The organism is Coleofasciculus sp. G3-WIS-01, assembly GCF_040223135.1.
Lineage (GTDB): Bacteria > Cyanobacteriota > Cyanobacteriia > Cyanobacteriales > Coleofasciculaceae > Coleofasciculus.
This window is the reverse complement of sequence record NZ_JAVJZI010000204.1, coordinates 1-43,253: the sequence shown is the minus strand read 5'-3', so window position 1 is coordinate 43,253 and position 43,253 is coordinate 1. Positions and strand designations below refer to the sequence as shown.

The window sequence follows — 43,253 nt, the reverse complement described above, 5'->3', positions numbered from 1 at the left end:
GTTCTAGGATACTTCCCCTCACCTACATGACTATTAAGTTGTCATCTGCTGAGGATTAAAGTGCTTTCTCAACCCTTATGGTTACTCAACAGATGCCAGTCGTCCCCCTGTTGCCAGGTTTAGACTGAACGAATCGCACTCCCTATCCATCGTGAATCCACATTTATGGCAATGGTGAACTCTTTCGTCTAAAGTCTTTTTCTGCTGATTTCCACAGTTAGGGCAGGTTTGGGATGGTTTCACCTTGCGAGTAGGAACCTCTATAAAAACCCCGCCAGCGTCTTTTACTTTATATTCAATCGCTGACCTTAGCATTCCCATGCCTACGTCTAAGATGGATTTATTTAGCCCAGCTTTTTGTTTTTTGCGTTTGCCTTTTTTGGAAGAGCGGGTCATTTTCGAGACTTCTAGTTTTTCCGTAGCAACGAAGCTATTACAGCGTACAATGTCTGTTGCTACTTGGTGTACCCAGTTTTGGCGCTGATTAGCTACTTTACGAGTTACCTTGCTAATTTTTGCCTGGGTCTTTTTCCACCGACTAGAACCTTTCTGTTTCTTCCTTCTATTGGGAGCCGTTTTACGACGCTTCCCAATAGAAAGATGTTTAATCTTTGCTTCAGCTTTTCGCAAAAACTTAGGGGCTTCAATAAAAGAATGGTTTTCCCCATCAGTTATCGCCAACGCTGACTTGCAACCAAAGTCAATGCCAACTGAACCAAAATCTGTTTGTCTTGTCGCTGCCTGCAATTCAGTTAAATTAACGGTTATGCTAGCGTACCATTTTCCATGACGGTAGACAATGGTGCAGGTTGTCGGAGTCCCCCAAATCCGGGCTTTACCACGCATCTGGATTGAGCCAATTTTAGCTAACTCCAGATAACCATTGTCGCCCCTTGTGTGTACCTTCCAACCCGTTTTACTCGGATAAGTCCAACCAGAATAATGCTTGATTGACTTGTATTTAGGACGTTTAGCTAACCCCTTAAACCAGCGATTAAATGCGTAATCAACACGCTTTAAAGTGGCTTGCAAGGTCATGCAGTTACATTCCTTATACTCTGTCCAAACTTCTTTAAAAGCAGGTAAAGAGTTTTGTTGCTCAAAATAGTCAACCCGATGGTTAAACTTTTGGTACTGAGTGAACCGATTGCAAATAGCCGCGTTGTACAAGTCTTTGTGTAACTTACGGTGATACCGCAATGTCTGCTCTTGCTGTTTATTGGGGTATAGCCGAAAAGTTACACGTCGAACTGGCATTTGCTGAAATCTTAGTTATCCTATATGTATGTACTCACAGGATAACACTGAATCCGGAAAATGGCTAGAACGAATAAGGTAATTGTCAGACTGACCGACAAAGAGAAAGAGAAAATTAAGAAAGAATCTGATAGGCTAGGTGTCTCAATGTCAGAAATTGTCCAAGACTGGATTAAGCAACTACCAGACTAAGTATATTGGGAATCTCCGTCCCTCCGATTAAGAGCTATTCCTCCCCACCCTGCTAGCGAGTCGTGGTGGGGACTCTCGCGAACCTGTTGAAACCGTAGGGGCACGGCATTGCCCATCCGTGTCAACTTAAGGTTGGAACCCTTACTTAATAAGAGATCCCCCCTAGCCCCCATCCCCCCTAGCCCCCCTTTGAAAGGGGGGAAAAGGGGGGAACCAGAAATTAATCAAAGTCCCCCTTTTGATCCCCCTCCCGTCCCCCTTAAAAAGGGGGAAGCCAAAGGATGCTTCGCTTTTGTTCCATGGGGGATTTAGGGGGATCTAAACTTTGAGCGCTAGTTATACAAAGTCTTAAGTTGACACCAATGGGCAATGCCGTGCCCCTAAAATTGTTGTTAGAATTCCCCTGAACTCCATATTAGGCGTTTAGACGGGTCTCCCGGATACTTGGTGGAATGTGAAACCCGCGCAGGCGGGTTTAGTTTGTGTAGCTGCGGTTTTAACCGCCCAATTGAGAATGGTGCTTAACTATACGTTATCTCCCCGCGATCGCTGGGTGATATGTTTTAACCGCCCAATTGAGAATGGTGCTTAACTATACCTTATCTCCCCGCGATCGCTGGGTGATATGTTTTAACCGCCTAATTGAGAATGGCGCTTAACCATCACAATGATTGTTGAAATCCAGCCGTAACCCGAAAATCAGGAGACTCCTCACTTAAACCAACCCCAACCCCAACCGATAACACATTCAGAGGTGTCAGTTGATAGCGAACCCCCAACTCCAGCAGAAACGCTTCCTTATCCTCCTCTAATTCCTGCTCATAAACAAAATCCGTCAGCAGCAGCGCTTCTGAATTTAGACGGCGACTATACCCCAAAACACCAGACAAGCGATCGCGACGTTCCCCATCTTGGCGCTGATCATTTAAACCATAAGCCACATTCAAATGTAGGCGATCTAAATTTGCCCCGGTTCCTAATGTTTTCGTCGCAATTAACTTTAACGTCGGATCAACTCCTGCACTATCATTACCCGTCGGTATATCCGCACTCACAGACGCCGCAAACGCAGGTGTTTTCAGCGTTTCTGTATTGAAATTATAAAACACTTCCACACCCACATCCCCGATACCATCCTCCTTTGCTCCAAATTCAAAGGGAACAGTAATTTTCCCTTGCCAGTTGGGGGCAAAGCCATACTCCAAGCGCGGTTCCAGGATAAACTGATCCTCGCCATCCGCCGCGCGATCGTATCGGAATTGTCCCTGAAATTCTAATCCTTGATAAGGAACTGGATAGGCATCTTCAACTTCAATCGGTAATCCTTCTTCTAAGTTGAAATGGTCAGAGGCTTGTGCGGTTAATTGCCCAAATGTTGCCATGGTTAAAACGATAACAGTTAAACCCGTAAGCGGCTGCAATGAATGTTTCATTTTCCTCACTCCTAATACTATAAATTCAAACCCAACTTTAGGGTGTTTTAGCGAAGCGTAACGCCCCATTACTCAAAGCGTTGGAGGTTTACGAATCTCGCCTAAACTCAACACAATCTATTGAAACGGGTGCAAAATATCAGTTAAAACTGGGATATTGTCGCCTTGATTAGCCCTTTTGTAGAGACGTTCCGGTGGAACGTCTCTTAAAAGTTTGTCGTGGGTGATATCAGCATTTATACCAAATCCGGGTTAGCTACCCCCGTTATAACCTAGTCCGCGTAGGCGGACTTTGTTTGTGTAGCAGCGATTTCAATCGCCGTGGCAGAAGGGGGTAATAAAGGCGGATTTGGTATTAGTTCCACCAGAACGTCTCTTAAAAGTTTGTCGTGGCTGATATCAGCATTTATGGCGAATACAGCACAACGGCGAACCTAAAGATCCTACTCTAAAAATGTTTTTGCTGATGGCTCACTCCCCATCGGAAGCGGTTCAATATCAGGTAAATTACCATACTTTTCCTGCCAACCTTTCAGCATTACCTCTATCATCATTGGATTAACTTTACCCGGTGCCATCATCTCAGGGGACATCGGCATATTTGGCATAATTTCCATCATCGCATCCATAAATGAACCCGGCATTTCACCCGATTGTATTCCCGGAGTCAGTTTCAGTTTCAACTGTGCCATTAACTGTTGATGCATCTGGTGCATTTGAGGACTCATCTCACTATGATGTCCATGTGAATCCATCTGACTATGATCCATCTGGGAATCCATCTGACTATGATCCATCTGGGAATCCATACCCCCATGGTGCTGCATCATCATTGGCATCATCTCTGCCAACATTTCCATCATCATTTGTGCCATCGCACCATCTGAGCTTTTAATCCAATCATCATAAACTAACGGATTTAAATCAGGCTTAGGTGTGGTAAACTTCCGCACTAATTTCTCATCCCCTGGCTGATAACTCATCGCATCTAAAACCCGATTCAATTCAGCCCGTTTTTGCTCAATTGTCCACCCATCGTAAGCAAAAATATCATAAGTAATGCCATGGAGCATGTGTAAATTATCAAAAACATTCGCCGTTTCCGGAGAAAGACGACTGTAACGAGGTGAGCCTTCTCGACTTAATATCATCCGCATCGGGGGATTGGGAACAACTTGGGCACTAAACAAATCTTCCATTTTCTGGATCATCTTGTCCTGTTCCTGATCATTTCCGCCAATCATCATCGACTCATAAATCGCCGGATGCCACCAATGAGCGGCATAGAAAAAGTTATTATTTTTCGGATAATAATTCCGAGTTAGGCTAAAATAGGGCTTCATCATTACCCCAGCGCGACGCATGGTTACATCTAGGGGTGCGGGACTCAAAGCAATGTCTTTATAGGTGGATTTATAATAGTCATAAGCCTCTTTGAGTACCTGTTCTTTTTGATTCCAAGGAATATCTGAATCTGCCATGATATCCTCAGTCATTTCGTGGAGTAAATGCACGGAGTCAATGGTGCGGAAGAGTCGCCAAGTTGCACGCGCTGTATAAGGCGCATATAATTCCATCGTTGGCTCAATCCGGGGTGGATTTTGGTAAAACGCCAGAACTTCCTGGTAAAGCTTCGTATCTTCCTCACCATGACGCTGGAAGGGAGTTAAAAGCAAAACATCATGGAGCTTGCTATGTGCAAAATGCAGCGCACTAGCGACTCGGTAACTGCGTCTGTGGCGGTTATAGAAGCTGAGGCGGTAGGGAGTGCGGGGATGAGCCACGGCGTTGCGTTGCTGTGCCATGATCGGCTTGGGTGCAGAGCCGATGATTAAGGTTGTCGCGATCGCGAGTGCGCTAAGCTGTTTGATATATCGATTTCCCATAGTAGCTATCTGCTGAACAGGTCTAAGGTTTCATCCAACTCTCTGTCCAAAATGATTTCTGGATATTTTTTAGCTTGACAGAAAAATATGAAATCAAGATGAAATCTTTCTGGTTAGCGATGATAAGCTGTCATGCATTTAAATTGGGTAAGGTTAACGACTACCTCTAATAACTGCGCTTTCAAATTCCTCCAACGCCTGAACATGTCCCACTTGCCATGACCGTTTTACGGTAGCCGGGATAACCTGAGTGATCGAAATGTCTGGAAACGTCGGACTACTATCAGATTGTCTATAGTCTCCTTCAATTAAAATATAAATTATTAACTTGCCACTATCATAAACCCAGACTTCGGGAACGCCAATCGCTTGATAAGCATCCAATGTTGTTTTCGAGGTAACATCTGACTCAATTGCCAAATCCGGCGGTGGATCATCGGGTTCAAGTCGCCGACGACCAATCATTTGTTGATAATTCTGAATGTAGAAACAAGCATCTGGTTCAACGCCTGCGGCACCTTCTTTTTTAAACGTCGTTGAACCAAAGGGTTCATATCGCCTACTTGTCGCCTTGAGCAATAGCTTGACGATATCTGAAATAATATCCTTCGGTTTTTCATGCTCCGGTAAAGGAACCATAATTTCTAATGTTCCCTGGCTGTAAGCAAGTCTTGCTGCACGTTTTTCTCCCAATTCTGCCAAAATAGACTCAAATTCCTGCCAGTTTACGTTAGGAATGGTGACAGCACTGCCTGGTGCTAGTCTCATCTGACTAATCGGTTTAACAATAGGGGAAAAAGAAGTCATAAGTAAAAATAAACGTATTCAGTAGAAACGCCCCTGAGGACATTTCTACTGAAGTCAGCAAAGCGGTTATTTACTAGCCGATTTTACCATTTATTCAGGAGTTTTTAGCCAATCCGTTTAGGTAGGCTAGGGTACTATTCCCAAAACAAACTCTTAATCGCATCTCCCAGATTTTGAGAAGCCTCTTCCATATCCGAACCTGCATCTTCGGCGCGATTTTTAAGGCGACCTGTATCTTGTTGCGCCCGCCCTTGAGCTTGCTTTGCTGCACCTTTTACGTCTTCTTTGGCTTTGCCCACATTTCGTTCTACGGTGCCGATGTCTTCTTTGGCTTTCCCTTGAATTTGGTCGCTGGTTCCAGAACCGAATACTTGATCAACTGGGTTACTATCGGCAAGGATAAACGGTGTCGTTTTTACGGTTAAAGCATGGGCTGTTGGCATTGCATTAAAAAATGTGCCTGTCCAAGTTAATGCCACTAACACTACACAAAAGAGTGCGGGTAGGAGTTTCATTACGACTTGTCGAGTATTTTTGATCATGGATTTAGTTTTCATGGTTATTTTTTGAAGGTTTGGCATTCTGAAACTATAACAGAGTGGCTGATTATTCGGGTTCCTTCATTAGACATAAATTTTTATTGCCTATTTAGATCCCCCTCTTCTGTTATAGATCCCCCTTGCGTCCCCCTATTAGTTCTTGTAGGTTGGGTAGAGCGCAAGCGAAACCCAACAGGCTAACGATGGCGTTGGGTTTCGTTCCTCAACCCAACCTACAGATGTTGCGGGAGCTTTTTGTTCCATGGGGGAAATCAAGGAAAAGCAGATGTTGCGGTAGTTTTGGGTATTAAACGCTTTTGGGTAACCGAATTGTAAACTGGCTTCCCTTACCTGATTCACTGTGTACCTGAATAGTACCCTGATGAGCTTGGGCGATCGCACGAGCAATTGATAACCCTAACCCTGAACCTCCCGACACCCTGGCGCGATCGCTATTGATGCGATAAAATCGGTCGAAAATGTGCTTCTGATGTTCGGGTGCAATGCCAATTCCTGTATCCTGGATGTGAATCAACACCCACTGATCCCGGCAATCCAGACTAACCTTAACCTGACCCCCGGCGGGTGTATAATGCAGCGCATTCACGACAATATTAAATATCAGTCGATAAAGCTGTTCTTCGTCTCCTAAAACCTGGATGGGTTGATCAACCTGAATATCTGTGGTTAACTTAATCTGCTGGGTCATAGCGAGGGCGGCGAGTTCTTCTTCAATATCATTGAGCAAGTCTTGCATACAGCAAAGATGCCATTGATTGTGTTGAATTTTTCGATCTAAACGAGACAACAGCAATAAATCACTCACCAGTTGAGATAATCGATAATTTTGACGTTCAATAACCTGCAACGTCTCGCGACTCTCAGCTTCTGAGATACAAGCCAGTCGGAGAACCGATTCAACGGTGGCTCGAATCGCCGCTAAGGGTGTCCGCAATTCGTGAGCAGCATCGGCGGTAAATTGTTGAATCTGCTGGTAGGATTGGTAAATCGGGCGCATGGCTAACTCGGCTAGCCACCAGGCGGCGACACCGACGAGCAACATAGCTAAAGGTAACCCCAGTAACATCATGATTCTGACTGAGGCGAGATAATCATCAAAATCTGCTAGAGAACGACCAACTTGGAGATATCCCCAAGGCTGATTAGTTGGGGTATCCAAGGCTAAAACCAGGTGTCGGTAGCGTAAGCCTGACGTATCCTTAAGGGTGAGTAAGCTTTGTTCTGTGGCGTTTTCAGGGATTAACTCAGTAGACAATTGCTGGGGTGGTGATCCCGATTGAGCAATCAGTTGTCCAGACTTATCGAAGAAGCGGATAAAATAATCGCCTTGATGAATCGCACTCAAACGATGAGCAGGTGAAGTATGTCTCTCGGCTGTACAAAACTCCCCCAAGGTAGATTGAGTCTGATTATCCACCGTGCGATCGCGCATTAAACACAGGTTGGGTAAACGTCGCTTTGCCGCTGTTTCCAGACGCCCCGGTTGTCTTAATGTCGGTTCTAAACTATCATGCAACATCCCCGCCACTGACTTCAACTCTTGATCAGCACTAACGCGATGAGCATGAGCAATCGCCTCATACACCCCGAAACCCGAAACACCCAAAATTAAACCCATAACGCCAGCATACCAACCAGCCAGTCGCCATCGAGTTGAGCGGAATAATTGATTTTGATTCATCTGATCAGGGAGATGGGGTGTAGGCTTGTAGGGGCGGGTTTTACTATTATCGTTTCTTTTGCACCGGGATGTGACTAAACCCGCCCTTCTAGGTAAATGTTCTACGATAAAGATGGAACATTTAGACGATAACCCACCCCATAAACCGTCTCAATCAAATTATCGCAACCCTGCTGCGCCAGCTTCCGTCTCAGCAGTCGCATTTGCGCCGCCACAACATTACTCATTGGTTCTGTACCCAATTCCCAGAGTTGATTGAGCACCTGATCGCGGGTGACAATTTGGTTGGGATGTCTCATAAAATATTCCAACAACTGAAATTCTTTATGAGTGAGGGGAATCGTTTGCTGATTTCCTGGGGAGTCTTGCCAATAAGCGGTATGAGTACCGTAATCTAAGGTGAGGTTGCCGATTTTGAGGTGTTGCGCTTGGAAATGAGGCGAGCGCCTCTGCAATGCTCTCAACCGCGCTAGGAGTTCCTCCATACCAAAGGGTTTGACTAGATAATCATCAGCGCCAGCATCTAGCCCCATTATTTTATCCTCCATCCGATCCTTTGCCGTGAGCATTAAAATGGGCAGAGGACTTTGTTGCGATCGCAGCCGTTTACATAAGTCTAATCCGGATAATCCGGGTAATAGCCAATCAAAGATTGCTAAGGTGTATTGAATCCAGTCGGATTCTAAGTATTCCCAGGCTTCGACGCCATCCAGAACCCAATCCACAATATAAGCCTCTTGATTCAACGCCCGCTTAATCGCCGCGCCTAAATCGGGTTCATCTTCGACTAAAAAAATTCTCATAGCATCAAGTCATGAAATCAAAATGAAATCGTTGTCCACCATTAGTCAGATATTACAGCTCATTCTCTAGTTAGACGCGATCGCACCCGCAACTTTCTACAGTGAAAAGCGAGAGGACAGCAATCTGAGTCCACCTTAAAATTAGCCGGATTTTCGGGTTCGCGGTTTTTCAGTTTAGCCCAAGTTGACATGGTGGACATGATCCAGCTATATTCAAACGCCGCTTTTTTATTAGTTTAATCCTCACCTTACCCATCCTCTACTTCTCATTCCAATTTCAACAATGGTTCGGTTACTCAGCGATTGAGTTTCCGGGGGCAAATTGGATTAATCCAGTTTTAGGTATTATCATTATCATCCTAAATTGGCTTAACGTTTAACCGTTACCGTGAAAATTAAAATTAGTTGTAAAATCTAGAGAACTACCATGAATAATAACGAAATACTCCATCGCTCATCCGTCAACACCAACAACGTTGAAACCCAGGATTCACAAACGATTTCCTCCCAACAAGTGGCGTTGAATGACATCGCCGTTAATGAACCCCAAGCATCTCAAGACGGAGTGGGACTACTCTTTACGAGTTTAGGTATTTTGGGAATAGGATTAATTGCTATTCTCAAGCTCAAGAGTTCAAAGGAGAGGAAACCGTTTAATTTTAGCTTGCCTCTATTCAAGTACCATCCCCAATTTCCCTGTACTAAATGCAGATTTTTTAACAAAAAGTCTGACAAAAAGTGTGTTGTACATCCCTATAAAGTTCTCATCATCCAAGCTAAAAATTGTTCTGACTATTGGGCGCGTGATAGTAAAACGTTTTTCCAATAACCTGTAGGATGCCGATAGAGGGGAACACGTCAGTTTTGCACAAAATGTTCTGGTAGGTTGGGTTGAGGAACGAAACCCAACAGGCTAACGATGGCGTTGGGTAACGCTTGCGCTCTACCCAACCTACTCTCGTTGACATGCTCCCCGATAGAGTCCCTAGTTTGCCGCCTAAAAAGCTGAACCAATATCAGTAGGGGAAAGTCATAACTTGCCCCTACTGCGCTTAGCTTAACGGTAGTAGATAGAATCAAGAATCATCCGATAGTTAGATGTAATGCCTTAACCCCTTCTTTATGGTAATTTACAGAGCTTGAAGCCGTTTCAATTCATCTAGCTATTGATGGATTTTCTCAATAAGCTAATTTCTTGAAATCAAGTTAATTCGTTGGAATAAGACCCTAACAATCAAAAAAAGATCAAATCAGTTAAGTATCATGAACAACGCAAGCTTTTGGCAAATGTATAGTGAGGCAGTGTTAACCTCACTGGGCTTTTTCTGGAAAGCGTTATGGGCGTTCATCTTGGGTTATGTCATTAGCAGCGCTATCCAGGTTTTTGTGACCCGCGAACGTATGCAACAGACAATGGGTGAAGCGGGAAAAGGTAGCGTCGCCTTGGGAACATTTTTCGGGTTTATTTCTAGTTCCTGTAGTTTCGCTGCCCTAGCGACAACGAAATCCTTATTTAAAAAAGGAGCCGGGTTTGTTCCTTCCCTGGCTTTCTTACTCGCTTCAACCAATTTGGTAATTGAGTTAGGATTTATCATCGCCGTCTTCCTCGGTTGGCAGTTCGTCGTCGGCGAGTATTTGGGCGGACTTCTGCTGATTATTTCGACGTGGTTAATTGTGCGTTTTACTCGCCCCACCAAGCTAATTAGAAAGGTACGCAAACGACTGCGGGAACGGGAAGATGAAGGCGAGCAAAAGGATGGAGAAGATCCTCCCGACTGGAAAGAGAAGATTCAAACTAAACAGGGATGGAAACAGGTTGCCCGGAAATATTTCATGGAATGGAAGATGGTTTGGAAAGATGTAACCATCGGGTTTACCGTGGCGGGGGCTATTGCTGTATTTGTGCCGCGATCGTTTTTTCAGTTCCTGTTTATTGGTTCGGGACAAGATGGGAATCCGGGATTTTTGGCGATTCTAGAAAATACTATTGTTGGACCGGTGGCGGCGTTTTTTACGTTTATCGGTTCCATGGGGAATATTCCTTTGGCTTCGGTTCTCTATGCCAATGGGGTGAGTTTTGCTGGGGTTATCGCGTTTATCTTTAGTGATTTAGTTGTGTTCCCGGTGATTCGGATTAATGCCAAATACTACGGCTGGAAAATGGCATCCTATATCCTGGCTGTCTTTTTAGCCGCATTGGTGGTGACAGCAATTGTCATGCACTATGGCTTTTCCCTATTGGGGCTTTTGCCACAAAGTACTGGGCAGAGTCAAGCCCAGGCGCAGCGTTTCGCCATTGACTATACATTCTGGCTGAATCTTGCCTTTCTCGCTGTCACCGGGGTTCTGGCTTGGCTGCGTTGGGGTGGCAAAAAGGATCACAAGGGTGGGATGCATCACGGTGGTGGTAACAAAGGTATCATTGAGCGGGTGCTGTTTTGGCTGGCGATTGTCTCCTATATTTGGTTAGCTGGGGGTTTGATTGCTACGGTTATCCGGTAAATTTTTGGTAAGGATTCAGGTCTATGTGGAGGTGACTTTGTGGCTAGGATTACTACACTGATGTTCTAGTAACCTGAATCCTTACAGTTTACTTAAGAACAATGTATATAATTGTTCTTAAGTAATACCCACTTGACAATTAACGACAATTATTCGTATTCTAAAGTGCCGTCAATATTAGCAATGTGTTCATCTAAAGAGATGTCTGATTGTGAGTAAGTTATTCCATCTACTTTTTCACATTGAGCAGCGAGGAGGAATTCTCGGCTGCTGAGTAGCTGCGCTAGACCTATATCTTGGCAGGTTTGGGAAAAGTTGGAATCACCCCAAGATAATACTCCATCCAAATTACCGATGTAATCATCTAATTTAATAGAGGTTGTCCGATAATACCCATTCCTTGTTTCACATTCGGCTGAAAGCGTTGAACCATTGATGGTTATATTTTCACAAGTTTGACTAAATTGACCCGTAGCCAAAGCCTTATTTACGACAACGTTAAAGGTCAGAACCAAAGCACATAAAAATGCCAAAGCCACTTTGATCAGTTGGAATGATCTCTTCATCTAAGATTCACCTCAAGTACAAAATTGGACTATCGAAATTTCCCCTAACCTTGCTATCACAAAAGCAAGAGGATCAAGTCGATATGTTGATCTTGCCACTTAGGTTCACAGCCTTATAGATTTTTTATAAAATCTTTACATTGTGGGACATAACCGTCCCTAAGTAGTCAGAGACAAACCCAGACTCTTTGGGGGTAACTAATTGAGTGTTTTCTAAGGGTATTGTGATCATTGAGGTTTTGCTGTTATCGGAGAATGTCAGGAAGCCATGTTCGCCTTCTGTCTTTTTCCAATCAAGATAAACAGAAAAATTCTTCACCGATGGAAGGATGAATCCCAATCGTATGATTAAAATCTGCCTTAGTCACCCCAGCGTTAATGGCTAAAGCAATCATCTGAATAATCTCAGAAGCACAGTCTCCTACCATCTGAGCACCTAAAACCTGATCTGAGTTGACATCAACTACTAGCTTCAGTAGTGTTTTTTCCGGTGATTCTGCCCTCATATCTAAAAGGGATTGGAATGTTTTTTGATAACAACGCACCGATTCGCCCAACTGCGCTTGTGCTTGGGCTTGAGTTAACCCGACGGTAGCGGCTTCAGGTTGGGAAGAAACAACGTAGGGAACATAGTCATAATCGACAACGTGAGGATGATCACCAAATTCTGTCTGGGCGAAAGCTCGACCCGCCGCGATCGCAACTGGGGTAAATGGGGGTCTAGCGGTACAATCACCTACAGCGAAAATATTAGCTTGACTGGTACGGCTGTACTCATCAACCGCGATCGCTCCCTGCTTGACTTCAACCCCAGCTTTCTCTAAACCCAATCCATCCCAGTTGGGAATGCGATCGGTAATCCAGACAACTGTTTCTACTTCTACGGGTTCACTGTTACCCAATAACCTTAAATTCAGACAATCTTGCACTCGTTCAATTTTCTCAACCTGGCTATTGGTGCAAATTCTAATTCCCAACCGAGTCATCTCGTCTTGAACCGTTGTCCGCAAATCCTGATCACAACCGGGCAATATTTTATCTTCGGATATGACTAGAGTAACTTTTGAGATCAACCCATTCATAATCCCCGCCAGTTTCACAGCAATATAGTTACTGCCAATAATAGCCAGATGTTTGGGTTGATGCTTAAGTTCGAGAAATTTCCGGGTTGTAATCGCATATTCAATTCCGGGAACCTGGGGTTTTATTGCTTTTCGACCAACCGCAATCAAAATATGCTTCGCCTTGTACGGATGTCCATCAATATCTACCGTGTGAGCATCTAAAAATTTAGCATATCCTTTTAGTAATTCAACGCCAGCTTTTTCCAGCTTTTGGGTATGCTTTTGGCACAAATGCTGAATGTCGCGGTTTCTGGCTTCCATAAATTGACACCAATCAAAGTTCCTCGAAACATGACCCCATCCATATTCATCCGCCCGTTCAAACACCTTGGAGAAACCAGCCGCATAAGTCATTAGTTTTTCGGGGATACAACCATGTACCACACAAGTCCCACCGACTTGATCTTGCTCCGCGATCGCCACCCGGACGCCATATCCTGCCGCGCTTTCAGCCGCCGCTAAACCACCGGGTCCGGCGCCAATAACCAAAAGTTCGTAATCCCAGTCCATAACAAAACCTTGTCAAAAAATACAATAGCTATCTTTCAGTAAAGCATTTTATTGCTCAGTAAACTAAATGCTAACCTTGCCGAGAGTAATCCAGTAAAGTATAGACGAATACTTCGAGAATTTACACAAATTAATAATTTATACTTCTTTAGGTAGATTGAATCTCATCGACAGTCTCATAGGATGAAATCGAGGTGGTCAATCCATCGATTTTACAAAAAAAGTTCAATAACAAAAGGTAAAATTATGGCAATACAAGAGCTGACGTTACACCAAGTTAACTCAGAGCTACAGAAGTGCATCCAAGACTGTCTAGATTGTGGCAGTATTTGCCTGAATACAATTACCTATTGTATTCAAAAGGGGGGACAGCACGCTACAGCTAATCATATTAAGCAAATGATGGACTGTGCTGAAATCTGCCAAACGAGTGCCAACTTTATGCTTCGTGGCTCGAACTTCGACACCCGTACCTGTGCAGTTTGTGCCGAGATATGCGATCAGTGCGCTCAGAGTTGTGAACAGTTTGATGATGACGATCAGATGCAAGCTTGCGCTCAGATGTGCCGTCGTTGCGCTGAATCCTGTCGGCAAATGTCTACAGTGGCAGTGTAATTAAAATCTGTCGGTAGATCGACTTTGCCATCATGCTCCACTCAGAGGAAAGCTTCGGTTTTCCTCTGAAAAAGGATAGCTATTTAAAACTTTAATATTTATATAAACTTAAAATTTACTTGTAATTACAACCGGAAAACGACAAAGACAAAAACTATGTTCTTGAGCTGGACTCACATCCATCTAATTTTAAACCATTTTCCAATTATCGGAGCTATATTTGGTTTACTATTACTAATTTATGCCCTAGCCAAAGATAGTGAAGATTTGAAAAAAGCAAGTTATTGGTGCTTTTTTATCATTGCCCTAATTACGATCCCCGTTTTTTGGGCAGGGATACAAGCGGAAGAAGTGGTTAGCGCTCTTCCTCAAGTTCCCCATTCGTTGATTCACGCCCATAGAAACATTGCCGAGCAAGCTCTCATTGCTTTAGAGATATTAGGAGTAATCAGCTTATTTGGCTTGTTTCGAGGGACAAAGAACACTCCCTCTTGGTTTCCCATAACCTTGTTAGTCGTGGCAGTTATTGCTACAGGTTTGGTGTCATGGACGGGACTTCAGGGAGGAATAATTAGACACACAGAAGTTCGCTCACAATTGCAATTTTTACTCCCCAATGATGCTACAGAATCGGGCGATCATCATCAAGGGTCAGAAACTGAACATGGACACCAAGACGATTCAGGACATTCTCATGAATAGGATTCAGTCTAGAGTATTTTTAACTCAATTTATTCCAAGTTTTGCCCTCATCCTGAGACTGAAAAACCTGATTCTGATCGTTGACAGCGTAAATAATTTCGGGATGGTTGGGAGCAATCGCCAGATGTAAAATAGTCCCCTCTATCCCTTCACCGACAAGTTCCCAGGTTTTACCTCGATCAGTACTGCGAAAAATACCCGGCGAGTCAGACGCCAAACGATAGCCATACATTACCGTTTGCTCCCCTTCTGATTTCAGCGTCAATCCGGCAACTGGGGCATTTTTCGTATTCGGTAAAACCATCCAATTCTTTCCCCCATCGATACTTTCAAATAATCCATTGCGGGTAGTAGCAAAAACATGATCGGGGTGATTGGGATCAACGGCTAAACCAAAAGGCGCACCCCTTAATCCAATTGGTTGCACTTCCTGCCACGTTTTGCCGTTATCGGAGGATGTGAGGAAGCCGTGTTCGCCTTGTTTTCCGGATGCTGCCCAAGCATACATTACATCAGGATTACTCGGCGCGATCGCTAAAGCATGGAAATCGACACCAGGGAGCGATCGCAACTGCCAATCTTGCCCTTTGTTTTCACTGACGATGAAGCCTAAATTTCCTCCTTCAGGAGGATGACCACTGGCGTAAAAGCGCTGATTATCTGTAGGATGTGGGGCAAAACTCATCAAATCAGACCGATCAGTTCCCACTTGTAGCCATTTACCATCCTCAGCACGCTGTAATAACCCGTGATGCGTCGCTAGATACAGAATCTCTGGATTATCTGGATCAATCGCCATACCATGAATATGAGTTTTTTCTCGCCAGTTATCCGAGGCTGGAGTGAGAGTCACCTGTGCTGGCTTAGGGGTAGTAATGGCGGTTTCTGTGGGCGTTGGCTGACTCGTTGTGGGATTATCTGGAGGAGAAGCACAACTGATTAAGGTAAGACTAACCAACCCACAAAGCCAAATATGATTAAGTTTACGGTTCATTGATAATAGCCCTCGCTATATTTGAGACAGTAAAGAAGGGGATGAGACAAAATAATCGTCTATCCAAACAGTTCTAATTTGACAAACTAAAATGAAATTAAGATGAAATTTGTCTACCCGCCCCTACAGTTCTAATCCCCTAAATTAGCTGTGCCACGCCACTACAATCGACAGACGTTCCGCCGGCACGTCTCTACTTCTTTTAGATGCTAACTGTGGTTACACTGATTGATACCAAGTTGCAGTCTAAGGTAGAATCTGTCATGCTGAGCAAAACGCAGTGAAACGGAGTGACGCGAAGCATCTGCCCAGATTCTTCGCTTCGCTCAGAATGACATGATAGAACGCAACTTGGTATGACACTCTAAGAGTGTCACTTCCCAAACCAATCGAGGTTGAGCATAGCCAAGTAAGTAGGTTCGGGCTTGCTCTAATTGGTGAATGATCTGGGTATGGGATTGGTGTTGCCAGTAGCTATGCTGTAAATAGTCCACTAACCACAATTGGGCTTGGGGATCAAGGGTTTTATCAATTTCCTTGGCAAGTTCTAGCGCCATGCGGGATGAGTTGGGCAATTGGTTCAGCTTTGCCAGTAATTCTGGGGGAATGGCTTGGAGTTGTTCAAACGCCGCGATCGCTTCTCCGGGACTTCCTTGGGCAATGGCTAGTATAGAGGGTTCTTGGAGAATCTGCTCATAACCCGTTTGCTGTAGCACCTGTGCCATGTCGTCTTGTGCTAATCGATAAAAGGGAATCCGTTGACAACGGGACACTAAGGTGGGTAATAAGGCATCTGGACTGGGAGCAATTAAAATTAATGTGGCGTTTCCGGGTTCTTCTAGCGTCTTGAGCAAGCCATTTGCGGCTGATTCTGCCATGGTTTCCGTCTGTTCGAGCACCACAATTTGACGAGAGGCTTCTAGGGGAGAACGTCCTAAAAACTGGCTAATTTCTCGAATTTGTTCCAGGCGGATTTGGGGGGGCGTTTTGCGCTTGAGTCCTTTTTCTGCCGCTTCTTTGGCGGATAGGCGAATGCCATTGTGCAGATAGGTTGGTTCAACCCAGAGGAGATCCGGATGGTTCCACTGTTGTAGGCGTTTCTTGACTAATGGTTGCTTCTGGGGTGGGATATCTTGACAAAACAACCGTTCAATGAACCAACGGGCGACCAGACTCCGCCCTACTCCAGGAGAACCGGCAAACAGATAAGCTGGGGCGATGCGGTTGGCTGTAATTGCCCCTTCTAATAGTGCGATCGCTTGTTTTTGTGCAACTATGGTCATTTGTTCGTCTTATGTTCGTCTTATTTCTTATGTCAAACATCTATGACATACTTCTGCCGAATTCGTTGACGCAAAACCGTCTGAATGTCTAGTTGTACGGCGTCAGGGCTTTGATTGGCGTCAATCCTGACAATTCGCTGGGGATACTGGGAGGCTAATTGGGCAAAACCCTGCTGTACTCGCTGGTGAAAGGTTAACTCCGCTTGTTCCATGCGATCAGCGACTCCCCGTTCTCTAGCTCGCTGTAAACCAATTGTGACATCAACATCTAACCACAAGGTCAAATCGCTTTCTAGTCCTCCTGTGGCGATGTGGTTGATTTGCTCAATCAGGGCTAGGTCAATCCCTCGTCCATACCCCTGATAGGCAATCGTCGAGTCGGTGTAGCGATCGCACAAAATAATCGCCCCGGCGGTGAGCTGAGGCTGTAACAATTCTTCAACATGCTGCGATCGATCAGCGGCATAGAGTAGGAGTTCAGTGCGGTGTTGTATGGATGAGGAGTTTTCTTGGAGTAAGAGTTGACGTAGTTTTATGCCTAGGGTGGTTCCTCCGGGTTCTCGGGTGATGATCACAGGTGGCTGCTTACCACAATTACCCAGGGTGTCTAATACGCCACTGGTGAGGAACCAATGCCGCGATCGCTGGATCTGGGTGGTTTTGCCGCTACCTTCGACCCCCTCAAACACGATCAGCATTTCCCCTTCTCCACCCCTAATCTGATTTATTGATCATCTTATCCGGATCAGCCGCTAAGATACTGGTAGCTGATAAACAACTGAGCATCAGTTTATTTTTTTTAGCCTTCTGCTCATGAGCCTTAACAGAGGTTCGATATGATAAGAAGGTCTAGCTATCTGACGCCTAGGGTTAAATATGGCTCGCTACACTTGTTCATTTACGGTTGCAGTTTCTCCCGATCACCTTCAGCCATCGTTGATTGAGGTTTTACAATCCTGCGATTTTGACATTATCTATGATACGGGAGACTATATCATGGCACGGGAGATTCCCGGTCATGTTGCCTTTGCCAAACTCGTGACAGTGGAGGTTTTGATTGACAAATCGATGGCTACCGATCAGGAAATTCGCATGAATTTCGTGATCAAAAATGAAGAGTTACCTTTACAGGTAGACAACCACTGCCACGATAAGTTTTATGAAGTTCAAGAGGCGGTTGCCCAAAACCGCCATTGGCAACTCTTAGAAAGTGTTGCTGGATAAATCCCGACTTACCCTGTAGTCAGATTTTGTTTTCCTTTATTCCATGGTTGGGTTTGTTTCGTTTCCTTTCGTTTCAATCCCCTGGTTTCAATCCTCTGGACTTCCCTGATCAAAGTTGGGCTAATAATCAGGGTGTCCAGTCATCGGGATCTCCCCCCATCATATTGGGGCTAATCAGGGTGATGTCAAACTCATCAGGAGGTCCAGTGGGAACAGAGTCTCGTTTGAGTATGTAATATTTGGCACTAACTTGAGGACCGAAGACGACTTCGTCCTCATCTTCAAGATCATGGGCTGGAAGTTTACGACCGTTAATTACCAGTCCATTGGCGCTGGTTTTCCCTTTGAGGTTACCATCGACAATACGGTAGTAGAAACTGCCGTCCTCCCGTTCTCGCCGCACTAAAGTAGCGTGTCGGCGAGACACAAATTGTGAGAACAGACGAATATCCACATCCGGATCTCTGCCTATGGAATAAACGGGTTCCTCCAAGGTATATTCCTTGCGCCCTTTTTCGTCTTCAATAATTAACAGATGGTTTGAACAGGATTTTGCAGGCATTGAACATCGAAAAATAGGGATAGAGAGTGCAGTTCATTCACTGTCGCTGTGTCTATGCTTTCTTACATTAGCAAACTGCTTAATCATTTTCTTTAACGGATCAAGAAGAAACGACCTAAATTGCCGACCTCCAATTTGGTCTTCCCCCATTCAATCATCATAAGCATTAATGCAGATAATGGCACAGACTCCAATGTTACAATTTTGTGACATCCTTTGGCACTGACCCCTCTATGTTTATCTTAATAGCTGCGTTACAATCCCGGTCGAGAAGACCCCACAAGCCGGCTGTGAATTCATATTGATAAAACTTTCTCAATGTGGCTATCACAACAATAGCTTGCTCTGGTTTTTATGATGGGGTGTACGGGCGAAGCCTTTACGGAGACAGGATAGCAATAAGTTGCATAACTATGGTGCTTAAACGCTTCGCCCCTTCGCTGCTTTGTTAGCGAGATTTGAAAAGCATCACCTAAGCACTACCATTACTTCGTATTCTACTACATTGGCAAGGGTAATTTATGGGAACGGGCAACGGGGAACAGTGCCAAACGTTCTTGTCGGTTTGGTTGGGAACGAAACCCAACGCAAGGGGGTGAGCCTGTTGGGTAAAGCTTACGCTCTACCCAACGGACAAAGGGGACATGCTCTCTACTGGTGAATCACCCCGGTGGAGTTCCAACCCCGACGCAATAGCAAAGAGTTACTGACGACAGTGACTGAACTAAATGCCATCAAGGCGCCCGCTACAGCCGGATTGAGAGCGATACCAAATCCAGGTAAGAGTACACCTGCCGCTACGGGAATACCCAAAGTGTTATATCCTAGAGCCCAGAAAAGATTTTGGCGAATTTTGTTAAAGGTAGCGCGAGACAGTTTAATGGCTTTGACAATATCCATCAAGCCGCCAGCTTGGGGACTGGTAGCGCTAGGTTGCATGAGAATAATTCCCGCCGTTTCCCGGGCAACATCTGTTCCCGCTTGCAGGGCGATACCAACATCAGCTTGGGCTAAGGCTGGACCATCGTTAATTCCATCTCCAACCATGGCGATGCAGTTTCCCTGGGCTTGCAATTGTGCTATAGCGGCAGCTTTCCCATCGGGACGGATACCTGCCATAACATTGGCTGGATCAATGGCAAGCTGTTGTGCCACCCTTGTTGCGGCATCTAGTTGATCCCCGGTTAGCAGCATCACGCGCAGTCCCATCGCCTGTAGCTGTTCGACTGTTGTTTTAGCATCGGGTTTGGGTAAATCTGTTAAAGCGAGGAGTCCAGCCAATTCTCCATCCACGGCGATATACACCACGGTTTTACCCACAGCCGCTAAGTGTTGGGCTTGTGCTTGGGCGGTATCATTAATGGTCACACCTTGCTGACGTAACCAGTCTTCATTCCCCAGTAATACCCGTTGATTTTCGACGAGGGCAGATATTCCTAGTCCAGCTTCGGTATAAAAATCTTGGGCAGCCAATAGGGGGAGTTGTTGTTGTGCCGCCGCCGTACAAATCGCTTCTGCGAGGGGATGATTTGTGCCTCGTTCCGCTGCTGCGGCAAGTTGTAGAAGTGTTGAGTGTTGAGTTTTGAGTGGAGATTGGGATAATTTCTCCTGTACACCTCCTGTGTACTCCTCATCTGCCCATTCCCTAATAGACAGACAATCGGTTACAGTGGGTTTTCCTTGGGTTAGAGTACCTGTTTTGTCAAAGACAATGGTATCGAGGCGATGTACTCGTTCTAAAATGTCACCTCCTTTAATCAATAAGCCCCGTTCTGCCCCTAGGCTGGTGCCGACTAGAATTGCTGTCGGGGTGGCTAATCCCAAGGCACAGGGACAGGCAATCACTAATACCGCGATCGCTAATTTTAAGCTCAATAGTAACGGTGATATTGAATCACCCATCAGGGAGTCTCCTGCCTCTAACACCTGAGTCCAGATTTTTGTCCCAACCAGATCCCAAAACAGGAAGGTGAGGATGGCTATTGTCAATACTCCGTAGGTAAAATATCCGGCGACTGTATCCGCTAAATTCTGCACCGGTGCTTTGCGCGTTTGCGCCTCTTCCACTAGGGCGACAATTTGCGCTAAGGTGGTTTCCTGTCCAATGCGCGTCGCTTGAATCGCGATCGCACCCGATTGATTCAATGTGCCTGCCGTAACCAGATCTCCGGGTTGCTTGAGAACAGGTAAGGGTTCCCCCGTCAACATTGACTCATCTACCGACGACTGACCCGCCATCACTTCGCCATCAACGGGTATTTTTTCTCCCGGCAAAACGCGCAACCACTCGCCCACACGAACTTGTTCCACAGGAATTTCGATGCCCACTTCTGTGGCGGCGGGTGTGGATTTACCAATTAACCGGGCTACCTTGGGCTTCAATGCCAATAATGATTCATAAGCAGCTGATGCCTGACGCCTTGCCCGTTGTTCTAAGGTACGCCCTAGCAGGATAAAGCCGAGTAACATCACGGGTTCATCAAAGAAGCATTCCCAGCCTAATTCAGGCAAGAAGAATGCCGCACAGCTAGCTGCATAAGCCGCCAAGGTTCCCAGTCCCACCAAGGTGTTCATATTCGGGGTTTGATGCCGCAATCCGCGCCAGCCATCGCTGATAATAGGACGTCCAGGTCCAAGGAGTGCTAAGGTTGCCAGTCCCCAGTGAAACCAGATCGTGCTAAACACGGGTAGCATTGGTCCATTAAACCAATGACCGATATGTCCGATGGTCGAGAGAATGACTAGGACACCCGCAATTATTAATTGCCGCAGTTGTTCCTTTGCCTGTTGTTCATGGCGTTGAGTCGGGGTGAGGTGTTCTTGTGAGCTTTCTCCTGCTTGGGAATAACGGGGTTGAGACGGAAACCCTGTCGCGGTTAATTTTTCCGCTAGGGCGGCGGGATCAGCTTGACCGACTTCATACTCAACCACAGCCACTTCTGTCACCAAGTTGACCCGGGCAGCAATCACCCCAGGTTGCTGTTCTAGCTGTCGTTCCACCGCACTGACACAGCCTGCACATTTCATCCCCCCAACATCTAGCGTCATTTGCTCAACTGTTGGGGTGGGGATATCGACGGCTTTTTCTGGAGAAATTTGCATAGATGTTTTGGATACGGACTGGGGATGCCTGAAGGCTGAGATCTAGTAAATTCTCTTCAATGATAAGGATAATAAGGATAATTGGATCGTGGCTGAACCCATAATCATCATCAAATATTATGACGACTAATCCCGATAACCAACCAACGACTACCGCTCAAACGTTACCGAGTCCCTGGCGCTGCTTGGCTTCAGCCTTGATATCGGGTTCCTTCGCGATCGCCGGTTACTGGCTGACGACGACAATTGCTCAAACTTTGGCGAATAAACCTCTACCCTCTGGGAATGTGACGGCGATTAATATTGCGATCGCGGTTCGTACTTTAATTGTTGGTATCAGTACTCTCGCCACGGCTGTCTTTAGTCTCGTGGCTGTTGGTTTAGTCGCTTTAGCCATCCAATTGACGGTGCAACGTTTCACCCAACAGACAAAATGATACTATGTTCTGTGCAAAAAAGTAATGCCGTATGATTGACAAACTAATAAAAACATGCACTTTAATTTGAAGTGTGTTTTGTCGCAAATATAAGTCTGGTAATCCCAGCTAAATGCAAGTTCCTTTCTTTATTCCTAGAGAGGACTAATCCTGAGGGAATTCATACTCTTCTGGAATGTCCATTTTGTTAGAGGTCATCCGTACTGCTTGCACATTGTCAACCAAAAATTTCAGAGATCTTAGAATAATCTGATCAAGCTCCTCAGGAACTTCATCTTTGTTGGAATACCGTGAAGCTAGGGATAAGATTAGCTCAGCACAGCTTTGGTTGGTATTAGCCTCGTGAAATACCAGTGTTTGCCATTCATCCAGCACGGCTAGGATACGTCCTTTTTCAGACAATATCTCTATCTGCCCGTTGTTGTACCATCTCCACGGCGCACAGCGCACGAAATACATACTCATCCATGGGTGTTCAATGAGCTTGATAGGGTTTTGGTTAAATCCCATATCTGTGTTGGTGTTCATAATTTCTTAAAGTGGGTAATTTTCAACTTGTCGTCGCCGCCCTTTTTGACACCGATCTCGCACAGCGTAGCTACGCCGTCAATCGTTAATGCTACTGGTTGATTTTTTGCTAAGCCACTAGGAGGATCGCCGGTTTTTTCGTATTGATATATAACCACTTTCGCTTGGATGTCGTAGCGTTGTGATTTAGCGCCAGATTGCTCTGTAAAGTTATAAGCATTAGCGTCTACGGCATTAGTTAATACCTGTTTGGATAAAACAAATGTACTGTCACCGTAATTGGCTTGGGCTTGGGCTGGTTGAGCGGCTTGGGCTACTACGTGCTTTTGAGCCGTTGTCGAACTTACCTCCGACTGCTTTTTCTGTCCCCGAACTTGCATTCGCTGCATCACCCCACCCCCATTTTGCTGCACCGTCACTGTATCTGGTTTGGTTTGAGCAGCCTTCTCCTCTGTCATCTCCTGGCGCTGCACCCCAGCACCTGTGGATGTCATTGGGTTCGGCGAATGAATCTGCTCTACCACCTGAGCCGCTACTTGATCAGCTTCGTGTTCATACTTATCATTCGGTTGCCCAATCGTTAACTTGGGCTGAACAGGTACTGTTGGTTGATTTGACTGTGTTGTTTCAGGATTCCGAGTGGGGATATCAATCAAGTTTGACATCCCTTTTGCCCGTTCCTTCCGTTGCGCCCAGAAATCGGTCATTTTGGCTTGCAACACACCCAATCGTTCCTGCTCTAGAGGCGTAATCTTGCCATTCTTTTCCTTAAGCTGGAGTCCAAAAGCCTCATATTTTTTCTGGTTAAACGCTGCGTTCTCTATGTCCTGTTGGGTAAGTGGTTCTTGAGTATCCTGTTTCCCTTGGACAGTAAAAGGGCGTGGAGTAAACAGAGAGCTTTTTTTTTGGGTTGGGGGATTCCAGAAGGAGAATTTGTTGATTTTTTGATACTCCATAATTAATCCTTACCTAGATAAAAATTTAAGTTTTGTGTAGTGATGCCCCATTAACCATTCTTCACCGCCCAATTATAACCTAGACTCCGCACTTCAGTGAAGTAATAGCCAACCCAGACGAAGGTATAATCCCAGGCAACGCCTGAATACACAATTTAAATGCGTTTTAGCTTAACCCCTTTTGCGCCAACCACTCCCGATTGTAAAGTCGCGATTGATAACGCGAACCGCTATCACAAAGCACCGTCACAATCGTGTGTCCCGGTCCCATTTCTTTGGCTAAAGCTACGGCTGCACCGACATTAATTCCTACAGAACCGCCCATAAACAAACCATCCTTTTCCAGCAGTTGATAAATCACCCGCACGGCTTCTTTGTCATCAATTTGAATGGCATCATCAATGGGAACCCCTTGCATATTGGCGGTAATTCTGCTGTTACCAATCCCTTCCGTAATCGAATTCCCCTCTGTAGTAATTTCCCCCGTCTTCACGTAACTGTACAACCCACTCCCCATGGGGTCAGCCACAATCGATTTAATTTGGGGATTTTTTTCTTTTAGGAACAGGGAAACCCCAGCGAATGTCCCCCCTGTCCCTGTCGCCGCCACCCAAGCATCAACTTTACCGTTGGTTTGTTGCCAAATTTCGGGTCCTGTGGTTTCGTAATGTGCCTGTCGATTGGCTAAATTATCAAACTGATTTGCCCAAATCGCATTCTCCGTTTCTTCGGCAATTCGTCCCGATAGCTTAACGTAATTATTGGGGTCTTTATAGGGTACAGCCGGAACTGGACGCACTTCGGCACCTAGCGTCCTCAAAGCATCCATTTTCTCTTGGGATTGAGTTTCAGGAATGATAATTAGGCACTTATATCCCTTAGCATTACAAATATGCGCTAAACCAATACCCGTATTACCAGCCGTTCCCTCAACAACTGTACCACCGGGCTTGAGTAAACCTTTTTCTTCAGCATCTTGAATAATATAGAGGGCGGCGCGGTCTTTGACAGAACCGCCAGGATTAAGAAACTCAGCTTTTCCCAAGATTTCGCAGCCTGTTTCTTCGCTGAAGCTATTTAACCGAATTAGAGGTGTATTCCCTACTGTGCCGACAAAGCCGTCTTTAATATCCATTTGCTCAATTGAGTATTCTGCTCTAATTTTTAAGTTGACATCTCTCCCGGTTGGAAATATAGGGTAATGTAAAGTTTTATGTAGGGGCGGGTTTCACTGTTATGGTTTATTACCTTACCCAGATGTAACTCGCGCCCGCCCCGATCAAGTGCAAGAATTAATTCCCCTATCTTCCCTATCTTCCCTATTTTTCCCTGTTCACCGAGAAGGGCGGGCGCGAGTCAAGTTATTGGTTTGTGCCAAAACGTTATCAGTAAAACCCGCCCCTACAGGAGAAACTCCCCCTACTAAAAGACGTAGCATGCTACACACCCCATCTCCGAGAGGTTCCCCACCTTATGTCTCTACTTGTTGGGTTGAGGGGTCATCCGCAGGTAAGGCTTGACTTCGGTGTAACCTTTGGGGAATTTTTCTTTTAAGACTTCGGGATCTTTGAGAGAGGGGACAATCACACAGTCATCCCCATCTTTCCAATTCACGGGGGTTGCCACCTGATGGTGATCCGTTAGCTGTAGGGAGTCAATCACCCGCAAGATTTCGTCAAAGTTGCGCCCAGTGCTGGGAGGATAGGTGATAGTCAGGCGCAGTTTTTTCTGGGGATCAATGACGAAGACTGTGCGTACCGTAACACTAGCATTGGCGTTGGGATGAATCATGTCATACAGATCAGACACTTTTTTATCAGCATCTGCCAATACTGGGTAGTTTACTGTAGTATTCTGGGTTTCGTTAATGTCTTGAATCCAACCCTGATGAGAATCCGCATCGTCAACACTCAAGGCGATGACTTTAGCATTGCGCTTGTCGAATTCGGGTTTGAGCTTGGCAACCTCGCCTAACTCTGTGGTGCAAACGGGTGTATAGTCAGCTGGGTGGGAGAATAACACTACCCAGCTATCCCCAGCCCAGTCATAAAAGTTGATTTCGCCTTCACTGGAGGATTGAGTGAAGTTGGGGACAGTATCGCCTAATCGCAGAGCCATAGCTAATTTCCTGATCTTTTCGTCAAAAGAGACAATTTTCAATCATCTCACAAAAACCCGATTTTCCGGTAGAGTTTTAGCTTTTTTCATAATTCTGGGGGGATGAGCGCCTAAACTCTTGAGGTAGAGCCAGATAAGATGAGAGGATAGACAACAAAAGTTAAAGTAATCGAAGAGGGGCAGTTCTGTCTTGGTCTTCAATGTGTCTGAGTAAGGAGGAGAGTTAATGAAACGATTGGTTGGTGTATTAGTGGTATGGGGACTGTTAGTGGGCTGCTGGGGATGGTTGGGTTTCTCCCAAAACGCGATCGCAGCACCAATGTCCTGGACTCAGGGTGTGTCTTTGAGTAACGCGATCGAGAATGGATCACCGATGTTACTTGCCGAGACGACTCTACGCAATCCAGCCGATGCCAAACTGGAAACGGAGTTTGGTCAAAAGATTGATTTGAACAATACTCATATCCGAGCGTTTAGGCAGTATCGGGGGATGTTCCCGACGCTAGCGGCATTAATTATTCAGAATGCCCCCTACGACAATGTAGAGGAAGTGCTTGAGATTCCAGGATTGACTGAGCGGCAAAAACAGATCCTAAAAGATAACCTGGACAATTTTGCTGTGACTGAGACAGCGGACGTTTACAACGAAGGTGACGATCGCTTTAACCCTGGGGTCTACTAAACTCGGATAATTCAGAAAATTCCTAGTTCAACCCACTCCTGTTGGGGGTGGGTTATTTTTTACACATAAAGGCAGATGGTAGATGGTACAGGGATGACAACCTGTCCGGTGTAGAGACGCGCCATGGCGCGTCTCTACATTGCCCTTGGGGTGATGAAGATTCCCACGTCTGCTAAAGTATTTGACTATATTTGGACTAACTATGATTTCTGTTCCCGACAATTCTCAATCGCAGCCACTCCATCAACCGACCCAGTTTGATGTTGTCGTTGTAGGCGCTGGTGCGGCTGGACTTTATGCCGCCCTTTGTCTACCCGATACCTTAAATGTGGGACTGATTACCAAAGATACTCTATCCATCGGTGCCAGTGACTGGGCGCAGGGCGGTATTGCGGCGGCTATTGCTCCAGGAGATTCACCGACGTTGCATGTTGAGGATACACTTCGGGCAGGTGCAGGGCTTTGTGACGCTGATGCTGTCAAGTTTCTGGCTCAACAAGCGCCAGATCGGATTCGCTCGTTAGTGGAGATGGGGGTGACGTTTGATCGACGGGGGGAGCAGTTAGCCTTAACCTTAGAGGCGGCTCATTCTCGTCCCCGGGTTCTCCATGCAGCGGATACCACAGGGCGGGCGGTGGTGAGTACGCTGACTGCCTTAGTCTTGCGCCAAGCTAATATTACGGTGCTTGAGCAGGCGTTTGCCTTGTCTGTATGGCTCAATCCTGAGACGGGTCATTGTCAGGGTGTCCAACTCATGTATCAAGGTCAAATCAGTTGGATACGGGCGGGTGCGGTTGTTCTGGCTACGGGAGGCGGTGGTCAAGTTTTTGCCCAGACGACGAATCCCGATGTGAGTACCGGAGATGGAGTCGCGATCGCGTGGCGGGCGGGTGCGATTCTCAAAGACTTGGAATTTGTCCAATTTCATCCCACAGCTTTAACTAAACCGGGAGCGCCTCATTTTCTGATCAGCGAAGCGGTGCGGGGAGAAGGGGCGCATCTAGTGGATGATCAGGGACACCGTTTTGCTTTTGAGTATCATCCTGATGGCGAACTCGCGCCCAGAGATGTGGTGAGTCGGGCGATTTATAGTCATTTACAGAAAACTAAACCTGATCCAGCCTCGAGTCATGTCTATTTAGATTTGCGCCCCATTCCCGATGATCGCATTCGCCACCGATTTCCTAATATTATCCAGGTTTGTCAGCAATGGGGAATTGATGTATTTCGGGATATGATTCCCGTCACCCCCGCCGCCCATTATTGGATGGGGGGAATTGCTACAGATTTAATGACTTGTACCTCTATTCCTAATTTATATGCCGTGGGTGAAACGGCGAGTACGGGTGTTCACGGTGCCAACCGTCTAGCCAGTAATTCGTTATTGGAATGTATTGTATTTGGCGCTCAGTTGGGGGAATTAACACCCGATCAATCTGTCTTGCATCAGGAATCGGGTTCTCAGTCTCCTGTTTCTATTTCCCCATTAACCTTATCCGATGAAGCCACTAAAACGGATAAAATAGTTGCGATGCAAGATCAGTTAAAACGCTTAGTGTGGCAAAGTGCCGGGATTTCTCGATCCGCCCAGATGCTAGAGCGTGCGACAAAGCAGGTGGAAGTCTGGCAGTCTGAATTTGCTACATTGCCTTTAAGCCAACAGTTACGGGATTTAACGCCACAGAAAACGGTTCAACTTGATGTCCCCAATGCCGATTACCTGGTGCGAACTTGGGGAGAAACATCTAACTTATTAGATGTAGCTTACTTAATTTTGAAAAGCGCCCTGTTTCGGACAGAAAGTCGCGGCGGACATTACCGCTTAGATTATCCCCAACCTGATCCGAATTGGCAAATGCATACCCTTGTGCAAGGGGAGCGTTGGTGGAAAGGATAAAAGTCTTATGTTTATGTCATTTGTTTATGTCATTCATCATTCGTAGGGGCGAAGCATTTGGGACGCTATCTTATGATACTTATCCACAATGTTTTCCCCAAATGCTTCGCCCGACTCCGGTAATATCGTTTATGGATAAATTTTGAATTTGTTAAGGTGGGTTTAGTTACATCTGGGTAGGGTGCAAAATGATAATAATCAAACCATCCCCTATACAAAATACAAAAGGATAGGTACATGGTTAAGGTAGGATTTCTCGGTACAGGATTAATGGGACAACCATTAATGGGTCCCGTGGGAACCGCCGCCGCTACAAAGTTAGCCTTAAATCAATTAATTGCCGCCTTAACCGCCGGGTTTGCCCTCAGTTTGGGATTTGTGCAGCGTCAGGGGGTGGATGTAGACAAATTTATGGAACTGCTGCGAGACAGTGCGCTGTATGCACCAACATTTGATAAGAAGTTAAATCGGATGCAAGAGGGTAATTTTGCTGCTCCCAACTTCCCCCTAAAACATTTACTTAAAGATATTAATTTATTCCTGAGTGAAGCAAAAGCAGAAGGATTAGAGGCGAGTAGTTTGGCGGGTGTGCGCCAGGTGGTTGAGAAGGCGAAAGACGCCGGCTTAGCAGATGAAGATTACTCTTCTTTATATTTGGGGATTAACCAGACATTGAGTTGAATATCTACAGATGTTATTTTACGACTATCATTTTGTACCTCGCCCAGATGCAACTCAACCCGCCCCGATAATGCTCAATTTTCTCAAAAATAGCGTTCCGTTCCTGGAATATGACCAAAGATTCGTTCTGAATAGTCTTGAAGTTCTGCATTATCGATAAGTTTTTGGTATTGTGGCTCATCAGCAAAGACTTTCCATCGATTAAGAACATCCATTTCAGCCGCTTTCCCCCGAAATATAAGTCCGTCGAAAGAACTCCCACCACCTTGACCTTTTACATCATTAAAACCTGCATCATAAAAGTTTACATTAAGCTGCTTTGCTAATTGCTGGCGATAGTCCACATCGATAAACCACTGATTATAATTAACCACGATTTTATTATTTTTCAATAACTGCGTTTCCCCCAAGAATTCTTGAGCGTATGATATCCACAGTTCAACTAATGTTCTATCAGGATTTTTTGCTTTCATATATCCCTTTTTAAATCTGCTTGCCATCATATTGAAGGGATCTCTTAAGATAATTACGTCGTATTTGATTGCACTTTTGCCCAAGTACAGTTCACTCTTTTTCTCAAACTCATTGTCAGTAATTTGCTCAAGCGCATGATCTTCATAGCTATAGATTAAACAGTCTTTTTTTGTGAAATTACCTTTGGCTTCCTGCTTTAATTTTTCTTTGGGATAATGTTCATACAAGAAACGGTATGGATTCCTTTTTACTGGAATCTTGTTCAAATGCCATACTTCACCGTGATGTTGCTTTCTGATCCAGTTGATAATGGCATGATTTCCACTCCGTTTTAAGCCAATTACCCTAATTTCCTTTTGATTAACTATTTCTGACGGATTCACGTTGTTGGATAAGTGTCTCATGGTATCTTCGACAAGGTAACCCAAATTGCGTTTCACGCGGCGAAGCCTGTTCAGTGTGTTGTCCATCTGTATAGTAGAACGGTGAATCTAGCTGTGGCTGATCTATCTTAACAGACGCAAAGTTTAGTCTTTTGATTAATGGCAATGGAGAAGTTCTAGGGGAAAACTGTCTGTGATGGAGTTAAGTTAGTATTATTGCCTAGGTATATATTCCAAGTAGGTTTTTATAAGCTGAGCTTATAAAAAACAGAACAAGAATCAATAGCATATCTATTGCTTTTCTGTAAAGACCTTCGTTAAAGTTATAGACAACACAGAGAGAACAAACAGAGGAGAAAGATTCAGATGTACACCACAATCAACCAAGATGGACAACTGAACAACTACGCGATCGAAGCCCCTGTATATTATGCTGAATATCCCAATAGTGAGCAACAGCGTCGCTATGCTTTTCAAGGGGCGTGCGCTATTCTATTCGTCAATGTATTACTTCTGACAGCACTGGCTGCAAGCTAACGTTCACGCCTCATCAACCTGTCGTTAACAGAAAATTATCGTATCCCCAAACCATTACGGGTAGCACCAGCGAATAAAGTTTTTTAAGTCCTCCTAATGCCTGGGATTGGGGATAACGAAAAGCCTGGATTCGGCAGGAATAGAATAGAACCTCAGTGGTAAAATCCGCGACAGTAATAGTCGTGGATTATTACTTTTTTTTCGAGCAATTCCCGGAAAGCAAAGTGATATAAATCTGTGTCATCTTTGATAGACTGTTTTGAGTTTCCAGTGTGTAGGGGCGGGTTTCACTAATATCTTTTCCTTTGCACCCAGATGTAACTAAACCCGCCCCGACCAGGTTTCTAGACTTCCCGTAAAAAGTCAGCTCAGGGGTAGGAGTGTTAAAGGTAATGGAAATGAGTATTATTGAAAATATGTATCTATTGGATGATGGAAAATGTCTGACACGGAGTTGTTCAAACCTTGTCGCTATCGGGAGTATAGAGATGTTCAGCTACTCTGCACTATTACTGATATAAGCCCGAAAGATTCTACTAATTTAACCAAGGCTGGCATTTGTAATAAATGTCAAATACCTGACATTATCAAACAGGTTAACTGTATAAACTTGATAACCAGTAAAGAGCATGATCAAAGACAACGTCTTGGTTATGATAGATTACAATCAATCATGGAAAATAAATGGCAAGTACATTGTGCAATTGTTGCCTTTGATAATCGGGAAGATTATAAATCTAAATGCTCATCTAAATGTTTTGGATACCAAGCTGTTCATAGAGACTTATCAACCGAAGAAACAATTTCAGTCCCATACTTCGATGCGACTCAAGCTAAAGATCGTGAACTCAGACAGGCAGTGCTGGCAATTCTGTACAAGTATCATGCTCGACATCCTGAACGATATAACCATTTTGATGTAACGCCTGAGTTTATAGCCAAGAGTCTGGTAATCAGCGCTACCGATGTTATCCGAGTGGTTTCTCCCATGGAAGACGAGGGAGAGGTTGAAACGTTTCATTGCGTAGGCGATTTCTGCTTCAGGTATGTCAGAATTACGAGTAAGGGAATTCAGATGATTGACGAAGAACCCCTCTTTGAACGTTTAGACACAGCAGGAGTAAGAATTATGGGTGATTATTTTAGTGTAAGCCCAAAAGATTCCCAGGTAGGCGCAATGAATGTAGGGAATCACAGTCATAATCAAAATAAAATTCAGCAAGAGATGGGTGTAAGTGCCGCCGATTTAAAAGAACTTTTTGCTGAATTACGTGAAAGCATTGATACCCTGCCGACTGAGCAACAAGAAGAAGCGACTGAACTGGTTAATGCCTTGGAAGAAGAAGCCCAATCTCCCAATCCACGGAAGGCAAGAATTAAAGCTTATGCTCAACAACTCGGTTTGTTTCTAAGAGATGCCGGGGCAAATGCTTTAGGTTCCATTGTGGGAGTGCTGTTAGCTGCTGGATAAGGTGCGCCTACCTGAATTAAGGCTGGTGGGCATTGCCCACCCTACTGGGTTATTTGATGAATTAGAATTACATCCAGAAACTGTAGGGGCGCATGGCGTGCGCCCATAAAATCGACATGACTCTTGCGTTCGCCTCACTATAAAACGCGAATCCGGGAAGCCTCGGAGGAGAAGCCTACAGTCTAAACCGTTCGACTTCGCTCAGGGTTAATCTTTAGGAATTCGGTAGAATGAAGCATGAGTCCTTGTCACTCAAACGCTTATCATGACCACACATTCCCCCGTAGATTTCCAAGACGCTTTTGATGTTATTGTTGTCGGTGCTGGACATTCTGGCTGCGAAGCTGCACTAGCCGCCGCCCGCTTGGGATGTCGCACCCTCCTGCTTACCCTGAACCTGGATAAAATCGCTTGGCAACCCTGTAACCCGGCTGTGGGTGCGCCGGCTAAATCCCAACTCGCCCACGAGGTAGACGCTTTGGGGGGAGAAATTGGTAAGATGGCAGACCGAACCTATCTCCAAAAGCGGGTATTAAATCAGTCGCGCGGACCTGCGGTTTGGGCGTTACGGGCGCAAACCGATAAGCGGGAATATGCGGCGGTGATGAAACGGATTGTCGAGAACCAGGAGAATCTGGTAATCCGCGAAGGGATGGTGACGGATTTAGTCCTGGGTGCGAATGATCAGGTTATCGGTGTTCAGACTTATTTTGGTGTATCATTCCAAGCCCCTGCAGTAGTATTAACTACAGGAACGTTCCTGGGTGGATGTATTTGGGTGGGAAATAAGTCAATGTCCGCTGGACGCGCTGGGGAATTTGCAGCGGTGGGATTGACGGAAACCCTGAACCGACTGGGGTTTGAAACGGGACGTTTGAAGACGGGAACCCCGGCGCGGGTGGATAAGCGATCTGTCGATTACACTAAAATGGAACCTCAACCTGGGGATGAAGCGGTATCTTGGTTCAGCTTTGACCCAGAGGTGTGGGTGGAACGGGAACAGATGAATTGTTATATTACCCGTACCACGCCCCAAACTCATCAGTTGATTCGGGACAATCTGCATCTGTCCCCAGTTTATGGGGGTTGGGTGGATGCAAAAGGACCCCGTTACTGTCCGAGTATTGAAGATAAAATTGTCCGGTTTGCGGATAAGGAAAGCCACCAGATATTTATTGAACCGGAAGGGCGAGATATTCCCGAACTCTATATCCAGGGATTCTCGACAGGATTGCCAGAGAATCTACAATTGCAAATGCTGCGATCGCTCCCGGGATTGGAACATTGTACAATGCTACGTCCTGCTTATGCGGTGGAGTATGATTATCTACCCGCAACTCAGTGTTTTCCCACGTTAATGACGAAAAAAGTAGAGGGGCTATTTTGCGCCGGACAAATTAATGGAACGACGGGGTATGAAGAAGCCGCCGCCCAGGGAATTGTCGCGGGGATTAATGCGGTACGCTATGTGCGACATCAAGAAATGCTGGTATTCCCCCGTGAAGAAAGCTATATCGGTACATTAATTGATGATTTATGTACTAAAGACTTGAGAGAACCTTACCGGATGCTAACCAGCCGTTCCGAGTATCGGTTACTCCTGCGTTCTGATAATGCAGATCGCCGTCTGACTCCTTTGGGACGGGAAATTGGCTTAATTGATGACCGCCGTTGGCAACTTTATAGTCAAAAACAAGAGAATATTGCGGCGGAAAAGGAACGACTCCAAACTGTACGGATCAAGGAACATGAGGAATTAGGAGTTGCGATCGCGTCGGATACTCAGCAACGGATTAAGGGTTCGATTACTCTGGCTGAATTGCTGCGTCGTCCCAAATTCCACTACGTTAATCTGGATCACTATGAATTAGGGAATCCCAGTCTCAACCAAGCTGAACGAGAAGGGGCGGAAATTGATATCAAATATGCGGGATATCTGCAACGCCAGCAAAATCAAATCGATCAAGTGTCCCGTCAAGCCCAGCGACGATTACCCACAGATCTCGATTATGATGCTATTGAAACATTATCGAAGGAATCTCGCGAGAAACTCTCCCAGGTCAAACCCTTGACGATTGGTCAAGCCTCTCGCATTGGTGGGGTGAATCCGGCGGATATTAACGCCTTGCTGGTGTATTTAGAAGTGCGATCGCGTCAATCAGTGAACCGTTCAGATTCCCCCATACCAACAGCCTCAGCAATCTCAGGCTAATTCTACTCGATTCTGTGACTTGTAGAGACGTTGCATGCAATGTCTCTACAATTTGAAAAGAACAAATGCCAGATTGGATGATATTATTCCACCTTATGTCCGACTGCGGTAATCATTTGTTTAATCGACTCCGGAGACGCCTCGGTTTCCACGCTAACTGTCTTACCCGCCACATCAACATTGACTTTCGCTTCAGGTTCGTGGGTATGAATCCCTTCGCTAATAGTTTTGGCGCAAGCATCACAGGCAATACTTGGAACGTTGAATTTCATCGAATTCGCCATAGTGTAGATTTCACTCCAGTTTTTATTCAACCTTTGATTATAGCGAAGTCCTGATTCTCGTTCCTCACTCTAAGGGATGAACTTAGGGAAAAGCTTAGGGACAGAAAATGTAGTTCTTTCTATATCATGTTTATATCTATAACTGAAGAATAATACAGGATAAAAATTACGATAATTGACGGAGTATTTTTTAGGCAGATTAGCGTATAGATTCTTAAAGGCAAGCCCCTTTAAATATGTCATTATGTTAAGAGAAAGCCTTAATCTTACCTCGATCATGCAAGGAATATCCACATTATTCACCCGTCCTCAATTCAACTCATCCGCAGATTATTTGAACAATCAAATTAACTTGAGGAGAAAAGTATCCAAATTGCAGCAACTTTTTGCCCAGGGCGATATTGATGAAGCTTTAGCAGAGCAACGCTTTCTAGAACAGTGGATCACGGAACATGCAACCGAAGTTAACAATGCTTTACAAACAATACGAATGTCAGCGAATAATCTATTCGTTGTCCTAGGCTTTATCAATTCTATTGATGTAACCCTTAGAAAAGCCGTCATTGTCGCTTTTTTACAGAATGAGTAAATCCGGGGAACGCTACCCCCGTTATAACAAAGTCTTTACCTTGCGGACGAAAGTTTGTGTAGCAGCGATTTCAATCGCCTCCTCTTGCTATACCATCCTGATACTCTGGCAAATTCCTGTCAAAGGAAAAAGAGAGAGTAATGGAGTTTTAGCATGAGCGATCCGTATTTACTAGCAGCCAGTCTGCTTACCGTAGGTCCGGTATCTGCACCCCCCCCACCCCCACTGGTTCCCAACCTGTTCGAGAATCTGTCAGCTTTGTTGGCTTCAGCGAAAGCTCATCAATCGCACTCCGTTGTCACTCAACCGCTTATCTCTGGGGTGGAAATCCCTAGTGTTGAGTTTAGTTCATCGGTTAGTAGTTGGCACTTTAGTGCCATCACGAATCAAGCGCTTACTACAAACTCTAAAAGTAACATTTCCCCCAAACCTCAATCCCCGGTTATCTCTCCCCAATCTGGAACTCAACTCTATTACCAACGATTCGCCGCACTAAAAGCGGGTCAAACCTATACAAGTCTGTCGGCTGATAGCTTCCAGTCGGTTTGGAGTGAAGCGAAACTGACTAAACCCACGCATACGCAATGGAAACAGCTACTCGCAGAAGAAGCAAAAGCGATGGCGAGGGGACAGGGGAATAATCGTTTGTCTATTTTAGTGGGTGATTCCTTGAGTCTTTGGTTTCCGACAGCCAACCTACCTAAGAGTCAATTTTGGCTGAATCAGGGTATTTCTGGGGAGAACTCTAGCCAAATTTTGGAGCGACTCTCGGCTTTTTCCCAAACGCGACCCGATACAATCTATGTGATGGCTGGCACAAACGACTTGCGCCAGGGTGTTCGCGATCGCGTGATTCTCGATAATACCCGCCAAATCATCCAGCGCTTACGTCAGAACCACCCGCAAGCTCAAATTATCGTTCAGTCTATTTTACCCACCCGGTTAAGTGCGATTGGGAGCGATCGCATCCACAACCTGAATCAGCAAATCGCCGCGATTGCACAGCAAGAAGGTGCAGGCTATCTTAACCTGCACCGCTTATTTGTGGATAATCAGGGTCAAATGCAACGGGAGTTAACCACCGATGGGATTCATCTGGCTAGGCGTGGTTATGCGGTGTGGCAAGATGCCTTAAACTATGCCGATGCTTTAATCTTGGCGAATCGTTAAGGTTGTTTGTCATTGTACCTACGTACAACCGCTAAAAAATATCTCTGCTCTCCCTATGCAAGATACGCCGTCATGCGGTACTAACGACTTCCCGTCGGATTCTCACCGACCTCTCTAAGCTCCCCGAAGGGATTGACAGCAGCCGATGACGGTTCATCCCATGATCCCCCGTTCCGTACTGAGCGTAACCTAGAGTAGACTGTTAGTCTGGGCTGATAGAAGGAGTGGCGAGACGAACCTTTGGCTCGTTTCGCCACCGACTGCCAATGTGACCAGGTGTGCTTCTTCGGTTCCATTCCTTGATAGGCGGTTCTGGCTGGCAGCCTTTCAGATAAAAACATTCCACGTCGCGCTAGCACGAAGGCAGCAGCTGTGGCAGAGTTCATTCCATAGGTAGACATGAACTTAATCAATCCAATCCAGCTACTGTAAGCCGGATTGACCTCAATGACTTGGATGCCTAGCTTGAAGCATCTGGCTAATAGGAGTTGAAGGAATTTTGAGTAGGCAAAGTTACTCAGCATACGGCGTGCCCTTGCATTTAACTCGCGCAACCGTTTTCTCTTGTCGGTAAAATCTAGTTTTTCGACAATGATGGGACGCTTATGCTCTAAGGCTAATTCAGTCAAGTCGGTAACAACATCAACCAAAATAGCCTCAGTGCGTCCCTTGGGCTGAGATTGAATATTGACCTTGATTTGGCCAAAGCCGTCTAGATTCCCATCAAAGTCAGCCATTGCCCAACCAATGCAGTTGGGATTAAGATCTACACCGATGGCTCCCCAAGAAACGGAGGCGGTTATCCTAGGAGCGGGTTCAACATCAAAGGTAATATGGATTTCCCACTCAGTCAGATTTTTCTGAATGAATCGATAGGTTAAGGCTTGTCGGTTGTACCAAGCTGTTGCCAGCAAGGAAGTCCCATGTTTGGGTAATCGAATCGGAAATTGGATGTATGTACCATATCGCTTCTCTAGGCCATAAGGAACTCGAATATGAAGTTCCTTCCCAATTAGATCCAATTGGCAAATTTGATTCCCGTAAGATTCATCTTTTGAACCAATCATCTCCACGGTATACTTGTTGCCCAGATTTACTTGTACCGGAGAGGTTTTGAGCTGGGCGATATAAAGCTTTAACTTATGAGCATACCGCTTCTTTTGATGAAGCTTAACTTTGGCAAACTGGTACAGGGTTAAATGATGAGCGCACCGCATCGGGCAAGCGTCTGGATACTTGGGCTTGAGGGACTTTGAGACCTTCTTCTTTTTCCCTCGATTTACCTGCTCTACGGCTTGCAGATAATAGGAGTGCGCGTTAATCTTTTTTTCTAGTTTCTCTATAACTTCCGTTGTGTGCTTGAGTTTGCCTTGCAGCAATTTTATCTGATTACTACGGCATTCAATGGCCGACTTAACTGCGCCTTCAACATAGGCGATAATGCTGTTCGCCTGTCGTTTGTTAATGTCATGATTTTGCTGTAGTTGAGTATTAATCTTTGATTTACTCGGAGGCTTTTGCTCTAATAGTAGCTTCAAGGACTCAATCTTGGCATCATAGCCGACAGTCGCCGCGTCATTCAAAAACGCAACCGCCCAACGGTTGGTTGTTGTAGTGACATAAGTGCGGGATTCGGCTTTGGTCATGACCGGATAAAAATCTTTGTTTTGTGTATATTACAGAGATTTATCGGAGGTGTCAACAGCTAAGCAATAAGCCTCTAGAACTAGTGCTTGTCGTTCTAAGTCACTTTTCTGGTCATGACTTGAAACACGAGCGTAGGCAATCGTTTTGCGGCTCTCGATCAAGTCAATCAAATCGTCGATATCATAACGGCGATGTCCTCCCTCTGTCCGCACTGACTGAATTTTTCCTTCTTTCTCCCATCGCCTCAAGGTGTCTATTGACACCCCCAAGGGCGGCGGCGGCTTCCCCTATCGACAAGAATCGACCCATAGATTTTTAATCCAAAAATTCTGGGTCGATTATCGGTAAATCTAGGTATTTTGGCTACTGCTGTCAGCCCCTGCACACCGCCATGCCAGACTACTTTGGGCGAAGGGTCAAGACGTGATGCAAGAAGCGTCTCTAAACTGCCTGTCGAGACGCTAGCTTTTCCAGGGTAGCTTGGGTTTGCTGTAACAACTGCTCTCTGCTATCCACTGCCTTGGTCAGGTTTGGAACTAAATTCCGGGCTTGTAACGCCATGTGTAGCTGGAGCTGAGCCACGTACTCACTAATATCTTCATGAACAAAGTCGTTGGCGGTTTGAGCAGAATACAAATCCAAAGCGTCCTCCTTTCCTGAATGCTGTGCTTTTGGTCAACACCTCATTGAAGCTATCACGCTCTGGGCAATCTGCTCTCGCTTTGTAATAAAACTGCAATAAAGTTTAAAGATTTTGGGGTTAAATGTTAAGTAAGGTTACTTTAGAGAATATTTGTTACAATAACGCATCTATTGGGTAAAAATAAGAGTGCGTTGATAAGGCTCTTTAGTCTTAACTCCGATTCAGAAATGGCTTGGAGGGGTATAAAGTACCCAAGTTCCTGATACCCACCGAGAACAGGGGCTCTTCGTGGTAACAGCACCAGGATAATCCCCAACTAGATTACTCGTAATTAGTTGGGGTCTGTTCAATGGAGACGACGCAGACCTTGACATAGCCGCCGCGTTGGTCGCCGGGCCAGGGGAGCACCGGCAGACCGCGACCCGTCTGGAATCATCCGCCCATCAGCGCCTGGGCGAGCCCGATGAAGAGCGGTATTCCCAAGGCAATCGCAACCGGCGTGCCGACGGCTGTGGACGCGCCGATGTAGGCGGAGGGATTTGCCGACGGGATACCGGCTCGTAAAGTGGGCGGCCCGGAGATGTCTGAACTGGAGGCGGCGATGACGGACAGGATCACGACGCCGCCAGGGCTGAATCCCGTGGCGTAGTGGGCAATCATGCCGAGACCGAAGGCTATAAACCCATGCAGCAGCGGCGCCACAAAGGCATATACGGCGTACCACTGAGCCACCTTGCGCAGCTCGCCGATCCTTGTCCAGGCCTCCATCCCCATTACCAGCATCAGTATCGAAAGCAGGCCGCGGAAGAGGGGCTCATAGAAGCTTTCAAAGACACTTTCCGGCTGGGTTAGGATGCCTAGAGCGAGGCCGAGCAGCAGTGCCGATAGGGCAGAGCCCTCGAGGCTTTCCTTCACGATGGGCCATATTTTGACCCGCTCGCGCTGCTTGCGGGGATACCCGCCTGCGGTAATGCGCTGCTGGCTGCGATACTCCTGCCTGCTGGTGGGATACTCCTGCTTGCTGGGATACTCGCCTGCGGCAACCGACTGCTTACTGAGATACTCCTGCTTGCTGAGATACTCGTCTGCGGTATCCTGCTTCTTGCTAGTATAAATGCTGGCCACGACGATCGCCGTCACGAGCGCTGGGATGTCCATGAAGGGATAGAGTGCGCCGGCCCAGGGTTCGTATTCCATGCCTTGCGCTTCCAGTACCGTCAGGGCTGCGGCGAGGGTAGAGCCACTCACGGCACCGAACAAGCCCGCAGTCGCAATGGCATCCACGGTTTTGACATTCGGCAGCTTGGCCAACGTGTAGCGCCCGATGAACACGATAAGCATCCCCGTTACCACGGCGAACAGCGCGGGCAACAGCATCTCCGTTATATTGGAATTGCGGATCGCAATGCCGCCGCTCAAGCCGACTTTTATGAGCAGCATGAAGACGATGAACTTATAGATCGCATCTGGAATTTCCAGTTTGCTACCGAGGGCGGCAATGACTATACCACCAATCAGAAAGGCGAGTGTCGGGGACTGCAACTGCGCCCCAAATTTCGTCAAGAAATCGGACAAGAAATCCACGTTGTAATTCCTCTTTAGTTAGATTTTAGGGGTCAGGACGGCAGGCAAGCGTAGCCTCGAATCCTGGGTGGCTGGTTCCACGCATCCGGGTGAGCAGCGAGTCAACCCGCCACTAAGAATGCATCTGAATCCCGGTGCGTCGTGTGCTGGAATATAAGGTTTCGCTCCGGCGAGCGCAAATGATCGCGCTAATCAGTAGTGATTCATTGGCAATGGCTTGTTGCTGCCATGGTTTACCAGCAATTGGTTCGTAAAATCCGAGCGATGCATCTGGGAAAGCGTTTTCGGGTACTCACTCAGATGGGGAGCGGTCATTCATCGCGCTTCAGCAACGGAAAATGGTTGTTGCTGTTGGTTGCTACTTGGAATTACAATGGAGCCGGCTGCGGAAGCGCCGGCATTGTACAGAAAGTTACGACGAGACATGCGAGATAAATTTGCCATGAATACCTCCCTCCATCTCCCCTGGCTGGGGGAGTGGTGATTGTGATAAGTGAAATTGGTTAAAAGTTGAAGAAAGCGGGGGTGCATCGCTACACCCCTACAGGACAGGTGTTACGCGAATACCTGTCCCGCAGCATCTCCTATAGATCAAGATCTATTAAGACCCAAATCTCTATGTGGTTAAGTTTATCTTAAAATCCGCACAAATTTGCGATCGCTCTACATGGAAATGTCCAATTCAAATCATAAGTTTTCCTTTTATTCTCAGAAAACAGGAGTTGCGTGGGCATCACTCTTCTAGCAATGGCTGAGCTAATCAATCCACATTTGGGGGGGAGTTGTTGCCGGCTCATAAGTCGTAGACGGACTGTAACTGGCGAGGTTAAACCACCCCACCGCCAGTAGGAGACCGAACCCACAGCCCAACAAAAAAGTCCTAGCGCTAAAAGGATAAGTGTTTTTTATAAAATGCTTCCGCTAATCTGAGTCAATCTTTCTCAACAGAGGGTAGTGGATTCGCCGATCTTTGGCATAATCTTAAAGATATTGTTCAAAGCAAAACCATAGAGTCTTGCCTTGAATTGTCCTAACAGAACGCATCAAGAGGTAACCTACATGACCCAAAAAGCCAGCAAGCTCGTCATCGTCACGGAAAAGGTGCTACTGAAAAAGGTCGCCAAGATCATCGACGAAGCCGGGGCTACCGGTTATACGGTGGTGGCCGCTGGCGGTAAAGGCAGTCGCGGCGTGCGCTCGTCGGGACAACCCGCCGTTGGCGACACCTTCTCGAATGTAAAGTTCGAGGTACTCACCCCCAATCGGGATATGGCCGTGAAGATTTCGGATGAAGTCGCAGCGCAGTTTTTCGACGATTATTCGGGCATCGCCTATATCTGTGACGTGATGGAGGTACTGCACGCGCACACGTTCTGACTCAAAACCCCAACAATTCTCATTTTGGCAAGAATCTGTTCAAGCACTGGGAATCTCGGTCTTGTAATGACATCTGAGAGATCCAACAGAGCAAGAGCGGTTGCAAGAACGGGGTTTATTCGACACCCTCGTCGGTTCGTTTCGCCAGCGTTTGTCGTCACTACCGGACAAACGCACGGGCAAAAATACCCGCTATGGGATAGAGGATGCCCCTGTCAACTACTCACGGTTAGTTCGTTGAACCGTGAGCTGGGAAGAATCAGGTTCCTGTAACAGTTGTCTACCGCATGAGTTTCTAGATAGTACGCACTCATGTAAGGATTATCTCCATGCAACGAGTACCAGTAATTGTACCGGGCGGGCATCCGTTAATGCCAACCATTGCATCAAGAGCTAGGCGATGGCTCAGGGAAGGAAAGGCACAAAAAACGGTCGAAAAAAGCATCTTAAACTCTAAATTTTTAGTAATTTTCCTTCCTGCTCAGCTTCGGGTTATAGCTGGGCTAATTTGTATTAGTCTAAACTCCAGTAAATCCTAACCCGTTGTTATCCCGCCAGGGGTTCAAACCCCTGTCTCATAGCCAAAGTCCGTTTCAACGGATTGGCGGAGAGGATTGCAGTCCTCTAAAGAGGACTTAAGCTATTAGCAAGGGACTTGAGTCCCTTGCGGGTACTCCGATTATTCTTTAACCCCAGTCATAGATTCTTTGATCTGCCAGGTTTTGTCCTGAGAAAGTTCTAGCAAAGACTGATGGTAATTTGCCAACGTCGAGCGATGCCCCACACTTAAAAACGTAGTCCCTTTCGCCTGCAAATGTTTATATAACCGTTCCTCATTCCCCAGATCCAAGGCACTGGTTGCTTCGTCCAGAATAGCGTACTGAGGTTTGTTCAGTAGCAACCGGGCAAACGTTAACCGTTGTTGTTCGCCCAAGGAGAGGACATCAGCCCAATCCTGTTCGGCATCAAACCCCCCAAACCGTTCATCTAAACCCGCTAAATTCACCTGCTCCAAAACTTGTTTCAACTGTTGCTCATCAACCTCAAGGTGGGTGTTAGGATAGAGTAATTGATCGCGCAGAGTACCCAGCACCATGTAAGGACGCTGGGGCAAAAATAGGATCTGATCAGCTTCAGGACGAATAATTGTACCCTTACCAGAATCCCATAATCCCGCGATCGCACGTAGCAGTGAACTCTTACCACAACCACTAGGTCCCATTACCAAAACTCCCTCTCCTGCAGGTAACTCGATTGACAAATCTTCTACCAACGTCCGTTGATAATTAGGAGTTTGTAGGCTCAGGTGTTCCACTGCCAGCCGCTCTGCCTCAACCCTCTGAATCCGTGGCTTCTGCTCATCCGATACCTGGGTTGCTTCTGTCTGCTCTAAAAACTCGGCAAAGGTATAGAGACGGTTAATTCCAGCGCCAAAGGTGGTTAATTGCTGGAAGCGAGCAACCACAACATTGAGGGAGAAGAAGACGCGGATAAAGGCTCCCTGCGCCTCAGACACTTTACCCACCTCCATTTCTCCGGCAAAAATCGCCGGGGCAACAACTAGGGCAGGTAGGATAAAGGGGATGAATTCATAAGCATTGGTGAGAATATTTAAATTCAACTCCCAAACCAGCAGCCGTTTGACCGAGAACTAGGGATACAAGCCTCGTCCTTTTAGGACGACTTTTTATTTTCTCTTAGTCTTGTATTGTAATAAATAATGTGTTAATCTATAAAAGTAGTCTAGCACAGGCGAAAGTCGTGAGTATCGCCAATCGAT

41 protein-coding genes and 4 pseudogenes are annotated in these 43,253 nt (G+C 45.9%); 19 read left to right on the top strand and 26 right to left on the bottom strand.

Features of this window, described 5'->3' with window-relative positions; translation table 11 throughout:
• Positions 1 to 81: 81 nt before the first annotated feature.
• Positions 82 to 1,257 (bottom strand): RNA-guided endonuclease InsQ/TnpB family protein, encoded by a 1,176-nt coding sequence (locus tag RIM23_RS21260; RefSeq protein WP_446369073.1) that lies wholly within the window; start codon positions 1,255 to 1,257, stop codon positions 82 to 84.
• 60 nt (positions 1,258 to 1,317) lie between these two features.
• On the opposite strand from RIM23_RS21260, the gene RIM23_RS21255 reads away from it, so the two are divergent.
• Complete coding sequence (locus RIM23_RS21255; RefSeq protein ID WP_446337852.1) at positions 1,318 to 1,449, top strand: ribbon-helix-helix protein, CopG family; 132 nt, start codon at positions 1,318 to 1,320, stop codon at positions 1,447 to 1,449.
• A gap of 454 nt (positions 1,450 to 1,903) precedes the next feature.
• Positions 1,904 to 2,041, top strand: a complete 138-nt coding sequence (locus RIM23_RS21250; protein ID WP_446369072.1) for a hypothetical protein — start codon at positions 1,904 to 1,906, stop codon at positions 2,039 to 2,041.
• Positions 2,042 to 2,111: 70 nt separating this feature from the next.
• Here the strand turns inward: RIM23_RS21250 and RIM23_RS21245 are convergent, their stop codons facing one another.
• The 7 genes from RIM23_RS21245 to RIM23_RS21215 form a co-directional block, all read right to left on the bottom strand.
• A complete protein-coding gene (locus RIM23_RS21245) occupies positions 2,112 to 2,882 on the bottom strand; it encodes a transporter (protein ID WP_446369071.1) in 771 nt (256 codons plus the stop codon).
• 443 nt (positions 2,883 to 3,325) lie between these two features.
• Complete coding sequence (locus tag RIM23_RS21240) at positions 3,326 to 4,768, bottom strand: hypothetical protein (RefSeq protein WP_446369070.1); 1,443 nt, start codon at positions 4,766 to 4,768, stop codon at positions 3,326 to 3,328.
• A gap of 153 nt (positions 4,769 to 4,921) precedes the next feature.
• Positions 4,922 to 5,575, bottom strand: a complete 654-nt coding sequence (locus RIM23_RS21235; protein WP_446369069.1) for a Uma2 family endonuclease — start codon at positions 5,573 to 5,575, stop codon at positions 4,922 to 4,924.
• A gap of 134 nt (positions 5,576 to 5,709) precedes the next feature.
• A complete protein-coding gene (locus RIM23_RS21230; protein ID WP_446369068.1) occupies positions 5,710 to 6,132 on the bottom strand; it encodes a CsbD family protein in 423 nt (140 codons plus the stop codon).
• Between the two features lie 289 nt (positions 6,133 to 6,421).
• Entirely contained in the window at positions 6,422 to 7,816 is a 1,395-nt protein-coding gene (gene rppB / locus RIM23_RS21225; protein ID WP_446369067.1) for a two-component system sensor histidine kinase RppB, read from the bottom strand.
• A 101-nt stretch (positions 7,817 to 7,917) separates the two neighbouring features.
• On the bottom strand, positions 7,918 to 8,619 hold the full coding sequence (gene rppA / locus RIM23_RS21220; protein WP_446369066.1) for a two-component system response regulator RppA: 702 nt from the start codon (positions 8,617 to 8,619) through the stop codon (positions 7,918 to 7,920).
• A 59-nt stretch (positions 8,620 to 8,678) separates the two neighbouring features.
• Positions 8,679 to 8,819 (bottom strand): hypothetical protein, encoded by a 141-nt coding sequence (locus tag RIM23_RS21215; RefSeq protein WP_446369065.1) that lies wholly within the window; start codon positions 8,817 to 8,819, stop codon positions 8,679 to 8,681.
• Positions 8,820 to 9,046: 227 nt separating this feature from the next.
• On the opposite strand from RIM23_RS21215, the gene RIM23_RS21210 reads away from it, so the two are divergent.
• Both RIM23_RS21210 and RIM23_RS21205 read left to right on the top strand, forming a co-directional pair.
• Complete coding sequence (locus RIM23_RS21210; RefSeq protein WP_446369064.1) at positions 9,047 to 9,448, top strand: hypothetical protein; 402 nt, start codon at positions 9,047 to 9,049, stop codon at positions 9,446 to 9,448.
• A 434-nt stretch (positions 9,449 to 9,882) separates the two neighbouring features.
• A complete protein-coding gene (locus tag RIM23_RS21205) occupies positions 9,883 to 11,121 on the top strand; it encodes a permease (protein ID WP_446369063.1) in 1,239 nt (412 codons plus the stop codon).
• 149 nt (positions 11,122 to 11,270) lie between these two features.
• Here RIM23_RS21205 and RIM23_RS21200 read toward each other — a convergent pair whose 3' ends face one another.
• Complete coding sequence (locus RIM23_RS21200; RefSeq protein ID WP_446359729.1) at positions 11,271 to 11,687, bottom strand: mannose-binding lectin; 417 nt, start codon at positions 11,685 to 11,687, stop codon at positions 11,271 to 11,273.
• Between the two features lie 293 nt (positions 11,688 to 11,980).
• Positions 11,981 to 13,321: a glutathione-disulfide reductase gene (gorA, locus tag RIM23_RS21195; RefSeq protein WP_446369062.1), complete on the bottom strand. Its 1,341-nt coding sequence runs from the start codon at positions 13,319 to 13,321 to the stop codon at positions 11,981 to 11,983.
• Positions 13,322 to 13,567: 246 nt separating this feature from the next.
• Between gorA and RIM23_RS21190 the strand changes: the two genes are divergently transcribed.
• Positions 13,568 to 13,936 (top strand): four-helix bundle copper-binding protein, encoded by a 369-nt coding sequence (locus RIM23_RS21190; RefSeq protein ID WP_446369061.1) that lies wholly within the window; start codon positions 13,568 to 13,570, stop codon positions 13,934 to 13,936.
• A gap of 156 nt (positions 13,937 to 14,092) precedes the next feature.
• Entirely contained in the window at positions 14,093 to 14,638 is a 546-nt protein-coding gene (locus RIM23_RS21185; RefSeq protein WP_446369060.1) for a hypothetical protein, read from the top strand.
• Positions 14,639 to 14,657: 19 nt separating this feature from the next.
• On the opposite strand, the gene RIM23_RS21180 is transcribed toward RIM23_RS21185, so the two are convergent.
• From RIM23_RS21180 to tmk, 3 genes are all read right to left on the bottom strand, one after another.
• A complete protein-coding gene (locus RIM23_RS21180; RefSeq protein WP_446359733.1) occupies positions 14,658 to 15,632 on the bottom strand; it encodes a F510_1955 family glycosylhydrolase in 975 nt (324 codons plus the stop codon).
• Between the two features lie 326 nt (positions 15,633 to 15,958).
• Positions 15,959 to 16,915 carry a DNA polymerase III subunit delta' gene (gene holB / locus RIM23_RS21175; protein WP_446369059.1) on the bottom strand — a complete coding sequence of 319 codons (957 nt, stop codon included), beginning with the start codon at positions 16,913 to 16,915 and terminating at the stop codon, positions 15,959 to 15,961.
• A gap of 32 nt (positions 16,916 to 16,947) precedes the next feature.
• Positions 16,948 to 17,613: a dTMP kinase gene (gene tmk, locus RIM23_RS21170; protein ID WP_446369058.1), complete on the bottom strand. Its 666-nt coding sequence runs from the start codon at positions 17,611 to 17,613 to the stop codon at positions 16,948 to 16,950.
• Between the two features lie 178 nt (positions 17,614 to 17,791).
• Here tmk and RIM23_RS21165 point away from each other — a divergent pair, with 178 nt between their 5' ends.
• The gene (locus RIM23_RS21165) at positions 17,792 to 18,139 is read left to right on the top strand and encodes a hypothetical protein (RefSeq protein ID WP_006104062.1); all 348 of its coding nucleotides are present in this window, start codon (positions 17,792 to 17,794) and stop codon (positions 18,137 to 18,139) included.
• Between the two features lie 127 nt (positions 18,140 to 18,266).
• Here the strand turns inward: RIM23_RS21165 and RIM23_RS21160 are convergent, their stop codons facing one another.
• A complete protein-coding gene (locus RIM23_RS21160; protein ID WP_446338984.1) occupies positions 18,267 to 18,701 on the bottom strand; it encodes an FHA domain-containing protein in 435 nt (144 codons plus the stop codon).
• Positions 18,702 to 19,352: 651 nt separating this feature from the next.
• Entirely contained in the window at positions 19,353 to 21,803 is a 2,451-nt protein-coding gene (locus RIM23_RS21155) for a heavy metal translocating P-type ATPase (protein ID WP_446369057.1), read from the bottom strand.
• 119 nt (positions 21,804 to 21,922) lie between these two features.
• Between RIM23_RS21155 and RIM23_RS21150 the strand changes: the two genes are divergently transcribed.
• Positions 21,923 to 22,240: a DUF3082 domain-containing protein gene (locus RIM23_RS21150; RefSeq protein WP_446369056.1), complete on the top strand. Its 318-nt coding sequence runs from the start codon at positions 21,923 to 21,925 to the stop codon at positions 22,238 to 22,240.
• 144 nt (positions 22,241 to 22,384) lie between these two features.
• On the opposite strand, the gene RIM23_RS21145 is transcribed toward RIM23_RS21150, so the two are convergent.
• The 4 genes from RIM23_RS21145 to RIM23_RS21130 all read right to left on the bottom strand — a co-directional run bounded on the left by RIM23_RS21145 (position 22,385) and on the right by RIM23_RS21130 (position 25,842).
• Positions 22,385 to 22,768 carry a hypothetical protein gene (locus RIM23_RS21145; RefSeq protein ID WP_446369055.1) on the bottom strand — a complete coding sequence of 128 codons (384 nt, stop codon included), beginning with the start codon at positions 22,766 to 22,768 and terminating at the stop codon, positions 22,385 to 22,387.
• Entirely contained in the window at positions 22,765 to 23,724 is a 960-nt protein-coding gene (locus RIM23_RS21140) for a hypothetical protein (protein WP_446369054.1), read from the bottom strand. The genes RIM23_RS21145 and RIM23_RS21140 overlap by 4 nt, the downstream gene beginning before the upstream one ends.
• 166 nt (positions 23,725 to 23,890) lie before the next feature.
• A complete protein-coding gene (locus tag RIM23_RS21135; protein WP_446369053.1) occupies positions 23,891 to 24,859 on the bottom strand; it encodes a cysteine synthase A in 969 nt (322 codons plus the stop codon).
• A 344-nt stretch (positions 24,860 to 25,203) separates the two neighbouring features.
• The gene (locus RIM23_RS21130; RefSeq protein WP_446356062.1) at positions 25,204 to 25,842 is read right to left on the bottom strand and encodes a peroxiredoxin; all 639 of its coding nucleotides are present in this window, start codon (positions 25,840 to 25,842) and stop codon (positions 25,204 to 25,206) included.
• A 226-nt stretch (positions 25,843 to 26,068) separates the two neighbouring features.
• On the opposite strand from RIM23_RS21130, the gene psbU reads away from it, so the two are divergent.
• The 4 genes and pseudogenes from psbU to RIM23_RS21110 all read left to right on the top strand — a co-directional run.
• Positions 26,069 to 26,524 carry a photosystem II complex extrinsic protein PsbU gene (gene psbU, locus RIM23_RS21125; RefSeq protein WP_446369052.1) on the top strand — a complete coding sequence of 152 codons (456 nt, stop codon included), beginning with the start codon at positions 26,069 to 26,071 and terminating at the stop codon, positions 26,522 to 26,524.
• A 123-nt stretch (positions 26,525 to 26,647) separates the two neighbouring features.
• The gene (locus tag RIM23_RS21120) at positions 26,648 to 26,785 is read left to right on the top strand and encodes a hypothetical protein (protein ID WP_446369051.1); all 138 of its coding nucleotides are present in this window, start codon (positions 26,648 to 26,650) and stop codon (positions 26,783 to 26,785) included.
• A complete protein-coding gene (gene nadB, locus RIM23_RS21115) occupies positions 26,727 to 28,421 on the top strand; it encodes an L-aspartate oxidase (protein WP_446369050.1) in 1,695 nt (564 codons plus the stop codon). The genes RIM23_RS21120 and nadB overlap by 59 nt, the downstream gene beginning before the upstream one ends.
• 282 nt (positions 28,422 to 28,703) lie before the next feature.
• Positions 28,704 to 29,102 (top strand): annotated as a pseudogene (locus RIM23_RS21110) (NAD-binding protein); the annotation flags it as partial.
• Positions 29,103 to 29,185: 83 nt separating this feature from the next.
• On the opposite strand, the gene RIM23_RS21105 reads toward RIM23_RS21110, so the two are convergent.
• Positions 29,186 to 30,046: a hypothetical protein gene (locus RIM23_RS21105; protein ID WP_446369049.1), complete on the bottom strand. Its 861-nt coding sequence runs from the start codon at positions 30,044 to 30,046 to the stop codon at positions 29,186 to 29,188.
• 279 nt (positions 30,047 to 30,325) lie between these two features.
• Between RIM23_RS21105 and psb34 the strand changes: the two genes are divergently transcribed.
• The 3 genes from psb34 to mnmG all read left to right on the top strand — a co-directional run bounded on the left by psb34 (position 30,326) and on the right by mnmG (position 34,179).
• Positions 30,326 to 30,496: a photosystem II assembly protein Psb34 gene (gene psb34, locus RIM23_RS21100; protein ID WP_446369048.1), complete on the top strand. Its 171-nt coding sequence runs from the start codon at positions 30,326 to 30,328 to the stop codon at positions 30,494 to 30,496.
• A 673-nt stretch (positions 30,497 to 31,169) separates the two neighbouring features.
• Positions 31,170 to 31,967: a hypothetical protein gene (locus tag RIM23_RS21095; RefSeq protein WP_446369047.1), complete on the top strand. Its 798-nt coding sequence runs from the start codon at positions 31,170 to 31,172 to the stop codon at positions 31,965 to 31,967.
• A gap of 265 nt (positions 31,968 to 32,232) precedes the next feature.
• Positions 32,233 to 34,179 carry a tRNA uridine-5-carboxymethylaminomethyl(34) synthesis enzyme MnmG gene (mnmG, locus tag RIM23_RS21090; protein WP_446369046.1) on the top strand — a complete coding sequence of 649 codons (1,947 nt, stop codon included), beginning with the start codon at positions 32,233 to 32,235 and terminating at the stop codon, positions 34,177 to 34,179.
• Between the two features lie 83 nt (positions 34,180 to 34,262).
• Here mnmG and RIM23_RS21085 read toward each other — a convergent pair whose 3' ends face one another.
• The gene (locus tag RIM23_RS21085) at positions 34,263 to 34,463 is read right to left on the bottom strand and encodes a heavy-metal-associated domain-containing protein (protein ID WP_446339263.1); all 201 of its coding nucleotides are present in this window, start codon (positions 34,461 to 34,463) and stop codon (positions 34,263 to 34,265) included.
• Between the two features lie 277 nt (positions 34,464 to 34,740).
• Between RIM23_RS21085 and RIM23_RS21080 the strand changes: the two genes are divergently transcribed.
• Together RIM23_RS21080 and RIM23_RS21075 are read left to right on the top strand one after the other, a co-directional pair.
• A complete protein-coding gene (locus RIM23_RS21080; protein WP_446369045.1) occupies positions 34,741 to 35,052 on the top strand; it encodes a hypothetical protein in 312 nt (103 codons plus the stop codon).
• A gap of 153 nt (positions 35,053 to 35,205) precedes the next feature.
• Positions 35,206 to 36,222, top strand: a complete 1,017-nt coding sequence (locus RIM23_RS21075) for a GDSL-type esterase/lipase family protein (protein ID WP_446369044.1) — start codon at positions 35,206 to 35,208, stop codon at positions 36,220 to 36,222.
• Between the two features lie 80 nt (positions 36,223 to 36,302).
• Here RIM23_RS21075 and RIM23_RS21070 read toward each other — a convergent pair whose 3' ends face one another.
• The 4 genes and pseudogenes from RIM23_RS21070 to RIM23_RS21055 form a co-directional block, all read right to left on the bottom strand.
• The gene (locus RIM23_RS21070) at positions 36,303 to 37,868 is read right to left on the bottom strand and encodes an IS200/IS605 family accessory protein TnpB-related protein (RefSeq protein ID WP_446369043.1); all 1,566 of its coding nucleotides are present in this window, start codon (positions 37,866 to 37,868) and stop codon (positions 36,303 to 36,305) included.
• 63 nt (positions 37,869 to 37,931) lie between these two features.
• Positions 37,932 to 38,178, bottom strand: a pseudogene (locus RIM23_RS21065) (IS607 family transposase); the annotation flags it as partial.
• Positions 38,179 to 38,310: 132 nt separating this feature from the next.
• The gene (locus RIM23_RS21060) at positions 38,311 to 38,511 is read right to left on the bottom strand and encodes a hypothetical protein (protein WP_446356044.1); all 201 of its coding nucleotides are present in this window, start codon (positions 38,509 to 38,511) and stop codon (positions 38,311 to 38,313) included.
• Positions 38,512 to 38,944: 433 nt separating this feature from the next.
• A complete protein-coding gene (locus RIM23_RS21055) occupies positions 38,945 to 40,096 on the bottom strand; it encodes a sodium-dependent bicarbonate transport family permease (RefSeq protein ID WP_446369042.1) in 1,152 nt (383 codons plus the stop codon).
• A 1,059-nt stretch (positions 40,097 to 41,155) separates the two neighbouring features.
• On the opposite strand from RIM23_RS21055, the gene RIM23_RS21050 reads away from it, so the two are divergent.
• On the top strand, positions 41,156 to 41,473 hold the full coding sequence (locus RIM23_RS21050; protein WP_446369041.1) for a P-II family nitrogen regulator: 318 nt from the start codon (positions 41,156 to 41,158) through the stop codon (positions 41,471 to 41,473).
• A gap of 329 nt (positions 41,474 to 41,802) precedes the next feature.
• Positions 41,803 to 41,895 (top strand): annotated as a pseudogene (locus RIM23_RS21045) (RRXRR domain-containing protein); the annotation flags it as partial.
• 257 nt (positions 41,896 to 42,152) lie between these two features.
• On the opposite strand, the pseudogene RIM23_RS21040 reads toward RIM23_RS21045, so the two are convergent.
• Positions 42,153 to 43,115, bottom strand: a pseudogene (locus RIM23_RS21040) (ABC transporter ATP-binding protein/permease); the annotation flags it as partial.
• Positions 43,116 to 43,253 lie beyond the last annotated feature (138 nt).

What these genes read in the sequence shown, in the direction of transcription:
- RIM23_RS21260 (WP_446369073.1), bottom strand. Translation starts at nt 1,257, where the DNA reads ATGCCAGTTCGACGTGTAACTTTTCGGCTATACCCCAATAAACAGCAA.
- RIM23_RS21255 (WP_446337852.1), top strand. Translation starts at nt 1,318, where the DNA reads ATGGCTAGAACGAATAAGGTAATTGTCAGACTGACCGACAAAGAGAAA.
- RIM23_RS21245 (WP_446369071.1), bottom strand. Translation starts at nt 2,882, where the DNA reads ATGAAACATTCATTGCAGCCGCTTACGGGTTTAACTGTTATCGTTTTA.
- RIM23_RS21240 (WP_446369070.1), bottom strand. Translation starts at nt 4,768, where the DNA reads ATGGGAAATCGATATATCAAACAGCTTAGCGCACTCGCGATCGCGACA.
- RIM23_RS21235 (WP_446369069.1), bottom strand. Translation starts at nt 5,575, where the DNA reads ATGACTTCTTTTTCCCCTATTGTTAAACCGATTAGTCAGATGAGACTA.
- RIM23_RS21230 (WP_446369068.1), bottom strand. Translation starts at nt 6,132, where the DNA reads ATGAAAACTAAATCCATGATCAAAAATACTCGACAAGTCGTAATGAAA.
- rppB (WP_446369067.1), bottom strand. Translation starts at nt 7,816, where the DNA reads ATGAATCAAAATCAATTATTCCGCTCAACTCGATGGCGACTGGCTGGT.
- rppA (WP_446369066.1), bottom strand. Translation starts at nt 8,619, where the DNA reads ATGAGAATTTTTTTAGTCGAAGATGAACCCGATTTAGGCGCGGCGATT.
- RIM23_RS21215 (WP_446369065.1), bottom strand. Translation starts at nt 8,819, where the DNA reads ATGTCCACCATGTCAACTTGGGCTAAACTGAAAAACCGCGAACCCGAA.
- RIM23_RS21210 (WP_446369064.1), top strand. Translation starts at nt 9,047, where the DNA reads ATGAATAATAACGAAATACTCCATCGCTCATCCGTCAACACCAACAAC.
- RIM23_RS21205 (WP_446369063.1), top strand. Translation starts at nt 9,883, where the DNA reads ATGAACAACGCAAGCTTTTGGCAAATGTATAGTGAGGCAGTGTTAACC.
- RIM23_RS21200 (WP_446359729.1), bottom strand. Translation starts at nt 11,687, where the DNA reads ATGAAGAGATCATTCCAACTGATCAAAGTGGCTTTGGCATTTTTATGT.
- gorA (WP_446369062.1), bottom strand. Translation starts at nt 13,321, where the DNA reads ATGGACTGGGATTACGAACTTTTGGTTATTGGCGCCGGACCCGGTGGT.
- RIM23_RS21190 (WP_446369061.1), top strand. Translation starts at nt 13,568, where the DNA reads ATGGCAATACAAGAGCTGACGTTACACCAAGTTAACTCAGAGCTACAG.
- RIM23_RS21185 (WP_446369060.1), top strand. Translation starts at nt 14,093, where the DNA reads ATGTTCTTGAGCTGGACTCACATCCATCTAATTTTAAACCATTTTCCA.
- RIM23_RS21180 (WP_446359733.1), bottom strand. Translation starts at nt 15,632, where the DNA reads ATGAACCGTAAACTTAATCATATTTGGCTTTGTGGGTTGGTTAGTCTT.
- holB (WP_446369059.1), bottom strand. Translation starts at nt 16,915, where the DNA reads ATGACCATAGTTGCACAAAAACAAGCGATCGCACTATTAGAAGGGGCA.
- tmk (WP_446369058.1), bottom strand. Translation starts at nt 17,613, where the DNA reads ATGCTGATCGTGTTTGAGGGGGTCGAAGGTAGCGGCAAAACCACCCAG.
- RIM23_RS21165 (WP_006104062.1), top strand. Translation starts at nt 17,792, where the DNA reads ATGGCTCGCTACACTTGTTCATTTACGGTTGCAGTTTCTCCCGATCAC.
- RIM23_RS21160 (WP_446338984.1), bottom strand. Translation starts at nt 18,701, where the DNA reads ATGCCTGCAAAATCCTGTTCAAACCATCTGTTAATTATTGAAGACGAA.
- RIM23_RS21155 (WP_446369057.1), bottom strand. Translation starts at nt 21,803, where the DNA reads ATGCAAATTTCTCCAGAAAAAGCCGTCGATATCCCCACCCCAACAGTT.
- RIM23_RS21150 (WP_446369056.1), top strand. Translation starts at nt 21,923, where the DNA reads ATGACGACTAATCCCGATAACCAACCAACGACTACCGCTCAAACGTTA.
- RIM23_RS21145 (WP_446369055.1), bottom strand. Translation starts at nt 22,768, where the DNA reads ATGAACACCAACACAGATATGGGATTTAACCAAAACCCTATCAAGCTC.
- RIM23_RS21140 (WP_446369054.1), bottom strand. Translation starts at nt 23,724, where the DNA reads ATGGAGTATCAAAAAATCAACAAATTCTCCTTCTGGAATCCCCCAACC.
- RIM23_RS21135 (WP_446369053.1), bottom strand. Translation starts at nt 24,859, where the DNA reads ATGGATATTAAAGACGGCTTTGTCGGCACAGTAGGGAATACACCTCTA.
- RIM23_RS21130 (WP_446356062.1), bottom strand. Translation starts at nt 25,842, where the DNA reads ATGGCTCTGCGATTAGGCGATACTGTCCCCAACTTCACTCAATCCTCC.
- psbU (WP_446369052.1), top strand. Translation starts at nt 26,069, where the DNA reads ATGAAACGATTGGTTGGTGTATTAGTGGTATGGGGACTGTTAGTGGGC.
- RIM23_RS21120 (WP_446369051.1), top strand. Translation starts at nt 26,648, where the DNA reads ATGGCGCGTCTCTACATTGCCCTTGGGGTGATGAAGATTCCCACGTCT.
- nadB (WP_446369050.1), top strand. Translation starts at nt 26,727, where the DNA reads ATGATTTCTGTTCCCGACAATTCTCAATCGCAGCCACTCCATCAACCG.
- RIM23_RS21105 (WP_446369049.1), bottom strand. Translation starts at nt 30,046, where the DNA reads ATGGACAACACACTGAACAGGCTTCGCCGCGTGAAACGCAATTTGGGT.
- psb34 (WP_446369048.1), top strand. Translation starts at nt 30,326, where the DNA reads ATGTACACCACAATCAACCAAGATGGACAACTGAACAACTACGCGATC.
- RIM23_RS21095 (WP_446369047.1), top strand. Translation starts at nt 31,170, where the DNA reads ATGGAAAATAAATGGCAAGTACATTGTGCAATTGTTGCCTTTGATAAT.
- mnmG (WP_446369046.1), top strand. Translation starts at nt 32,233, where the DNA reads ATGACCACACATTCCCCCGTAGATTTCCAAGACGCTTTTGATGTTATT.
- RIM23_RS21085 (WP_446339263.1), bottom strand. Translation starts at nt 34,463, where the DNA reads ATGGCGAATTCGATGAAATTCAACGTTCCAAGTATTGCCTGTGATGCT.
- RIM23_RS21080 (WP_446369045.1), top strand. Translation starts at nt 34,741, where the DNA reads ATGCAAGGAATATCCACATTATTCACCCGTCCTCAATTCAACTCATCC.
- RIM23_RS21075 (WP_446369044.1), top strand. Translation starts at nt 35,206, where the DNA reads ATGAGCGATCCGTATTTACTAGCAGCCAGTCTGCTTACCGTAGGTCCG.
- RIM23_RS21070 (WP_446369043.1), bottom strand. Translation starts at nt 37,868, where the DNA reads ATGACCAAAGCCGAATCCCGCACTTATGTCACTACAACAACCAACCGT.
- RIM23_RS21050 (WP_446369041.1), top strand. Translation starts at nt 41,156, where the DNA reads ATGACCCAAAAAGCCAGCAAGCTCGTCATCGTCACGGAAAAGGTGCTA.